The sequence below is a fragment of the Microbacterium sp. RG1 genome (genome assembly GCF_005347485.1).
Taxonomy (GTDB): domain Bacteria; phylum Actinomycetota; class Actinomycetes; order Actinomycetales; family Microbacteriaceae; genus Microbacterium; species Microbacterium binotii_A.
Map to the genome: position 1 here is coordinate 2,927,298 of NZ_CP034121.1, position 56,929 is coordinate 2,984,226.

Below are 56,929 nucleotides of genomic sequence, written 5' to 3' on the forward strand. Positions count from 1 at the left end.
GACTACCTGACCACCGACCGCAACTCGGCGAAGCTGTTCCAGCGCTGACGACAGTGCGAGCCCGCGAGATGCGGGTCGAAGCGGTCTCGGGGAGCGAACGCGCGCGTTCGCTCCCCGAGACCGCTTCCGGGGGGAGAAGACTTGCGAACTCGAACGCTTCGCGGGTACGTCATGACCGCGCTGCTTGTGGTCGCCGCGATGAGCACCACGGCTCCCGCGTCCGCTGCGGATGACGGGCAGTGGTGGTACGAGGGTTACCACGTTCAGGATGCGCGTGATGCTGGCTGGACCGGTAAGGGCGTGAAGATCGCGGTGGTGGACAGCCAGATCAATCCGGAGTTGCCGGATTTCGCGGGCGCTGACCTGACCGTCGCTCCTGGTGCGGCGTGTGAGGGCGTGGAGCCGTCGACGACTGAGGCGAATGCTGAGTCGGAGCATGGGTCGACGGTGACGGCGATGCTGATCGGTAACGGCACTGGTGTGGCGGGAACGAAAGGTATTGCGCCTGAGTCTTCTGTGACGTTCTACGGGGTGGGTGCTCTGGCGGATTGCACGCCGACGCCCGAGGTTGAGGCTTCTGGGCACTCGCCGTTGATGTGGATGATCCAGCGCGCCCTCGACGACGGCGCCGGCGTCATCATGACGGCGGTCGTTGTCGGCGAGACCACGAGTGCAGATAACGAGACCGTGGCAGAGGCGGTGGCTCGCAAGGTTCCGCTCGTGGCGGGTAACCCTAACGACGGATTCAATCAGGGCATTCTTCCGGCAGCGTTCAACGGCGTGATCGCGGTGAGCGCTATTGATCGCAACTCCACCCTCCCTGCGGGGGGCCTGGGGGTGGAGAACCGAATTCCTGGAACGACGGTTGTCGCACCGGGTGTAGACATATCCACGATCGGTGACAACGCAGGTTCATGGGACGTGGCGGGGCGCGGGACGGGGACCTCGCTGGCGACGCCGTTGGTCGCGGGCATCCTGGCCGTCGGGATGCAGAAGTACCCTGACGCGACGGGCAACCAGCTGATCCAGTCGCTCGTGCACAACACCGGGTCCGAAGATCACCCGCTCGAGTTCGACGCAAGCGATGGTTTCGGCTACGGGACTGCTTCTCTCACCCGCCTCCTCGCGGCGGACCCGCTGCAGTACCCGGACGAGAACCCGCTCTTGGATAAGCGTCTGCAACAGCCGTCGGCCGAGGACATCGCCGACGTCGAGCAAGCGCTCGCGTCATCGCCCTCGAAGGAATCGACCGGGTCGCCGTTGCTCCCTGTGATCATCGGGGTCGGGGTGGGCGTGCTTGCATTGATCGTGGTGGGTGTGGTTGTGACGGTGGTTCTGGTGCGGCGGAGTCGTCGGCGGGTGGGGGCGTGATGGTGGTGTCGCGGAGGCGTTGGGTGCGTGCTGGTGCGGTGGCCGCGGTGGGGCTTGCGGGTGTGCTGGCACTTGGTGCGTCGCCCGCATCCGCTGCGGATGACGGGCAGTGGTGGTACGACGTGTACAAGGTCGCGGACGTTCATGCGGAGGGGTGGACGGGCGAGGGCGTCAAGATTGCCGTCGTCGATAGCCAGATCAATCCGGAGTTGCCGGATTTCGCGGGAGCAGACCTGACCGTCGCTGCGGGCGCTGCGTGCGAAGGTGCCGAGCCGTCAACGACGGAAGCGAACGCAGAGTCGGAGCATGGGTCGACGGTGACGGCGATGCTGATCGGTAACGGCACGGGTGTTGCCGGAACGAAGGGCATCGTGCCAGACGCATCCGTGACGTTCTACGGCGTGGGAGCGCTGGAGGACTGCACCCCGACGGCGGAGGTTGAGCAGTCGCGGCACACGCCCCTCGGGTGGATGCTGCAGCGCGCACTAGACGACGGCGCCGACATCGTTATGACGACCGTCGTCATCGGTCAAGCGCAACCGGCCGATCGGACCACGATCGCGCAGGCGATCGCGCGCAAGGTCCCCTTGATCGCCGGTAACCCGAATGACGGTTTCAAACAGGGCCTCCTGCCCGCCCGCTTCGTTGGCGTGGTCGCTGTCAGCGCCGTCGATCAAAACCTCGAGCTGCCGATCGCGGCGCTCGGAGTTCCCAACGTGATCTCGGAGACGACGGTGGTTGCACCCGGCGTTGCGATCTCGACGCTCGGCGACAACAACTCCTGGGATACCCCAGGACTCGGAACAGGGACCTCCTTCGCAACCCCGCAGGTTGCCGGCATCCTGGCAGTCGCGATGCAGAAGTACCCGAACGCCACCGGGAATCAGCTGCTCCAATCGCGCGTACACAACACGGGTAGCGAGGATCATCCTCTGGTGTACGACCCGAGCGACGGTTTCGGTTACGGTGCTGCATCCCTCACTCGTGTTCTGGCGGCCGACCCCACGCAGTACCCGGACACTAACCCCCTTCTCGGTAAGGGCCTCGCACAACCCTCTGCGGAGGAGATCGCGGCCGCCGAGCAAACCCTTGCATCTGCGGAATCCGATGGCCAGTCCGGCGGCACCGACGCCGATGGGTTAGCGGCGTTCCTGCCCGTGATCATCGGGATCGCGGTCGGCGTGCTCGCACTGATTGTGGTGGGTGTGGTCGTCACAGTGGTGCTCGTGCGGCGGAGTCGTCGGCGGGTGGGGGCGTGATGGTGGTGTCGCGGATGCGTTGGGTGCGTGCTGGTGCGGTGGTCGCGGTGGGGCTTGCCGGTCTGCTGACACTTGGCGCGGCCGCACCTGCCGCCGCTGCGGATGGCGGGCAGTGGTGGTACGACATCTACGGTGTCGCGGACGTTCATGCGGAGGGGTGGACGGGCGCGGGCGTGAAGATTGCGGTGATTGATAGTCAGATCAATCCGGATCTGCCGGACTTTCAGGGTGCGGATCTGACGGTGGCTGAGGGTTCGGCGTGTGTGGGGAAGGATCCTGCGACGGCGGAGGCGACGGCGACGTCGGAGCATGGGTCGACGGTGACGGCGATGCTGATCGGTAACGGCACGGGGGTGGCCGGGACGAAGGGGATCGTTCCGGATGCGTCGGTGACGTTCTACGGTTTGGGTGCGACGGGGGATTGTGAGCCGACGGCCGAGGTGAAGGATTCCGGTCATGAGCCGATGGGGTGGATGATCCAACGGGCCATCGACGATGGAGCTGACATCCTCACCACGTCAACGGTCGTCGGAGTCAGCACTGTTGCGGACGTGGAGACGATCGCCGAACTCGTCGCGAAGAAGATCCCCTTCGTGGCGGGAAATCCGAACGACGCCTTCAAGGAGGGCGCGCTTCCGGCGGGCTTTGCGGGCGTCGTCGCCGTCAGCGCCGTCGATCAAGAAGGAAAACTCCCGCTCGGAGCGCTCGGGGTCGAGAACCAGATCGGCGAGACGACCGTCGTCGCACCGGGCGTCGACATCTCGACGATAGGTGATGGCTCGGGATCCTGGGACGTAGCGGGCCGAGCGACTGGTACCTCGCTGGCGGCACCGCAGGTCGCCGGCATTCTGGCGGCGGCGAAGCAGAAGTACCCAGCAGCCACGGGGAACCAGCTCCTGCAGTCGCTCACTCGCAACACAGGCAACGAAGACCACGAACTCCAGTACAACGACAGCGATGGTTTCGGGTACGGAACGGCATCGTTGCGTCACGTGCTCAGCAAGGACCCGCTCGGGTATGAGGATGTGAATCCCCTCCTGAACAAGACGAACCCGCGGCCTTCCCCCGAGCAGGTGGCGGCCGCCGAGCAAACCCTTGCATCTGCGGAATCCGATGGCCAGTCCGGCGGCACCGACGCCGATGGCATCGCGGCGTTCCTGCCCGTGACCATCGGGATCGCGGTCGGCGTGCTCGCACTGATTGTGGTGGGTGTGGTCGTGACGGTGGTGCTCGTGCGGCGGAGCAACCGGTCGCGGCAGACAAACCCTTAGGGGCCACGCGGGCCGCATCCGGGTCAGGACTGGGCGAGGCCCCGTGCGGCGTCCAGCTCCTGCCGGAAGGCGGCGAGGCCTGCGGCGGGGAGTTCGAAGCCGACGCTCGAACCCGCGTTCACGACGAGTCCCTCGCCTGCCGGCATGCGACGGATGAGGTCGGCACCCGTGAACGTCACCATCCACGGTGCGAGGGCGTCGAGCTCGCTCGCGAGGTCGGGGTCGGTGAACACGGCCAGCACGCGCTCGGAGGCGCCCGGGTAGTACACCGGCTGGAAGCCGCGGAAGTCCTCGCCGGGGTCGCCGCCGCTGGGCACGTAGACGGTGGATGCGGCGAACGTCCACAGCACGGTCTGCATCGTGAGGCGCTGTTCGCGCGCCTGCAGGATCGCCAGATCGACGACGGTCGGTTCAGTCATTGCCCACCTCGTTCGGGAAGCGCTCGCGCGCCTCCTCGTCTGTCATCGGACGCAGTCCTCGACTGTTGTCGAACCACCATGTGTGGCACACCTCGCAACGATAGAGCAGGTCGACCGGCGAGGTCGACGTCACGAAGCGCGGCTGCCCACCGCTGTACGCACCCTCGCGGCACACGGGGCATCCGAGCTCCGTCGCGGCGCTCAATACCGTCTCACGAGCACCCACGCTCCATTCTCCAGCTTCGTCAGCACCGCATTGCTGCGCATCGCGTCGCCGCCGGCGATGAGCGTCTCACGCGTGGAATTCACCAGGTACGCCCCGGTACCCGTGTTGACGGCGGTGTGGCCGTACGTGGTGCTCGTGTTCGTGGGGTCGGGATAGAAGTGCTCCCACCCGCCCGAATCCGCAACCGTCGGACGGCGCAGCTCACTGGGGTCGACCGGGAAGTGCACGGCGTAGATGTCGCCGCCGTTGAGGTACGCGTCCTGCGCCATCGGCGCCATGCCGGTCTCGCGCGCCGCCTGCGCGGGCGTGTGGATCTTGGCCGCATCCTCCGTCGGCATCGCCCACACATCCGAGCCCGACCGGCCGAGCGTCGCCGCGGAGTGGTCGTAATGCTGCACGACCTTGTCGCTGAAGATCGACGTGTGATACCCCTCGTCGATCATGCTCTTGAGGTCGGCGGGCGAGAGCGGTTCGCCGACGCGGGCATGGATGGTGGGGCCGTCCGGTACGCGCACCGACGGCCCCGAAGCGCCGCCCTTCAGCACGCTGCTGAACAGATCGCCCGCCCGCTGCAACAGGCCCTTGAGGTCGTCGAGCAGCTTGCCGAGGTTCTTGCACGAGCGCAGCACCTTCGTGACCGTCTCGCCGACGGTGGTGGCCAGTTGACTGACCCGCGTCGTCACCTGGCCGATCACGACGGGGGTGGCAAGGCCCACTGTGACCACCAGCTCGGCGACCCACGAGATGATCGCCCCGGCGAGCTGCGACAGCACATCGCGCACCAGATCGTGCACGACCTGCACGATCGTCGACGCCATCTGCAGACCCGTCGACATCGCCCCGGCCCAGGATGCGGCGCCAGACAGATGCTGCGCGACATCCTGCTGGAATCGGCGGTAGGCCTCCATCGCCTCACCTGCCATCTCGTCGACCTGGCCCACGACATGGGCGAGCTCCTGTGCCGAGGTCTCCAGCTGGGTCTGGATGTTCGACCAGGTCTGCGCGAAGGCGGCGACTTCGCCCGCATTGCCGGCGAAGTCGTTGAGCCAGCCTTTCAACGGTTCGAGGTGGTCGATGATCCAGCCGAGACCCGCCCCGATCAACGACCCCAGCGGGTCGATCGCCGTGGCTGCCACATCGATCGCGACGCCGACGCCCGCGAGGCCGCCCTCGACCCAGGATCCGGAGTCCACTGCGGCGACGAGCTGACTGCCCGAGTCGAGCAGCCCCGCACCGCTGAACGGTGTCGCCGTGTCGATGGGCGCCGCCACCAGCACGTTCGCGGTGCTCATCCGAGTCCCTGACCGAGCGTGTTGATGCCCTGCACCACGTCATCCTCGAACGAGGCCATGTCGCTGCCGACGCCGCGCAGCTCCGTCGCCGACCGGCGCAGCATCTGCTCGGCGGAGCCGATCGCCTGCTGCGCCATCGCTGCCGCCAGCTGGGCAGGCGGAACGAGGAACGCGCACAGCACCCCGAACGCACCGCCGCCCATGTTCGTGGAGCCGGCCGCATCGCGCGCGACCGAGACGTCGGACGCCACGAGCTCGACCCGCGACGCCTGCGCGGCGATCAGATCCCCGTCGAGCGCGATGTGGTCCGCCATCACGACCACCGCACATTCGTCCCGCCGCCCTGCGGCAGGGCGTCTGCGATCTCGGCGCGCAGCCGCTCGGTGGCGCCGGCCTGCTCGCCGAACAACTCCGCGGCGATGCGCACCGCCTGCTCACCCGCCTGGCGCTGTGCGGCGCGCGCGGTGTCGACGAGCAAGCGGGACAGCGTCTGCGGGGACAGTTCCATCGCCGCATCCGAGAGGTCCGCATCGAGCAAGCGGCCCGACGCATCGACCGTCACGCGAAGCTCGCGCCGGGGTGAGCTGGCCGTGGCGCGCACCTCTGCGACGTCGCGCTGGAACTGCTGACCGCGCTTCGCCTGCTCCTGGGCAGCCGCGATCTGCTGCTCGACGCGGGCGATCGACGCGTCCGCATCCCGCATGAAATCGTCGCTCACCTTTGGCACGTTACGCCTCTCGGCGAAGGCCTCCCTGCGAAACCGGGTCGCCTGTGGAGAACCGAACGGAGTGGGGTCCGAGACCTAACGCGGATGCCGCCGCGAGCTGCGCCGCCGTGTCGACGTCGCGACGCAGCGTCGACTGCTCCGGCACGTCGAGGCGCACGCAGCCGAGCGCCAGATGGCGGGCCAGAGAGTCCACCCCGAAGGCGCTCTGCCAGGTCACCCCGGCACGCGCGGTGACGAGGGTCGAGCCTGTTCCCTCGGCATCCGCGACGACGGCGCGGTCGACGGATGCGGCCGCATCCAGTGCTCCACGCAGGTCATCGGGGCGGAGCGCCGGCAGGTCGCCGAGCAGCGCCGCGCGAGGCGCGTGCGATGCAGGCATCCCGAGCGCGATCGCCGCGTTCAGGCCGCGCGGCTCTTCCTCGGCGACCACCGTCACGCCGCCGATCGCCGCCACCGCCGCCGCCGTCTCGCGATCCGCGGTCACGACGACGACGCGCGCGACCGCGGCGGCGGCAGCGACGGTGTCGAGGCCGATCGCGCGAACCAGTGCGGCACTCGCGCCCAGTCGCGACTTGCCGGATGCCGCCGCCTTCAGCGGGACGACGATCGTCCAGTCGAGGTTCACGCGAAGCGGGCGCGCAGACGCGGAAGGATCTCCTCGCCGTAGGTGCGCAGAAACTGCTCCTGGTCCTCACCCGGGTCGTGGAACACCAGGTGCCGGAAGCCGAGGTCGACGTAGCGGGCGATCTGCTCGACGTGCTCGTCGGGATCGGTCGAGACGATGAAACGGGATGCGGCGCGCTCGATCGGCAGCTCGGCCGCCCGACGCTGCATCTCGATCGGGTCGTGGATGCCCATCTTCTCCTCGGCGCTGAGCGCGAGCGGTGCCCAGAAGCGCGTCTTCTCCAGTGCCGTCTCACGGTCGGCGGCGTAGGAGACCTTGACCTCGATCAGGGTGTCGACGTCGTCGCTCGAGCGTCCCGCTTTCTCGATCCCCTCGGCGAGGGCGGGGAGCAGTGTGTCGGTGTAGAGCTTCGGATCCTTGCCGCTCGTCGTGATGAAGCCGTCGGCGATGCGCCCCGCCAGACGTGTGGCCGCGGGGCCCGCGGCGCCGATGTAGATCGGCACGGGCGTCGTCGGGCGGTCGTAGACCGTCGCGTCGCTCACACTCCAGAAGTTGCCCTCATAGGTGACGCGCTCGCCCGTCCACAGTTTCTCGATGAGGGTGATGGCCTCCTTGAGGCGCTGGAACCGCTCGGGCGGGTCGGGCCAGTCGAGTCCGAGGGTCACCTCGTTGAGCGCCTCACCGGTGCCGACGCCGAGGATCACCCGGCCGGGGAACATCACCCCGAGCGTTGCGAACGCCTGCGCCACGACGGCGGGGTGATAGCGGAAGGTCGGCGTCAGCACACTCGTGCCCAGCAGTACCCGCGAGGTGCGCGATCCCACGGCCCCGAGCCAGGGCAGCGCCGCCGGGGCGTGTCCGCCCTCGTGCATCCAGGGCTGGAAGTGGTCGGAGATGAAGACCGAGTCGAAACCGACCTCCTCCGCCAGCACGGCGAAGTCGGCGAGTCGATCGGGGGAGAACTGCTCGGCCGAGGCCTTGTAGCCCAGACGCAGGGGAACGGTCATGACTCTCCTCTCGCCCGCGACGCGTCGCGGTGCAGTGGGGCCGGCAGGAACTCCGACCCATCGGTGGAACCCAGCATGGCGCGGAAGGCGTCGACGGTGTCGGGCCACAGCAGGGTGAGCCTTCCCGACCGGGCGTCGACGTACCAGTTGTCGCAGCCCCCGGTGAGCCAGGGGCGGGATGCGGCCGCCGCATCGATGCGGGCGGTGTACGCCGACTCCGCATCCGGACGCAGACGCAGGACGCCGTCGCCGGCCCGGTCCAGGCAGTGGGCCACGTACTCCGCCTGAGCTTCCAGCATCAGCAGGGACGAGTTGTGCCCGAGCGACGCGTTGGGGCCGTTGAGCACGAACAGGTTGGGGAAGCCCGCGACCACGGTCGAGGCGTAGGAGGTCATCCCCTCGCTCCAGTGCTCCGCGAGTGTCTCGCCCTGCTCGCCCGTCACGAGCTCCGCGTACGGCTGCTCGGATGCGGCGAACCCGGTCGCGAGCACGAGCATGTCGGCCCGGTAGCGGGCGCCGGATGCGGCAACGAGCTCGCCGCCGTCCACGCGCGCGAGCGCCGTCGCCTCGAACGCGACCGCATCCGAGGCGACGGCCGGGTAGAACTCGTCCGAGAGCAGCACGCGCTTGCAGCCGAACGCGTAGTCGGGGGTCAGCGCGCGGCGGAGCGCCGGGTCCGCCACCTGTGCTTCCAGGTGGGCGAGGGCGACAGTGCGCGCGGCGCGCGCCGCATCCTCATCACCGGAGCGCGAGGCGAAGCGTTCCTCACCCTCGCGGTACAGCTCGTCGCGCAACCGCGCCAGCTCGTCCGGATGCTGGGCGAACCGGCGCCGGTCGGCGGCGGTGTAGTCCACGTCGCCGCGCGGCACGATCCAGGCCGGCGTGCGCTGGAACAGCACGACCTCGGCGCCCTGTGCGACGAGCGCCGGAACGAGCTGCACGGCGGACGCGCCCGTGCCGACCACGGCGATGCGTCGGCCGGCGAGAGGCGCGGTGTGGTCCCAGCGCGCGGAATGGAACAGGGGGCCCTCGAAGGTCTCGAGTCCCGGGATGTCGGGGATCGACGGTTCCGTCAGCCGCCCGCAGGCGAGCACGAGACGACGGGCGCGCACATCCTCGCCGCGTCCGGTCTCGACGAGCCAGCGCTCGCCGTCCCACGCCGCCGACTGCAGCGGCGTGTCCAGCAGCAGGCGCTCGCCGAGCTGCTCGGCTTCCGCGATGTGCTGCAGGTAGCGGTGGATCTCTTCGCCGCGGGCGAAGAGCCCCGACCAGTCCGGCCACGGGTGGTTCGCGAGCCCGTAGAGGTGAGAGGGCACGTCGCACGCGACGCCCGGGTACGTGTTGTCGCGCCAGGTGCCGCCGACCGAGCTGCCCCGATCGAGCACGGCGAACGATTCCCGTCCCGCCCGACGCAGGGCCGACGCCATCGCGAGGCCGCCGAACCCCGCGCCGACGATCGCGACATCGACCTCGCGCGTCATCGCATCGCCGCCTTGCGCTCGTCCGACGGTTCGCCGTAGACCGTGGTGCGCTGGCGCAGCGGGCGGAAGAGCCGACGGGCGATCCGCGCCGCATCCGGGAGGGCAAGCTCGTTGCCCGACTCGATGCCGGCCTCGGGGCGCACGCGACCGTCGAGCAGCGTGCCGCCGAGGTCGTCGCCGCCCGCCTGCAGGAGCACGGCGCTCGTCTCGAGTCCGTGCCGGGTCCACGGGATCTGGATGTGGGGGATGCTGCCCGAGAAGAACAGGCGCGACACCGCCGCCATCGCGCGGTGCTCGTCGAGCGACGAGCGTCCCTCGACCAGGCCGATGCCACCCGCGGAGCCGGGGAGGGGGATCGGGACGAACTCCGTGAACCCCCGCGTCTCGGACTGGATGCGCCGGAGCGTGCCGAGGTGCGCGATGCGCTCCGCCGCGGTCTCGACATGGCCGTAGAACAGCACGCTCGTCGAGCGGAACCCGGCGCGGTGGGCGGCCGTGATGGTCTCGATCCAGCGGTCGATCTCGAGATCGCCGGGAGCGATGAGGCCGCGGATGCGCTCCGAGAGCACCTTCACTCCGGTGCCCGGAACGGTGTCGACGCCCGCATCCCGCATCGCGGCGAACGCCTCGTCGAGCGTGAGGCCGCTCCGGGTGGCGAGGTCGTGCACGTCCTGCGGACGGTAGGCGTGCAGGTGGATGTCGGACGCGGCGGCGCGCGCGGCCCGGACGATGTCGAGGTACGCCTCCGGCGCCTCTTGCCGCGCGATCAAGCCCTGGATGCACAGCTCCGTCGCACCGAGGTCCCACGCGTCCGCGGCGATCGCCGCCGCATCCGCGAGATCGAACTGGTCGGGTGTCTGCGCGCCCGCCGCGCGGAAACCGGTCGAGGTGAGATTGCGGTTGACGGCGATCGTGATCGCCTCGCCCACCGTGTAGCGGCGTACGTCGTCGGCGATGTGCGCGAGGTCGTCCAGGGCGGTGCCCGTCGCCTCGAGTAGGCGCAGCCACTCGGCGTCGTCGAGCGCGAGCGGATCGGCCGCCGCCCGCTCCGCCAGCCCCCGCACGGTGCTCGCGCGCGCATCCCCGCCCGCATTCCTCTGAACATGAGGCGCGGTGCGGGCGAGGTGGGTAACGGGGTCGGAGAGGGCAGCGACCGGGGCGTGCATCGCGGGGTCGAGCCACGTGCCGGGGTCGGCGAGGTACTCGGGGTGAGCGGTGAGGCGCTCACGCAACTCGTAGCCGAGGGATGCGGTCGCCGCCGCAAGATCGTCGACGTGCGGCCACGGGCGCTCGGGGTTCACATGGTCCGCGGTCAGCGGCGAAACCCCGCCCCAGTCGTCGATCCCTGCTCCGACGAGCAGAGCGAACTCGGTCGGATCCGACAGGTTCGGCGGAACCTGGATCCGCATCCGCGCGCCCATCACGATCCGCGCCGCGGCGACGACCGTCGCATACTCGAGCAGATCGGCATCCGGGGCGTCCTGCATCGCGGTGCGCGGCTTGGCGCGGAAGTTCTGCACGATCACTTCCTGGATGTGGCCGTGCCGCTCCTCGGCGTCGCGCAGCGCGTTGAGCGACTCCGCCCGGTCGAGCGGCGTCTCGCCGATGCCCACCAGGATGCCGGTGGTGAAGGGGATGCGCGCAGCCCCCGCATCCTCGATCACCCGCAACCGGAGCGCGGGATCCTTGTCGGGGGACCCGAAGTGCGGCTGGCCCGGCGTCTCGAACAGGGCGCGAGAGGTCGTCTCGAGCATCATCCCCATCGACGGGGCGACCGGGCGGAGCTGTTCGAGCTCGTGCGCGTGCATGACCCCGGGGTTCAGGTGTGCGAGCAGGCCGGTCTCGGCCGTCACGAGGCGGGCGATCGCCGCGACGTAGTCGAGCGTCGACGCGTACCCGTGCTGGTCGAGCCAGGCGCGCGCCTCGGGCCAGCGATCCTCCGGACGGTCGCCGAGGGTCAGCAGCACCTCCTTGCATCCGAGCGCCGCGCCCTGGCGCACCACCTGCAGCACCTGCTCGGGTGACATGTAGGCGGGTTTGTTCTTCTTCAGCAGCTGGCCCGGGGTGTCGACGAAGATGCAGTAGTGGCACCTGTCGCGGCAGAGCGTCGTCAGGGGCACGAAGACCTTGCGCGAGTACGTGATGACGCCGGGGCGCCCGGCGAGAGCGAGACCCTCGTCGCGCAGCGCGGATGCGGCGGCGAACAGGAGATCGCGGTCGGCTCCGTCGGCGGTGACGAGGGCGAGAACCTCGTTCACGCTCAGCCGTGCGCCCGCTCGGGCGCGGTCGATCACGTGGGCGACGAGCACGGGAGCCGTCTCGGGCCCCACATCTGACCGGAGGTCGGTACGAGGCGTGGGCACCGGTCCAGTCTTCCACCGCCGTGCGCGGTCGGGGTCGCACGAAGCTGGCGGATCGTTGTCCGTCTGTGAGCAAATTCGCTGCCGCGGCTGAAGCGTCGCTGGCAGACTTGGACCATGGTGACGCTCATGCTCGACTCGGGACACCTCGAGATCGTGCTGTCGGGCGCCGAGAAGGCGCTGGCATTCCGTAAGCGGAATGTGACGCTCGATCGTGCCGCGATCTCGCGGGTGCAGCTGACCGACGACCCCTGGACATGGCTGCGGGGCGTCCGCTCACCCGGCACATTCATCCCCGCGACGCTCGCCATCGGAACGTGGCGTTACGCCGGCGGCAAGGACTTCGCCGTCATCCGCAAGAACCGCCCCGGCGTGGTCATCGACCTCGAGGGCGACGCAGAGTTCCAGCGCCTCGTGCTCGGCACCCGGCACGGCGAGGCCCTCGTGCGGGCGCTGCGCGTCGACGCGGGCGACGACCCGACCGACGTCGTCGAGCTCGCCTCGAGCTGAGCAGGGTCCCGCGGAGCCGGGAGTCAGCCGACATCGCGGCGCCCGGCCCACCGCATCCGCCGAGCGAGCATCTGTTCGCCGAGCGAGCATTCAATGAGGTACTCGCTCGATGATCGGATGCTCGCTCGGAGGAAGCGCGGGCCGCCCCGCCGGAGGTGGGTCAGCCGACGTCGCGGCGCCAGCTGGCGAAGTATCCGAGCACCGTGAGCAGCAGGCCGTACGCGAGCAGCACGAGGCCGCCGACCCACCACTCGAGCGGCGCGCCCGCATCCCCTCCCGCGCTGGCCGAGAACAGACTTGCGCCGACGAGGGTGTCGCTCGCGGCTCCCGGCAGGAACCGGGCCGCGTCGCTCAGACCGGAGACGAAGGCACCGCCGAAGCGCAGCAGGGGCTCGATGAACTGCGTGAAGGCGAGCACGATGACGACCGCCGCGACCTGGTTGCGCACCACGAGACCCACGCCGATGCCGACCACGACCCACAGCACGAAGGCGATCACGATGCGTCCCAGCATCGCCCACGTGTCCGAGGAGTCGAGGCCCGTGCGTTGCCCGAATCCGGCGAGGACGCCGGCGGCGGGGCCGACCGTGACGATCAGCGCCAGCGCGGCGTAGACCAGGCCCATGACGGCCCCGGCCAGGACCTTCGCCGTGAGCACCCGCCCGCGCTTCGGAGTCGTGAGGAACGTCGGGGTGAGCGTGTTGTGGCGGAACTCACCGGTGACCAGCAGCGTGCCGATCAGCAGCGGGAACACGTAGCCGACGGATGCGGCGAGGCTGTAGATCAGGGCGCTGACGTCGCCCGGTACGCCCGTCGCCGTGAGGCCGCCGCCGCTCGAGGGAAGGGCGCCGCTCGCGGCCAGCGCGAACACCACGGACAGGCCGGCCGCGGTGAACCCGACGTATCCGGCGAGGACGATGCCGAGGATCCACCAGATCGAGGTGGTGAACTGCTTGGTCAGCTCGGAGCGGGTGACGTTCACGAGGCTCATGCCCGGCCCCCTTCCTCGCGGTCGTCGGCTTCGGGATGCGGCTCGGCCTCATCCGTCGGCTCGGTGATCTGAATGGCCTCGGTCGGTGCGGGATCTGCGTCGGAGGTCTCGCCTTCCGCCGGCTCGGAGTCGGATGCGGGAGCCTCTCCGCTCTCAGCGGCGGGCGCGAGATCGTCGGCGGCAGCACCCTGCTGCTCGTCCGGCGCCGCGGTCTCCTCGACCGGTGCGGTGTGATCGGCGGGGGCAACCTCGGAGGCGCCCGCAGCATCCTCCCGAGCGGCCTCGGCGGCGCCCTCGGGAACGGGCGTGTCCAGCGGCACCTCCACATCGGGCGCCTCGGTGATCTCCGACGTCTCCGGGGCGGGGTCGTTCTCGGGTGCGAGCGGGGCGTCCTCGTCGACCGCGGGGATGGCCGCGGTCTCGCCCACCGGCGGGTGCACGCGCGTGCCGTCGACCAGCGCGAGGAAGATCTCCTCGAGCTCGGGGCCGCGGCGCTGCAGGCCCGACAGAGCGATGCCGGATGCGGCGGCGAGCGCACCCACCTCGACGGGCTCCGCTCCGCGAACCGTGAGTCCCGAACGCAGCACCTCGAACGAGTGTCCCGCCGCGGTGAGCGCGGCCTCGAGGGCAGCGCGATCGGGGGCATCGACGACCGTCGCGTACTCGTCGGGGTCGGCGAGGTCTTCGATGCCGCCGTCGAACACGAGTCGTCCGCGGGCGAGGATGAGCAGGCGATCCGCGGTCTGCTGGATCTCCATGAGCAGGTGCGAGGAGACGAGCACCGTGCGGCCTTCGTCGGCGAAGGCGCGCAGCAGCATCCGCATCCACTTGATGCCCTCGGGGTCGAGGCCGTTGGAGGGCTCGTCGAGCACGAGGACGCCCGGGTCGCCGAGGAGCGCGGTGGCCAGGCCCAGTCGCTGCCGCATCCCGAGGGAGTAGCCGCCGACCTTGCGTCCGGCGGCGTCCGAGAGACCGACGAGGGCGAGCGTCTCATCGATACGGCCGGTCGGCAGCCCCGCCGCCTGCGCGTAGACCTTCAGGTGGTTGGCGCCGCTGCGACCTGGGTGGAAGCTCGACGCCTCGAGGGCGGCGCCGACGGTGCGCAGCGGATCGCGCAGTTCGCTGTAGTGCGATCCGCCGATCGTCGTCGTGCCCGAGGTGGGCCGGACGAGCCCCAGCAGCATGCGCAGTGAGGTCGTCTTACCGGCGCCGTTCGGGCCGAGGAAGCCGGTCACGAGGCCGGGCTCGATACGCGCGCTCAATCGGGAGACGGCATCGATCGTGCCGAATCTCTTGGTGACCTCGGAGAACTCCAGGATCTGGCCGTCGGGCATGGGAACCTCCGTCAAGGTCAGAACGTTTCTCCATTCTGGCGGAAATCCGCGGAAAATCGGGGATCGACTCTCACCGATCCCGTGCGGGTGCTCCGGCGGCGCTAACGTGGCGGGCATGAGCGGTGCGGATGCGACGGTGCTGGTGCGGTCGGATCAGGGGGTGGGGCGGCTGACGCTCAACCGTCCGCGCGCGCTCAACGCCGTCGACATCGATATGGTGCGCCGGCTCGCCGGGGCCCTGGATGCGTGGGAGCACGACGCCGATGTCGAGGTCGTGCTGCTCGACGGTGCGGGCGATCGCGGCTTCTGCGCGGGCGGCGACGTACGTCTCCTGCGTGAGCAGGCGATGAGCTCCGACGCGGAGCGCACCGCCGACTTCTTCCTCGCGGAGTACGCGCTGAACGCCCGCCTCGCCGAGTATCCGAAGCCGGTCGTGACGATCGCCGACGGGATCACCATGGGCGGCGGCGTGGGGCTCGCCTCGCACGCCGGGCACCGCGTGGTCACCGAGCGCTCGCAGCTGGCGATGCCCGAGACCCGCATCGGCTTCACGCCGGATGTCGGGGGCACGTGGCTGCTCGCGCATGCGCCCGGGCGCATCGGCGAGTACCTCGCGCTGACCGGCGGCACGATGGATGCGGCCGACGCGATCTACGCCGGCTTCGCCGACCACCTCGTTCCCTCGGACCGCATCGACGCCTTCCGTGACGCACTCGAGACCCGCGCGGATCCGCAGGGGCCTGCGGAGCTCGTGCTCCTGTTCGACGAGACGCCCGACACCTCGCGCCTCGAGACGGCGAGAGCGTGGATCGACGACGCGTTCGCCGCCGATTCGGTCAGCGAGATCCTCGCGCGGCTGCGCGCGCATCCCGAGCCGGATGCGGTCGCCGCCGCCGAACTGATCGCCGCGCTCTCGCCCACCGCGCTGACCGTGACGCTCGAGGCCGTGCGTCGCGCGCGGCGCAGGCGGTCGCTGCGCGAGGTGCTGGAGCAGGAGTACGGGCTCGTGATGTGGTTCGCCCTCACCCAGCCCGACCTCGTCGAGGGCATCCGCGCGCAGCTCGTGGACAAGGACCGGTCCCCGCGCTGGCATCCCGCCGCGCTCGACGAGCTCGACCCCGCGATCGTCGATCAGGCCTTCGCCTTCCGGCCCCCACGAACGCTCTGGGGCTGATCGTGGCCGCGGGGGAGAAGAGGAAGCGCCGGACCTACTCGATCGGCGTCGCGCTCGACGGCTTCTTCTTCGTCTTCGCCGGCCTCGCCTCGATCTGGCTCGCCTACCTGAGCTTCACCGAGACCTTCCGCGTCGGATGGTGGGGCATCCCGCTCGCCATCGCGTTCTGGGTCCTGCTGGCGTACCTCGTGCTGCCCCGGCTGCACCGCATCCTGACGATGATCTACGTGCCCGACTACTTCATCGGTCGCACACGCACGAGCGACGGACTCCTCGGCGACCCCGTCAACCTCGCGTTCATGGGCAGCGCCGAGCAGATCGAGGATGTGCTGCGCCGCGCGGGCTGGACGAAGGCCGACCCCGTGACCCTCGCCTCCTCGTGGCGCATCATCACGTCGACCCTCACCAGACACAGCTACGACGAGGCCCCCGTCAGCCCGCTGTTCCTGTTCTCCAGGCAGCAGGACTTCGCCTACCAGCAGGAGGTGGACGGCAACCCCGCGCAGCGTCACCACGTGCGCTTCTGGCGCTGCCCCGACGACTGGCTGCTGCCGGGCGGGCGCCGGGTGGAATGGCTGGCCGCCGGCACCTTCGACACCGCCGTCGGGCTGTCGCTGTTCACCCTCCAGGTGACCCACCGGATCGACGCCGACACCGACATCGAGCGCGACCACATCGTGCAGACCGTGACCGCGGCGGAGCCGCGGGTGCGCGTCGATGTGATCGCAGACTTCTCCACCGGCTATCACGCCCGCAACGGCGGCGGCGACAGCATCCGCACCGACGGAGATCTGCCGATCGTGGACGTGCGGGGGGTGACGGTGTGAGCGAGAAGGTCCCCCGCAAGCGCACGGCGTTCGAGTCGCCGGCGCGCCTCGCGCGTCCGCTCACCCACGACCCGAACATGCCGCGGCCCGCGGCGACCGTCGCCGGCGGACTCCTCGTCCTCCTGCGCGTGCTGGCGGGAGTGATCTGGCTGCTGTCGATCACGTTCGAGTGGCGTCACATCGTGCACGACGCATCGGTCGTGATCGACGGGGTTCCCCTCAGCGAGGAGGAGCGGGCCCTCGGGCTGGGGTTCGTCTGGCTCGTGGGCGGCGCCGTCCTGCTGTTCGACGCCGTCATGGCGATCTTCGTCCTGCGCGGCGGCAACCGTTCGCGGGTCACCGTGCTCTTCTTCTCTGTGCTGTCGATCAGCTTCGCCTTCTCGGCCTGGTGGGTGCAGGGCCAGGACATCCGCATCAGCAGCACCCTGTTGAACCTCGGCCTCGACATCCTGGTGCTCCTCGCCCTGTCCAGTCGCAAGGCCGCCGCCTACGCGCGACGAAACGAACGACGCTGAGCTCACGGCGCCCGAACAGGCGCGGGCCGGTAGCCTGGACGCTGCCGTGCGGCAGGTGAAAGCGAGGCGGCGTGTTCGACAGTCCCCTCTCCGCATCCGCGTACGACATCCTCCAGGTCGCAGCCGATGCCGACGACGAGACCCTGCGGCGTGCGTTCCGGGTGCGCCTGCGCGAGACGCATCCCGACACCGGCGGCGACGCGGTGCGCTTCGTCGAGGTGCAGCGCGCGTGGGAACTCGTGGGCACGCCCGAGGCGCGAGCGGCCTACGACCGCGGCCGGGGCGCGGTGAGCGCTGCGCCCGAGGCGGAAGGTGCATGGACGCCGCCGCGAGCACGGCAGGACACGCGTCCGCGCGCACGATCCGCCGGCCAGCCTGGTGGATGGCGGCGCGAACGGTATCTCACGCTCATCCGCGAGTGGGTGGGGCGCGGTGCCGAGGTGCCCGATCCCTACGACGCGCAGCTGGTGCGCTCGGCGCCGCGCGAGATCCGGCGCCTCCTGGCCGACGCGCTCGCCGAGGAGGCGACCGCCCGCATCGTCGCCGACCTCGGCATGGGCTACAGCGTCTGGCACGACGTCGCCGCATCCGGTCGTAGCGGAGACCTCGACGAGAAGCTCGACCACATCGTGCTCGGTCCGAGCGGTCTGTACGGGGTGCTCTCGGAGGACTTCGGCGGCCCGGTCGGTTTCCGTCGCGGCGAGATCATCGGCCCCGCCGTCGTCGGCGCCCCCGTCAGCGATCTGCTGTCGCGGATGCGGGTCGTCGCCCGAGCGGCACGGGTGCGCTTCAGCGGCGCGATCGTCGTGCTGCCCGACAACGACCTCGCCCAGCAGATCACCGAGCTCGGCACCGTGCGCGGTACGCCCGTCGTGGTCGCCGGGCGCTCGGCGCTGGCCACCGTGCTGCGGCGTGGTGTGACGGGCGCGCGCGACATCGGGGGCAACGAGGTGTTCGACGTGCGTACGCGCCTGGACGCCACGGTGCGCTTCGTCTGATCGCACGGTCGCGGGCCGGATGCGGCGAGCCACCCGCCGCTAGCGTGGAGGCATGGATCCGATCGCCGCGACGTTCCTCATCCTGGGGTTGGCAGTGCTCGCGTTCCTCTCGGGCCGCATACCCCTCGAGGTCGTGGCGATCGGCGTCGCCCTCGCCCTGTGGGCGACCGGCGTGCTCACCCTTCCCGAAGCGCTCGCCGGGTTCGGCGATCCCACGGTGCTGTTCATCGCCAGCCTGTTCGTCGTGGCCAGCGCGCTCGAGCGCAGCGGCATCACCCGCTGGCTCGGAGGCCTGATCGTCGCTCGCGCCGGCCAGCGTCGAGGCCCGGTCATCGGCGCACTCGGCGCACTCGTGGCCGTGCTGACCGCCTTCCTCAGCATCAACGGCGCGGTCGCCGCCCTCGTCCCCGTCGCCGCAGTGATCGCCCGACGTGCCCGCATTCCCGCGTCGAAAGTGATGATCCCGCTGGCCTTCCTCGCATCGGCTGCGTCGCTGCTCACCCTCACCGGGACGCCGGTGAACGTCGTCGTCTCAGAGCTCGCCGAGGCCGAGGCCGGCCGAGGGTTCGGCTTCGCGGAGTTCGCGCTCGTCGGGCTGCCGCTGCTGGCAGCCGCCCTCACCATCATCATCCTGTTCGGAGACCGTCTGCTGCCCTCCCTGCCCGATGCTGCCGCGCATGCCGCGCCCGGGCCGCGCGAGGCGGAGACGTTGTCGCTGGTACCGGAGGCCGTCCGCACCGGCGCCGTTCGGACGGTGCCGACCGGGATGCGGCGGGGAGCCCGACGTACCCTCGTGATCACCGCCATCATGGTCGTGCTCCTGGCGACGGGACTCACGCCGCCCGCGGTTGCGGGCCTCGTGGCGGCCGGTGCCCTCGTGCTCACCCGCGTCGTGACGCTTCCCGCCCTGTATCAGGACATCTCGTGGACGACGCTGGTGCTCATCGCAGGCATGATCCCGCTCTCGGCCGCGTTCTTGCAGACCGGCGCCGCGGAGGTCGTGGCCGACGGGGTTCTCCGCGTCGTCGGCTCGGCGGATCCGCACCTCGCGCTGCTCGCGGTCTGCGTCGTCACCGTCGTGCTCGGTCAGTTCATCTCGAACGTCGCGACGGTGCTGATCGTCGCGCCCGTCGCCACCACGATCGCGGTGGACCTCGGGGTCAGTCCCCTCGCCTTCCTCATGGCGTTGACCGTCGCCGGAGCGGCGTCCTTCCTGACACCCGTCGCGACGCCGGCCAACCTGATGGTGCTGTCCCCTGGCGGGTACCGGTTCGGCGACTACTGGCGTCTCGGGCTCCCGCTCGCCCTGCTGTTCCTCGCGGCGGCCGTGCTGTACGTGCCGCTCATCTGGCGGTTCTGAGCCGGCGCCTATCCGGCTCTGGCAGGCTGAGGCGGTGATCACCGATGCCGCGCGCGCGTTCCTGGCCGAGTACCACCTGGCAACCCTGTCGACGCTGGACCGGCAGGGCCGCATCCACTCGGTGCCGGTCGGCATCACGTACGAGGACGGCATCGTGCGGGTGATCGGTTCCCGCGGCACGCAGAAGTTCCTCAACGTCGAGCGCACCGGACGCGCCAGCGTCAACACCGTCGACGGCCGCCGCTGGCTCAGCTTCGAGGGTCCGGCGCGCGTCGTCGAGGATGCGGATGCGGTCGCCCACGCCGTCGAGCTCTACACACGCCGCTACCGCGAGCCCCGTCCGAACCCCGATCGCGTCGCGCTCGAGATCACCGTCGAGCGCGTGCTCGGATCCCCCGACTTCCGCGCCTGAGAGCGGGCTCCCGCGGGGCTCAGACCAGACCGAACAGCTCGAGCGGGTGCGTCAGCCGCCACCAGGGACTCGGGCCGTCCAGTTCGCCGTCGAGCACGACGTCCACCGTCGACGCGTTCTTGGGGCCGGTCGCGACGAGCGAGCCGACCACGTCGCCCCGCTCGCGCGCGTCGCCGAGATCGAACGAGGTCGCCAGCGACGCGGCAGAGCCGTTCCACAGCACCACGTCGGCGTCGGCCGCGGTCACGATCGGAACCGTCGCGCCCCACCTCGTCTCCACCCGTCCGACGGTCGTGCCGGCCGCGACCGAGGGCGTGAGCTGCAGTTCCTGCTCGACCTGGGCGAAGAGGGCGCGCGTCGCCGCATCCCGCGTCTCGACGTCGGGCTGGCCGAGCGTCGCGGCGTAGATGCGGACCGTGGTGTCGCCGATCGTGACGTCTTTGGCGGCGAGGAGATTGTAGGAGTCGAGCGTGCCGGTCTTGAGGCCGACGACGCCGGGATCCGCGAGCAGATTGTTCGTGTTCTCGACGAGACCCGCCCCGGGAAGCTCGACGGAGGGGGTGCGCACGATCTCGGCGATGACGGGGTCGGCGAGCGCGCGCTTGGCGACCTCCAGCAGAGCTGCAGGGGTGGCGGCGTTCTCGGCCTCGATGCCGGCGGGGCCGGCGATCGTGATGCCGGTCAGTCCGTGCGCTGCGAGCCAGTCGTTGGCCGCCCGCGCGTAGACCGCGTTGTTGGGCCAGATGGTGTCGGCGAGGCGGTCCGCATAGTTGTTCGCGGATCCCATGAGCATGCCCTGCAGCATCTGGTACTCCGTCAGCGTGCCGCCCACCGGAACGTCGAGCGCCGATTCGCCGTTGCGGCGGTACGACCAGTACTCGCGTTCGTCGGCAGCGCTGAACGCGAACTCCCGGCCCTGTTCGCCTGCTGCGAGAGGCATCTGGTCGAGCACCACCATCGCGGTCACGACCTTTGTGATGCTGGCGATCGAGCGGGCATCGGGGCTGGAGGCGATCGGGGAACCCACGCCGTCGACGACGACGGCCGCGCTGCCGGCACCCGGCCACGCTCCGACGGCCGCGGCCGACGGGGTGGCCTCGAGGGCCGACGCCTGCACGGTCGGGGCGACGGCGTACAGCGGCCACAGCAGTGTGGTGCCGCAATACGCCGCGACGACCGCGACGATCAGTGCGATCGGAACCAGGACCCCGGGACGCCACGGCGTCCGGCGGGGGGCGCGGGCGAGAAGGTCCGCGGCGACGGGGGTGAACGATGCTGCGCCCGCGGCTTCGAGTTGTGGAGTCGTCCCCGACGCCCGTGCGACCGCGGTCTCGTCGACCCAGTTCAGCGCCGTGGTCACGGGAGGCACGACGACCGGCACGGATGCCGCCGCATCCTGGGCCGGGGAGAAGGAGTGCTCCGTGGCGGCGTCCTCCGGCGTGCCGTTGAAGCTCGCGGCGGCGATCATCGCGGGAGTGGATGCGGCGTCGACCGGCGCGCGCGGCACCTCGATCTCGAGGTCGTGGGGCGGCAGAGGAGCCTCGTCGACGGACGGCTCGGCGTCTCCGCCGCGGCGCAGCGAACGCCGAGTGGGCGGGGTCGGGCCAGTCACGGTCACCCGCCTACGGTAGCGCGAGCAGCGGGTCTATACTCGGCACGTCAACCACGGGAGTCCGGTGAGCCGGGCTGAGAGGAAGCGGATCCACGCTTCGACCGTCGAACCTGATCCGGATCATGCCGGCGCAGGAAGGAGCATCAATGCATACGTCCACGTCCACATCCGCTCGTCCTTCCCTCACCTCCCGGTGGCGGTGGCGGGTCGTCGACATCGTCGTCGCCAGCGTGATCGGCGTCGCGGCCGGCGTCATCTTCTGGGTCTGGGGTCAGGCCTGGACGCCGCTGAGCACGGCGCTCGCGTTCTTGCCGGGGCTCGAGGGTCTGCTCGCCGGAGGATGGCTGTTCGCGGGTGTCCTCACCGGGCTCATCATCCGCAAGCCGGGCGCCGCGCTGTACGGCGAGATCGTCGCGGCGGTCGTCTCGATGGCACTCGGCACGCAGTGGGGCTTCACCACCTTCATCTGGGGAGTGGTGCAGGGGGTGGGAGCCGAACTCGGCTTCGCGCTGTTCGCCTACGCGAACTACCGTCTCTGGGTCGCTCTCGTTTCGGGTGCGCTCACGGGACTGGCCGTGGCGCTGCTCGACACCAACTTCTCCTCCATCGCCGCGTACGACGCGGGCCCCCGCGCGATCTACTTCGTCTCGGCGATCGTCTCGGGCATCCTCATCGCGGGGCTCGTCTCGTGGCTCATCGCCCGCGCGCTCGCTGCCACGGGAGCGCTCGACCGGTTCGCCTCCGGACGGCAGGCGCGCATCGTCGAAGCCGCCGACGCGGCGTGACTCCCGGCGCGCGGGTCATCGCCCGCGGGTGGGGGTGGCGGCACGCGGGCCGCAGACGCTGGGCCGTCGCCGACATCGATCTCACGATCGAGCCCGGCGAGCGGGTGCTGCTGCTGGGCGCGAGCGGCGCGGGCAAGTCGACGCTGCTGCGCGCCTTCGCCGGTGTGCTGGGCGGCGACGAGGACGGCGAGGCGACCGGGGAGCTGAGCGTCGACGGTGCGCACCCCGCATTCGTCCGCGGGGTCGCGGGCATGGTGCTGCAGGATCCCGACGCCCAGGTGATCCTCGCTCGCGTCGGCGACGATGTCGCGTTCGGATGCGAGAACCTCGGCGTGCCGGCCGACGAGATCTGGCCACGAGTCGGTGAAGCGCTGGATGCCGTGGGGCTGCCGGTGCCGCTCGACCACCCCACGTCCGCGCTGTCGGGCGGGCAGAAGCAGCGGCTCGCGCTGGCCGGTGCGCTGGCCATGCGCCCGAAGCTCCTGTTGCTCGACGAGCCGACGGCCAACCTCGATCCCGACGGCGCTCGTCAGGTGCGGGATGCGGTCGCCGCCGTCGCGACTCGCACCGGGGCGACGCTCGTCGTGGTCGAGCACCGCGTCGACCTGTGGGCCGATCTCGTCGAGCGCGTCGTCGTGCTCGCGCCCGACGGCGGGGTGCTGGCGGACGGCTCGCCCGCCGACGTCTTCGCCACGGCGGCCGATGCCCTGACGCAGGCGGGCGTGTGGGTGCCGGGAGTCCCCGTGCGGATCACGCCGCGCCCGCGCGCCGGAGAATCCCCCCCGCTCGTGGTCGGCGCCGGTCTCGCGGTCGGGCGCCGTCGGATCGGCCGCCGCGAGGCGCTCGCCGCCGCATCCGGGATCGACGTGCAGCTGAACGCGGGGCGGGCGCTTGCGATCACGGGAGCCAACGGCGCCGGCAAGTCCACGCTCGCGCTCACCCTCGCCGGGCTGCTGCCGCCGATCGCAGGCGAGGTGCGGGCGGCGGATGCGTTGGCCGCCGGCGTCGGATCCGATCCGTCTCGGTGGCGCGCAGCCCAGCTGCTCACGCGCATCGGCACCGTCTTCCAGGAGCCGGAGCACCAGCTGCTCACCGCTCGCGTGCGCGACGAGCTCGCCGTCGGTCCTCGTGCGCTGGGGCTCTCGGAGGCGGAGGTGGCCGCGCGCGTCGATCCGCTGCTCGAGCGCCTGCGTCTGGGGCGTCTCGCCGAGGTGAACCCCTTCACTCTCTCGGGCGGAGAGAAGCGCCGGTTGACCGTCGCCGCGGTCCTTGCGACTGCGCCGCGGGTCATCCTGCTCGACGAGCCGACCTACGGGCAGGACGCGCGCACCTGGCGAGAGCTCGCGGATCTGATCGACGAGCTTCGCGCCGACGGCACCGCGATCGGCGTCGTCTCGCACGATCCCGCCCTCGTCGCGGCGCTCGCCGACGACGAGCTGCGGCTGGGTCGGGCCTCATGAGCCTGTTCGCGATCGACGCCTCGGCGAGCCCTCTGGGGCGGATCAACCCGGTCACCAAGCTCATCGCGACTCTCGTGGTCTCGGTCACGCTCCTGCTCTCGATCGACCCGGTCTCGGCGGCCGTGACGCTCGCGGCCACTCTCGTGCTGCTGGCGTTCTCGCGGCTGCGGGCGCGCGAGCTGTGGCTGCGCGTGTGGCCGATCGGAGTCGCAGCCCTCATCGGCGGCGCGGCGACGGTGCTGTACGGCCGGCCCTCCGGCGCGGTGTTCTTCGAGTGGGGGCTCGTGCGCGTCAGCGAGGGATCGCTCTCGCTCGCCGCCGCCATCGTGCTGCGTGTGCTGGCGATCGCACTGCCGTCGGTCGTCCTGTTCATCACGACCGACCCGACAGACCTCGCCGACGGTCTCGCCCAGCTGCTGCGCCTGCCCGCCCGCTTCGTGCTCGGTGCGCTCGCGGGCCTGCGTCTGGTGGGACTGCTGGTCGACGACTGGCGTGAGCTCGCCCTGGCGCGCCGCGCACGCGGGGTGGCCGACCGCGGCCGCATCCGTCGATTCCTCGGTCAGGCGTTCGCCCTGTTCGTGCTGTCCATCCGTCGCGGCACGAAGCTCGCGACGGCGATGGAGGCCCGCGGCTTCGGATCCGACGCCCCGCGCACCTGGGCCCGGCCCTCGCGGCTCGGCTGGCGCGATGCCGTGCTGCTCGCCCTCGCGGCGGTGATCGCCGCCGCATCCGTGACCGCCGCGGTGCTCGCCGGCACCTGGACCCTCGTCTTCGCCCTCTGACGCGTCCAGGGCACCGCCCGCTGTTCGCCTCGCACCGCCCGCTGTTCCCCTGTCTGAAATCGAGCCGTAGGCGTCGATTTCAGACAGGGGAACAAGAAGCCCGCGTGCTCGCCTGTCACAGATCGAGCGCAGCGCGTCGATCTGTGACAGGCGAGCGGGGTGGGTCGCGACCAACGGGGGGCAGGCGAGCGGGGGCAGGGGGACGCGGGGTGGGTCGCGAGGGGGAGCGTGACGGTGGGACCCGGTGCCGCGTAGGGTGGAACCCGATACCGACGTACGAAGGAGAACGTATGGATGTCGCGGGTGCATCCGCGCTGGTCACGGGCGGCGCGAGCGGACTCGGCTGGGCCACGGCGCAGCGACTCGCCGCCGACGGGGCGCACGTCGTCCTCGTCGACCTGGCGTCCTCGGCGGGCGCGGAACGCGCGGCCGAGCTGGGCGGCACGTTCGCCGCGGCCGACGTCACCAGCCCCGAGCAGATCGCGGATGCGGTCGCCGCCGCATCCGCCGCCGCGCCGTTGCGCGTGGTCGTCAACTGCGCCGGCATCGCCCCGCCGGCCAAGGTGCTGGATCGTGAGGGCGCCCCGACGCCTCTCGCCGACTTCGAGAAGCTCGTGCGCGTGAACCTCGTCGGCACCTATAACGTCATCGCCCAGTCGTCTGCCGCCATCGCCCGCACCGAACCGACGGCGGGCGGCGACCGGGGCGTCATCGTGAACACGGCGTCGGTCGCCGCGTTCGACGGCCAGATCGGGCAGCCCGCATACTCCGCGTCCAAGGGCGGGGTGCATGCGATGACCCTCCCGATCGCGCGTGAGCTCGCGCGCCACGCGATCCGCGTCGTCACGATCGCGCCGGGCATCATGGAGACGCCGATGCTCGCGGGTCTGCCGCAGCCGGCGCAGGACTCGCTCGGCCAACAGGTGCCGTACCCGGCCCGCCTCGGGCACCCGGACGAATACGCCGGCCTCGTGGCCGAGATCGTGCGCAACGGGTACCTCAACGGCGAGACGATCCGTCTCGACGGCGCGATTCGGATGGCTCCGCGATGAGCGCCGACTCGATCCTGGTCGAGGTCGCCGACGGCCTCGCCCGCGTGACGCTGAATCGTCCCGATCGACTGAACGCGATGGACTTCGCGATGGGCGAGCGCTGGCGGGATGCGGCCCGGCAGGTCACCTCGGACTCCGCGGTCGGCGCCGTGCTGCTGGATGCGGCGGGTCCGGCCTTCTGCGCCGGAGGCGACGTGATCTCCATGACCTCCGGCGCCGACGGCAGCGATGTCACGGCCGCCGCGCACGTGATCCACGAGGGCATCCGCGCATTCACCGAGTCCCACGTGCCCATCGTCGCCGCCGTGCAGGGAGCGGTCGCCGGGGGCGGGTTGGGCCTCATGCTCACGGCGGACTACATCGTCGCCGCCGAGGGGGCGAAGTTCGTCAGCCGCTACGCCAACATCGGCCTCACACCGGACCTCGGCGTCTCGACCCTCCTGGCCGCCGCCATCGGCCCGCGCCGGGCGCTCCAGCTGCTGCTGCAGGACCGCACGCTGGCGGCGCCCGAGGCGCTCGAATGGGGACTCGTCGCCGAGGTGGTCGCCGATCCCGCATCCCGCGCTCTCGAGATCGCGCGGTTCTGGCTCGAGGGCGCGACGGGTGCGTTCGGTCAGGCGAAGCGACTCGTCCGCTCGGGCGCCGACCGCTCGTTCGCCGAGAACCTCGACGACGAGGCGCGCACGATCGGCGCCGCCTTCGACACCCCCGACGCGAAGGCCCGCATCCAGGCCTTCGCCGCCGCATCCGCCCGCCGCGGGTGAACCCGACGCTCCCGACGCACCAAGGAGATCCCATGACCGAGCAGAAGCCGCTCGCCGGCAAGACCATCCTCATGTCCGGCGGCAGTCGCGGCATCGGCCTCGCGATCGCGCTGCGCGCGGCGCGCGACGGCGCGAACATCGCCCTGCTGGCCAAGACCGACACCCCGCATCCGAAGCTCGAGGGCACGGTGCACACCGCCGCGGCGGCGATCGAGGAGGCCGGCGGGCACGCGTTGCCGCTGGTGGGCGACGTTCGCAACGAGGACGACATCACACAGGCCGTGCTGACCGCCCACGGCGAGTTCGGCGGCATCGACGTCGTCGTCAACAACGCCTCGGTCATCGACCTGTCGGGCTCTCTCGAGCTCGCGACGAAGAAGTACGACCTCATGCAGGACGTCAACGTGCGGGGCACCTTCCTGCTCTCCCGCGCCGCGGTGCCGATGCTGAAGGATGCGGCGAACCCGCACATCCTGTCGCTGTCGCCGCCGCTGAACCTGTCGCCGAGGTGGCTGGGTGCCCACACGGGGTACACGCTCGCGAAGTACGGGATGACGATGGCGACCCTCGGCATGGCGGCCGAGTTCGCGGACTCGGGGATCGCCGCCAACACGCTCTGGCCCCGGACGACGATCGCGACCGCCGCCGTGCAGTTCTCCCTGGGCGGCGAGCGGATGATGGCCGTCAGCCGAACCCCGGAGATCTACGCGGATGCGGCGTACGAGGTGATCACGCGGCCCGCGCGCGAGTACACCGGCCAGACGCTCATCGTCGAAGACGTGCTCGCCGAGGCCGGCGTCACCGACCTCTCCGGATACGCCGCCGTGCCCGGCACACCCGACTCGGCGATGTTCCCCGACATCTTCCTCGACTGAGCGCACGGGGGCGTCCGAGGGCGTTCGCACCTGGCACACAGGCAGGGCCTCCTACCCTTGCGCAGTGTCATTCTCCGCGCATCGACCCGGCCGCTTCGGCTCCGACGGCCGCATCGACCTCGAGTCGCAGCCTGAGGAAGAGGCGCTGTACCTGAGCGACGTCCGCCCCTCCGACGGCGTCGCGACCGGTCCGACCGAGGTGATCGACCCGATCGACGAGCCCGAGCAGGAGCCGCAGCCCGAGGCATCCGTGCCTGACCCGGCGCCTCCCGTGGTCCGCGAACGCCGAAACCCGCGCCGTCGCCCGCGCCAGCCCCTCTCGCGCACGCTCGCCGTGCTCGGCGGTGCCGAGGGCGAGGTGCTCGACGACGTTCCGAGCGAGACGCCGCGCTTCGTCCAGATGTTCTTCGTGCTGGTCGGCACCGCGCTCGTCTCCGCCCTCTCGATGGGCTTCGCGCTCGTCACCGGGGTGCAGATCGCCGTCTGGGCCGCCGTGCCACTCGCGATCATCTGGGCGCTCATCATCTTCAACCTCGACCGCTTCCTCACTTCGACGATGCGCTCCACCCGCAACGTGTGGCGGCTGCTCGGTCTCGCCTTCCCCCGCGTCATCATGGCGGCGCTCATCGGCATCGTCGTCGCCGAGCCGCTCGTGCTGCAGGTCTTCCACAACGACATCGCGCGAGAGGTCAACTCGACCAACGTGGTGCAGGCGCAGTCCGATCAGGATGCCGTCACGAACGGGCCCGAGAAGCAGGCCCTTGATGCCGCATCGGCCTCGCTCGCCGCCCTGCAGAACCAGGCGGCGACCGGTATCGTCGCGGGAACCTCCTCCACCTCGGCAGAGTCGGTCGCCGCGCAGGCGAACGTGGACCAGCTCACCCAGCAGCTCGCCGCGCAGCAGGGCGTGATCGATCAGGCCCGCGCGCTGTACCAGTGCGAGCTGACCGGCGAGGGAGCGGGCACCGTCCCCGGCTGCACCGGCGTGCAGGGATCGGGTACGAGCTCGGACGCCGCCCAGGCGCAGCTCACCCAGGCGCAGTCCGCGTACGACGCCCTCGCGACGCAGCTCAGCCAAGCGCAGGCCGCCCTCACCTCCGCCAACGCGGCCGGGACGGATGCGGCCGCCGCATCCGCCGACCAGAACAAGAAGCAGGCCGAGGACCAGCTGCCGGCGGCGCAGGCGCAGTACGACGCCGCGCTCGCCGCTTACAACGATCGCGCCGCATCCATCGCCGGAGGCAACGCGCAGGCGGTCGGGCTGCTCAGCCAGATCAGCGCGCTCGAACGGCTGTCCGAGCGCGAGCCGACCCTCGCCTGGGCGCATTGGCTGATCGCGGCGCTGTTCTTCATGATCGAGCTGCTGCCGGTGCTCGTGAAGGTACTGACGAGCTTCGGCGATCCGTCCATCTACGAGAAGGCCGACGCCCTGCGCCGACAGGTCTCCCTCGACCGGGTGACCGCGAAGACCTGGCACGAGCGCGCGGCGATCGTCACTGCGCCGGCACCGCCCGCATCCGGTCCGCCTCCCGCCGCCGCGCGCTAGCCCGGCCGGCGGCTCACTTCCCCTCTCCACCCGCGAGACTGCATCTCGAGCACGAGATCAGGGGTATCACCTGTGATCTCGCGCAGAAGATGCAGTTTCGCGCGCCGAGGCATGCGGATGCCGGCTACGCAGGGTCCCAACGGAGGACGGCGTCGAGCAGGTCCGCGGTGGGGTGGAGGCCGTCCAACCGGAGTGTGGGTTTGCCGAGCGCGGCGAGCCACGCTTCGTGGGTCGCTCGGCTCCGCCCGTCGAACGTCGGATCGTCGTAGCTCCGGGCCCAGTCCCGGAAGGCGTCCCAGGCCGGGTCATCGAGGGGGCGGCCCTCCCGCCGGCGCCGCTCGCGGGCCTCGAGCCGCCGCATCCGTTCCGCCGGATCCAGTGTGACGAAGACGACCGCGTCGCATTCGGCGGCGATGCTCTCACCCCAGCCCATCATCGACCCGGAGAGCACCCATGCCGGGCGCGACGCGAAGATCGCCCGCATGAGCGCCACCCGATCGGGCTCCGCGCGCTTCTCGGTGAAGGGCGGATCGGTGGGCAGCCAGAAGTAGTCGTCGGCGTCCGCGTGCGGCACGCTCCAGGTCGAGGCGAGAGCCGCGCCCAAGGTGGTCGTCCCGCTGCCGCTCGCTCCCAGGATGTGGATCCGTGCGCGTCGCATGAACCCATCCTCGCAACGCGCGCCGCACCCGTCACCCCGGCCCGTGAGTTCGGCCGGGGCAGGATGCGGGCCGGGACAGGATGCAGTGGCGTGCCTCATCCGTCCGGGGGGGGGGGCGTCCGCCGCGCGCGTGCCGCCACACTTCTGCGCAGATGCGCCAGTCAACGACAGCTGCATCTGCGCAGAAGTGGCGCATCTGCGCAACTGCGACGCAACTCGGGCAAGGGGGAGAGGGAGCCCCCGGGGTCAGATGAAACCGTGGCGAGCGAAGGCGTTGTGGATGCCGTCGTCGAGCACCGCGGTCGTGACCTCGTCGGCGAGGTCCTTCAGCTCCTGCGCGGCGTTGCCCATCGCGATGCCCGTGCCGCACACCTGGAACATCTCGACGTCGTTCCAGCTGTCGCCGATGCCGATCGCGTCGGCGGCGTCGATGCCGAGGTGGTCGAGCACCGCGGTGATCGCCGAGCCCTTCGTGACGCCCTGCATGCCGATCTCGCCGTTGGTTCCCCCCGGAAGCGGGATGCTGCCCGGGACGACGTGGAAGCGGTCACCCAGTTCGGACTGCGCGCGGGAGACCGCATCCGTCGAGTCGCTGAGGAAGACCGCCTTGGCGACGCGGGCGCGGTCGATCGTGGCCAGATCCCGGAAGCGCGGTGCGACCTGCGGTGCCGTCTGCGGCCCGTCGCCGGCGGGCCGGGAGCGCAACGAGGAGAGCATCGCGGCGACGGCGGCCTGAACCTCGGCGGATGCGTACACGGCCTCCTCGGTCTGGAGGAAGTAGTGGATGTCGTGGGAGCGGAAGAACCGCTCGAGGCGGTCGACCGCATCCGCCGGCATCGGATCGGCGACGATCTCCTCGCCGCCTGCGATCGCGTACGCGCCGCCGTTGGTGATCGCGCCGTCGAAGCCGATCTCACGCACGGCAGGGTGGATGTCGCCGGCCGAGCGTCCGGTGCTGAGGTAGACGAGGGCACCGCGCTCGCGGGCGGTTCGGATCGCGGCCACCGTGGAAGGCGCGATCGTGGTGCCGTGATCGAGGATCGTGCCGTCGACGTCGAGGAATGCGATGCGGGGAGGGGTCACGATGATCCATTCTCCCCGGTGCCGCCTGAGAGGTGCGTCGGGGTGGGGTCGGGGCAGGGCGGCACACGCGTGTGCCCACGACACGTCCGCGAGGGACGATCGTGGGCACACGCGGCGGGCGGCGTCAGCGGGTGAGGCTGGCGCCGTTCGTGCGGATGACCTCGGCGTACCAGCCGAACGACTTCTTCTCGAAGCGCTCGAGCGTGCCGCTGCCGTCGTCGTTGCGGTCGACGTAGATGAAGCCGTACCGCTTGCTGAGCTGCGCGGTGGAGGCGCTGACGATGTCGATGCACCCCCATGAGGTGTAGCCGAGCACCTCCACGCCATCCGTGATGGCTTCGCCGACCTGCACGAGGTGGTCGTTGAGGTAGGCGATGCGGTAGTCGTCGATGACGGTCTTGACGCCGTCGATCTCGACCAGCTGGTCCTTCGCGCCCAGCCCGTTCTCGACGATGAACAGCGGCTTCTGCCAGCGGTCCCAGAACTGGTTGAGCACGAGACGCAGGCCCGCGGGGTCGATCTGCCAGCCCCACTCGCTCGCCTCGAGCGTGGGGTTCGGCACGCCACCCATGATGTTGCCCTCGCCGGTGACCTTCTTGGCGGGGTCGGCGGTCTGAGCGACCGACATGTAGTAGCTGAACGAGACGAAGTCGACCGTGTTGGTCAGGTCCTCGCGGTCCTGGTCGGTGATCTCCAGCTCGATGCCCTTCTCGCGGAGTGTCCGCAGGAAGTACCCGGGGTACGCGCCGCGGGTGTGCACGTCGCCGTAGACGAGGTTGGAGTGATCGAAGTCCATGACGGCGAGCGCGTCGGCCGGCGACGGCGTCAGCGGGTACACGGGCATCGACAGCACCATGCAGCCGATCTGCGCGTTCGGTGCGACCTCGCGGGCGATGCGCGTCGCGCGGGCGGACGCGACCAGCTCGTGGTGCATGGCCTGGTACAGCTGAGCGTCGCTCAGCTGCTCCTTCGGAGTGTTGATGCCGCCGGACATGAACGGCGCGTGCAGAAGCGAGTTGATCTCGTTGAAGGTCAGCCAGTACTTCACGCGCGAGCCGTAGCGCTCGAAGAGCGTGCGGGCGTAGTTCTCGTAGAAGCCGATGAGGCGACGGTCGGTCCAGCCGTCGTAGGTCTCGGCCAGATGCAGGGGCGTCTCGTAGTGCGAGATCGTCACGAGCGGCTCGATGCCGTGCTTCTCCAGCTCGTCGAGCACGCGGTCGTAGAACGCGAGGCCCTCCTCGTTGGGCTCGGCCTCGTCGCCCTTCGGGAAGATGCGGCTCCACGCGATCGAGAAGCGGTAGACGCCGAATCCCATCTTCGCGAACAGGGCGATGTCCTCCGCGTAGCGGTGGTAGAAGTCGATGGCCTCGAGCTTGAGGTTGTCGGCCGTGGGCTCAGCCGTGCGCGGGGCGACGATGCCGCGGGGCATGACGTCCTGGACCGACAGACCCTTGCCGCCCTGGTCGTAGGCGCCCTCGACCTGGTTGGCGGCGGTCGCGCCGCCCCAGAGGAAGCCCTGGGGGAACGGGGTGGTGGTGCTCATGGTTCTCTTCCGTTTCGTATCTGGGATGCGGCGTGCGGGCGGGAGCGTGCGCCCCCGCCCGCACGGGGTGTCACTTGGCGGCGACCGCCTGCTCGACGGCGACGGCGAAGAACAGCGGCTCGCCGTGAGCGATCGGACCGGATGCGGGCGAGCCGACGTTCGGGTACAGGTCGGCGTTGGTCACGATGACGGGGGTCGTCAGGTCGTAACCGGCCGCGGCGATCGCTGCGAGGTCGAACTCGACGAGCAGGTCGCCCTTGCTCACCTGCTGTCCGCTGGTGACCTTGAGCGAGAAGTGCTCACCGGCGAGCTTGACGGTGTCGATGCCGATGTGGATCAGCACCTCCGCGCCGTCCGCGTGGCGCAGGCCGATGGCGTGGCCGGTCGGGAACGCGGCGACCACCGTCGCGTCGAACGGGGCGTAGAGCGCGCCGCTGCGCGGGATGATGGCGACGCCCTGGCCGAGCGAACCGTCGGCGAAGGCCGCATCCGGGGTCTCCGACAGCGGCACCACGGTGCCGTCGACCGGGCTGAACACCTCGAGGTCCGTGCTCTCGGCGGGGGTGACGGCATCCTCGGCCGGCTCCTTGAAGCCCACGATCACCGTGAGCAGGAAGGGCACGATGATGGCGGCGCCGAGGCCGAGGGCCAGGAAGACCATGTTGCCGTTGCCGAGCAGGGCGGGGATCGCCAAGCCCGACGGCACCACGAACGCGGTCGAGAACACGCCGCCGAGCGAGATGATCGCGCCACCGATCGCGCCGCCGACGATGCCGAAGGCGAACGGGCGCTTGAGGGGCAGGTTCACGCCGTAGATCGCGGGCTCGGTGATGCCGGCGAGGAAGCCCGAGAGCGTCGCCGGGGCGGCGAGCGACTTCAGGTTCTTGTTGCGGGCGCGCAGCCACACACCGGCCACGGCCGCTGCCTGCGCGAGGACTGCTGCGAAGACGGGGGCCACGAGGAACAGCTGACCGTTGTTCTGCAGCTCCAGCTGGAACAGCGGAACCAGACCCCAGTGCAGACCGAAGATCACGAACACCTGCCACAGGCCGCCCATGACGGCACCGCCCAGCCACGGCACGGTCTCGAAGACCCAGCCGATTCCCGAGCCGACCCAGCCGCTGATGATCGCGGAGATCGGGCCGATGACGACGAAGACGAGCGGCACCGCGATGAGCACCACGATCATGGGCGTGACGAACCGGCGCACCGCGGCCGGGAGCTTCGCGTAGAGGAAGCGCTCGGCGTGGCTCTGCAGCCAGACGACGATGATGATCGGGATCACGCTCGAGACGTAGTTGACCATCGTGAACGGGATGCCGAAGAAGGTGAGATCCGGGGCTCCGACGAGCGCCGTGATGCTCGGATACAGGAGCGCGCCGGCGATGGCGAGGGAGGTGAACTCGGACGCCTTGAAGTAGCGCGCGGCCGTGATCGCGAGAGCGAGCGGCAGGAAGTTGATGAACGCGTCGGACAGTGCGTTCAGCACGATGTAGGTCGAGGTGGTCGTGTCGATCCAGCCGAACGTGACGGCCGCCGCGAGGAAGGCCTTCAGCAGTCCGGTGCCGGCGAGGGCCCAGAGCGCGGGGGTGAAGATCGCGGAGATCATCGAGATGAACCGGTTGAACAGGTTGCCCTTCGGGGCATCCTGTGCCGGCGATGACGCTGCGCCCGAGCCGCCGAACTTCGAGATCTTGCCGATCTCCGCGTACACCTCGGGCACCTCGTTGCCGATGACGACCTGGTACTGGCCGCCGGCCTGGGCCACGGTGACGACGCCGGGAACGGCCTTGATCGAGGCCGCATCCGCCTTGCCCTCGTCCTTGAGGACGAAGCGCAGTCGGGTGGCGCAATGGACCAGCGAGGTGATGTTCTCCTCGCCGCCGACGCCCTTCAGGACGCCTGCTGCTGTCTTCGAGTAGTCCATCTCGGACTCCCTCTTTCCGCCGCATCAGCGCGGCACTCGCGTGGGTGACGCGCCGGGTCGGGCTGTTTCCGGGCAACAAAAAAACCTGAACTCGTTCACCGTCGGTCAAGACGATGTGAGTTCAGGTTTTGCCTGCTGCCGCAGTAACAATCCGTCGCGTCGCAGGGCTTCTCCGCCCTGCGCGAGTTACCGTAGCACCTCTTCGATGCCGCCGCCACCATCGTCCGGCGCGGCCTTGGCGCCGACCTGCGAGGCCAGTCGCTCGACGTGCACGATGAGGTACAGCAGCTCCTCGTCGGTCAGGTCCGATCCCGTCGCCGCGCGCACATAGGCCTTCACCTGTTCGGCGATCGCGTACGAGCGCGGATAGCTGTGCTTGGCGAACTCGAAGAACGAGGTGTCGCTCGATCGCAGCATGGTCTTGGAGACCAGGCGCTGCAGCAGGAACTGCACGTGGAGGATGAAGCGCGCGTAGTCAGGACTCTCGACGTCCAGGGTCACCCCGAGCCCCGTCTCGACCGTGGTCGCCACGTGCTGTACCCGCCGGAACAGCAGCGCTGCCGTCCCGTTCGGCTCGTCACGGGTGGCGTTGAGCAGGTGCATCGTGAGGAAGACGGCCTCCTCGGGCGGAAGCTCGCGCTCGAGTGCGGTGCCGATGTGGGCCGCCATGTGCTCGGCGGCGCGGAACTCGTGCGGGTGCAGCACCCGCAGCTCGGGCATATGGGTCGCGGGGATGCGCACGCCCTGGTCGAGGCGCTCGAGCACGTACTGGATGTGGTCGATCACCGGGATGACGAGCCGGCGACCGAGGTGGTGTCCGAGCTCGCGTTCGGCGAGGTCGACCGCGCCGGTGACCGCTTCGATCACCGGGTAGGGCACGTCCGTGAGCAACTGCCGCTCCCGTTCACCCTCGGCGCCGGAGTCGAGGACGAACGTCTTCTCGACCTTCGCCGGGTCCAGCCGGTCCTCGGGCTTCAGCTGGAAGCCCAGGCCGCGCCCCATGAGCACGCGCTCGCGGCCGTGCTCGTCGATGGAGATGACGACGTTGTTGTTGAGGACCTTGTGCGCGACGACGTGGTTCTCGCGCGCGCCGTCGCGCCCTTCGGGTGAGGGCATGCGTGCATCCTAACGGGGCGGGTGATGCTCGGCGCCTCGCCCAGGGCCGTTCGCCGAACGAGCACCCGTTCGTCGAACGAGCACCCGATCGGATACTCACTCGCTCAATGGGTGCTCCTTCGGCGCGGTCTGTCGGGGCTGTCCCGCCCAGGGCCCTGGCAGTCGTGCACCGGTAGCCTGGAACGTATGACCGACCAGCCCGCCATCCGCCAGGCCGCGGCCCGCGACGCCGCATCCGCCGTGCGCCAGGTGCGCCCCCGCACCGAAGGCTGGTCGCAGCAGAAGGACGAGAGCGGCCGGCCGCTCCTGCAGTTCGCCAGCCCCAAGCGCGGCAAGCCGCCCGTGCACCTGGCCGATCTCACGCACGAGCAGCGCGCCGAGAAGCTCGTCGAACTCGGCTTCCCGAAGTTCCGCGCGGCGCAGCTCGAGAAGCACTACTTCACGCACTACACGAGCGACCCCGCGCTCATGACGGATCTGCCCGCATCCGGTCGCGAGGAGCTCGTGGCGGGCCTCCTGCCGCCGCTTCTGACCGAGGTGCGCCGGCTCGAGACCGACCGCGGCGACACGATCAAGTTCCTCTGGAAGCTGCACGACGGCGCCCTCGTCGAGTCCGTGCTGATGCGGTATCCCGGTCGCATCACGCTCTGCGTCTCGTCGCAGGCCGGATGCGGCATGAACTGCCCCTTCTGCGCGACGGGCCAAGCGGGCCTGACCCGCAACATGAGCGCCGCGGAGATCGTCGAGCAGATCGTCCGCGCCAACCGGCTGATCCGCGAGGGCGGCCTCGGACCCGCCGAGCACCCGGACGAGCGCGTCACCAACATCGTGTTCATGGGCATGGGGGAGCCGTTGGCGAACTACGCCCGCGTCATGCACGCGGTGCGTGTGATGACCGACAAGAAGCACGGCCTGGGCATGAGTGCACGCGGCATCACGGTCTCCACGGTGGGGCTCGCTCCCGCCATCCGCAAGCTCGCGGACGAGGACATCCCGGTGACCTTCGCCCTGTCGCTGCACGCGCCCGACGACCAGCTGCGCGACGAGCTCATCCCGGTGAACTCGCGCTGGAAGGTCGACGAGGTGCTCGACGCCGCGCGCGGCTACTTCGAGAAGACGGGTCGGCGCGTGTCGATCGAGTACGCGCTGATCAAGGACATGAACGACCACGCCTGGCGCGCGGATCTGTTGGCCGAGAAGCTCAACGCGCGCGGTCGCGGCTGGGTCCACGTGAACCCGATCCCGCTGAACCCGACGCCCGGCTCGGTGTGGACCTCGTCCGAGCGCCCCGTGCAGAACGAGTTCGTGCGGCGTCTGAACGATGCCGGCATCCCGACGACGCTCCGCGACACCCGCGGCAAGGAGATCGACGGGGCATGCGGGCAGCTCGTCGCGACCGAGGAGGACCAGGCGGTCGCCGCGGCGACCCCGGTCGACTGATCCGCCGCGGATTACCCCCGGTGCCGTCCCCGACGCGATAGCGTCGTCGCACAGGGGAGGGTGCGATGCCGCAGATCGTATGGGTGATTCTGTTCGTCCTCGTGTTCGCGGGCGTCGCGGCGTGGGTCGCGCGCCGGCTCCTGGGGATGCCGATCGGGTGGATCCGTCCGTTCGTGACCGGAGCGCTCGTCGTGGTGGCGGGATCGCCTCTCGCCCTGTGGGCGCTGCAGCAGGCTGGAGTCGTCGACGGCGACGTCCTCGCCGTCGACGACGCGATCGGCGCGCTGTTTCTGCTGCTCACGATCGGGTGGCTCTTCGCGGTCGACGTGATCGCGATCGTCGCCCTCGAGTTCCTGTGGCCGACCCGGCCGATGCGCAACCCGGTCGTCGTCGTGCGCGAGCTGTTCCGACGCCGTGATCGCGCCCGCCGCTACGCCGAGATCATCTCCATCGCCTCACGGCACGGGCTCGGCGTCTACCGCGGCCGGCACCGCCCCGATCGCGAAGAGCTGCCCGCCGCGATCGTCGCCGCGCTGAACGACGCCGGCGTCACCTTCATCAAGATCGGCCAGGTGCTCTCCGCGCGCGACGACGTGTTGCCGCCGGAGTTCACGACCGCCCTGTCGACGCTGCAGATGGAGACCGTGCCGATCCCCTGGAGCGAGGCGCGTCACGCGATAGAGACGCAGCTCGGCCGGCCTCTCGAGGAGGTCTTCGCGCGCGTGGACGAGACGCCGCTGGCGGCCGCATCCGTCGCGCAGGTGCACGCGGCCACGCTTCAGGACGGCGAGGAGGTCGTGATCAAGATCCAGCGACCGAGTGCACGCGCCCAGGTCGCGACCGACCTCGACATCGTCGAACGATTGGCCGCGGATGCGGAGCGCCACACCACGTGGGCGCGAGACTACGGCGTGACCGCGCTGGCCGCGGAGTTCGCCAGATCGCTGCGGGAAGAACTGGACTACCGCATCGAGGCGGCCAACACCGAGATGCTGCGAGGGGCGGCGGCTCGCTCGAAGCTCACACCGCTCGCCGTGCCGAAGGTCTTCGCGCAGTACACGACCGCGCAGATGCTCGTGCAGGAGCGCGCCCAGGGCATCCCGTTCGGTCACGTCGACGCGTCGACGCTCGACCCGGATGCGGCGACCAGGATCGCCGACGCCGTCGTCGACGCGGTGTTCGAGCAGATCGCCGTGCGGGGCGTCTTCCACGCCGACCTGCATCCGGGCAACCTCATGCTCGCGGCCGACGGCACCGTGACCCTCATCGACTTCGGCTCGGTAGGCGTGCTCGAGAAGAGCATGCGCCGACTGTTGCTGCCGCTTCTCGTGGCGATCGCCAACGAGGACGACGTCGCCGCGACCGACATCGTGCTCATGCTCGTGACCCCGCCCGACACCGACACCTTCGATCAGGTGGCTCTGCAGCACGACATCGGCGTCATCCTCACCCGTATGCACAACGCGGGCGTCGATCAGAACGTCTTCGCGGCCCTCGTGGACGTCATGCGCCATCATCGCCTCGCCCTTCCCCCTTCGCTCCTGCTGGTCTTTCGCACACTCGCCTCGCTCGAGGGCTCGCTGCGGCGCCTGCGCCACGACTACGACATGGTCGGCCGAGCGCTGTCGCAGGCGCCCGCCTTCACACGCGCGCTGACGTCGCCGAAGGGGTTCGCGCTCACGGCGCAGACGCAGGCGGCGATCGTGGGCGAGCAGCTGCGACGACTGCCGCGGACGCTCTCCACTCTCAGTCAGCAGCTCGAGGACGGCACGTTCTCCGTGCGCCTGCGCAGCTTCGACGACGCGACCGGTCGCGGGTTCGTGGAGCAGCTGTTCTCGCGGTTCACGACCACGCTCGTCGGCATCGCCCTCGTGATCTCGGCGGTCCTGCTGGGTGTCTCGGATGCGGGGCCGCATCTCACCGCGCAGGTGCCGCTGTTCCCGTTCCTCGGTGCGGTGGTCGGACTCGGTGGGCTGCTCCTGCTGCTGCGGAGTCTTCGCGCCGCCTTCGAGCGACGACGATAGGGCCCGGGCGACCCTCGCGGTCTCAGACCCGGCTAGCGTGGACGGGTGCGGCGAAGAAGCGACGGGATGCGGCGATGACCGCGTACAGCGCGGGGCTCCTCCTCTTCCGGCCCGACACCGCCGAGGTCCTGATCGCGCACATGGGTGGGCCCTTCTGGCAGCGCAAGCAGGCGGGGGCGTGGTCGATCCCGAAGGGGGAGTACGACCCCGCATCGGAAGACCCCCTCGCCGCCGCGGAGCGGGAGTTCCAGGAGGAACTGGGGCTGAGCCCGCCCGCCGGGGAACGTGTGGAGCTCGGCGAGTTCCGCTACTCGTCGGGCAAACGCCTTCGGGTGTTCGCGCTCGACGCCGACGGCTTCGCCCTGGTCGGGATGCGGTTCGGCGAGTTCTCGCTCGAGTGGCCGCCTCATTCGGGGCGCATGGAGTCGTTCCCCGAGGTGGATCGTGCCGAATGGGTGCGGGTCGATGACGCGCGCGACCTTCTCGTGACGGCGCAGCGCCCCGTGCTCGACGCGCTCGCGCCGCACCTGGACCGCTGAACGCTCCTGACGCATTGTGTATACCCAAAGCGTGGAAAGCATCACCGGGTGGCGTCGGGGCGCTGGTTATGCATACACTGTGCGGGTTCATCGGGTGACGGCAGAGGAGGCGGGATGCGGGCGAGCGACCGTGCGTACCGCACCCTTCTCGAGCAGATCCAGTCCGGTGAGCTGGCGCCGGGAACCGTGCTCGCCGAGGTGGAGCAGGCGCGCCGGCTCGGCGTGAGCCGCACGCCGCTGCGAGAGGCCATCGGACGCCTCGCCGCCGACGGCCTCGTCGCTCAGGCCTCGCCGAGGGTCACCGTCGTGACCGACATCGACGCCGACGACATCCGCGCCCTGTTCGCCGTGCGTCGGGCGCTCGAGGAGTCCGCCGCCCGTATCGCGGCGGAACGCGTGTCGGACGGGGCTCCGGGTGAGCCGTTCGCCGCGCTCGCCGAACGCTGGTCGGCCGAGGATCCGCAGGCGGACGCGGACGCCTATTACACGACGATCGCGCAGTTCGATCAGGCGCTGGATGCCGCCGTCGGCAACGACTATCTGATCGCCGCCCTGCGGACCGTGCGCACCCACCTGGTCCGTGTGCGCCGCCTCGCGCGCGACAACCCCGCACGCCTCGCCGCCTCCGCCGCCGAGCACCGCCTCATCGCGCGCGCGATCGCCGACGGCGACGCAGAACTCGCCGCCCACGCCACGCACGTGCACCTGCACCACGCCCTGACCGCCATCCTCGCGTCGCTCGCCGACGCATCCGACGTCCCCCGCGTCGCACGATCCACCCCGGGAGCAGCATGATCACGCATCACCTCCGTGTCCACACGAGCGAAGAGAAGCTCGCCCGCGAAGGCCAGCTGGCCTGGCACATCGCCGAGGTCGCCACCGACGCCGTGGCGGTCGACGCGGACGTCGTCGACATGATCGTCAACCGGCTCATCGACAACGCGGCGGTCGCCGCCGCATCCCTCACCCGCCGTCCCGTCGTCGCCGCGCGTCAGCAGGCGCTCGATCACGCGGTCTCGGTCGGCGGCGCCGGCGCGACGGTCTTCGGGTGCGCGCTCGAGCGCCGCACCTCGCCCGAGTGGGCGGCGTGGGCCAACGGCGTCGCCGTGCGTGAGCTCGACTACCACGACACCTTCCTCGCGGCGGACTACTCGCACCCGGGCGACAACATCCCGCCGATCCTCGCCGTGGCCCAGCACGTCGGCGCCGACGGGCAGGCACTCGTGCGGGGCATCGCGACCGGTTACGAGATCCAGATCGACCTCGTGCGGGCGATCAGCCTGCACAAGCACAAGATCGACCACGTCGCGCACCTCGGCCCCTCGGCCGCAGCCGGGATCGGCACCCTGCTGGGCTTGGACACCGAGACGATCTACCAGGCCGTCGGGCAGGCGTTGCACACGACCACCGCGACTCGTCAGTCCCGCAAGGGCGAGATCTCCACCTGGAAGGCCCACGCCCCCGCGTTCGCCGGCAAGATGGCGGTCGAGGCCGTCGACCGCGCGATGCGCGGTGAGACCTCGCCCTCGCCCATCTACGAGGGCGAGGACGGCGTCGTCGCCTGGCTGCTCGACGGCAAGGACGCCTCCTACGACGTGCCGCTTCCCGCCGCGGGCGAGTCCAAGCGGGCGATCCTGGACTCGTACACCAAGGAGCACTCCGCCGAGTATCAGGCCCAGGCATGGATCGACCTGGCCCGCAAGCTCGGCACCGAAGGGCCCGAGCTCCGTGATCCCGCGAACGTCGCCTCGATCGTGCTGCACACCAGCCACCACACGCACTACGTGATCGGCTCCGGGGCGAACGACCCGCAGAAGTACGACCCGACCGCATCCCGCGAGACGTTGGACCACTCGATCCCCTACATCTTCGCGGTCGCGCTCCAGGATGGCGCCTGGCACCACGTCGACTCCTACGCGCCCGAGCGTGCGGCGCGCGAGGACACCGTCGAGCTGTGGCACAAGGTCTCCACGGCGGAGGACGCCGAGTGGACCCGCCGCTACCACTCCGAGGACCCCGCCGAGAAGGCATTCGGGGGGCGCGTTGTGATCACCCTCACCGACGGGTCGGTCATCGAGGACGAGATCGCCGTCGCCGACGCGCATCCGCTCGGGGCCCGGCCCTTCGTCCGCGAGGACTACGTCCGCAAGTTCCGGCTGCTGGCGGAGCCCGTGCTGGAGGAGACGGAGATCGAGCGGTTCCTCGGACTCGTGCAGCGCCTGCCTGAGCTGACCGCCGACGACGTGCGTCAGCTCTCGATCGTCGCCAAACCGGGGCTGCTGCTCTCGCAGCCGGCACCGAAGGGGCTGTTCTGATGCTCGGGTCGACGGCGTCCGCATCCGACAAGCGCCGCGCGTTCCGCGCGGGACTCGCCTCGGGTGAGGTGATGCGGCTGCCCGGTGCCTTCAATCCGCTGTCCGCGCGCCTGATCGAACGCAAGGGATTCGAGGGCGTCTACATCTCGGGTGCGGTGCTCTCGGCCGATCTCGGGCTCCCCGACATCGGCCTGACGACCCTGACCGAGGTCGCCGGCCGCGGGGCCCAGATCGCCCGGACGACCGAACTCCCGGCGCTCATCGACGCCGACACCGGCTTCGGCGAACCCATGAACGTCGCACGCACCATCCAGATGCTCGAGGACGCCGGCGTCGCGGGTGCCCACATCGAGGATCAGATCAACCCGAAGCGCTGCGGGCACCTCGACGGCAAGGCCGTCGTGGACGAAGGAACGGCGCTGCGCCGCATCCGCGCCGCCGTCGACGCGCGCCGCGATCCCGACTTCCTCGTGATGGCGCGCACCGACATCCGCGCGATCGAGGGGTTGGACGCGGCGATCAACCGCGCCAAGGCGCTCGTGGATGCGGGAGCGGACGCGATCTTCCCTGAGGCGCTGGCGACCCTCGACGAGTTCGAGGCGATGCGCAAGGCCGTCGACGTGCCGATCCTCGCCAACATGACCGAGTTCGGCAAGAGCGAGCTCTTCTCGGTCGATCAGCTGCGCGACGTGGGCGTGAACATCGTCATCTGGCCGGTCTCGTTGCTGCGCATCGCGATGGGCGCCGCCGACCGCGCGCTCGACGAGCTCGTCGACAAGGGACATCTGCGCGACAAGGTCGGCGAGATGCAGCATCGCGCCGAGCTCTACGACCTGATCGACTACGAGCAGTACAACAGCTTCGACGACAGCATCTTCACCTACACGCGTCCGTGACGCGCGGCCCAGCACGAAGGAGTGACATGACCGAGCAGGACCAGATCCGGAAGGGACTGGCGGGGGTCGTCGCCGACGAGACCGCCATCTCCAAGGTCAACCCCGAGACCAACTCGCTGCTGTACCGCGGCTACCCCGTGCAGGAGCTCGCCGCCACGCAGCCGGTCGAGGCGGTGGCGTACCTGCTGTGGCACGGCGAGCTGCCGAGCGACGAACAGCTCGCCGAGCTCCGCCGCATCGAGCGGGAGCACCGGCCGCTGACGGCGGCCGTGCAGTCGGCGATCGAACTCGTGCCGCTCGACGCGCATCCCATGGACGAGGTGCGCACCGCGCTGAGCGTGCTCGGTGCCGCCGATCTCGCCGGTGTCGGGTCGGTTCTGGATGCCGTGGGGACTCCGGAGGAGAACCTTGCGCGGAGCCTCCGACTGTTCGCCGCGCTGCCGGCGATCGTCGCCTACGGCCAGCGCCGCCGCCGCGGACAGCTTCCTATCCCGCCGCGCGACGACCTGGACTACGCGGCGAACTTCCTCTGGATGACCTTCGGCGAAGAGGCGGATGCGGTCGTCGTCGACGCCTTCAACCGATCGATGATCCTGTACGCCGAGCACTCGTTCAACGCCTCCACCTTCACCGGACGGGTCATCGCCTCCACCCTCAGCGATCTGCACTCCGCCGTCGTCGGCGCGGTCGGTGCACTGAAGGGTCCGCTGCACGGCGGCGCGAACGAGGCGGTGCTGCACATCTTCGACGAGATCGGCGAGGCGGAGAACGTCACCGCCTGGCTCGACGAGGCACTCGCGAACAAGCGCAAGATCATGGGCTTCGGTCACCGCGTCTACAAGCGCGGCGACTCCCGCGTGCCCACCATGAAGGCGGCGCTCGACGATCTGGTCGCCCACTACGACCGCCCGGATGTGGCACGGCTCTACGACGCGCTCGAGAGCGAGTTCGTGGCGCGCAAGGGCATCTACCCCAACCTCGACTACCCGTCGGGGCCCGCCTACAACCTCATCGGCTTCGACACGGTGACCTTCACCCCGCTGTTCGTCGCCGCTCGTGTGGTCGGGTGGACGGCCCACATCATGGAGCAGTACAGCCGCAACGCCCTCATCCGGCCGCTCTCGATCTACAACGGCCACGAGGAACGGCACGTCGCGGGCTACGTCCCCGACAACGCGGCAGAGCATGTCAGCGAGCGGCCCGAAGAGAAGGGCTGAGCCCGTGCGCGAGGCGGTGCTGGTCGACGCGGTACGCACGCCCTCGGGCCGAGGCAAACCCGGGGGTGCGCTGAGCGGGGTGCATCCCGTGGACCTCGCCGCCGGCGTGCTGCGCGCCCTCGTCGGGCGCAACGGCCTCGCGGACACCCTCATCGACGATGTGCTGCTCGGCTGCGTCAGCCAGGTCGGCGAGCAGTCCACGAACATCGCGCGCCAGGCCGTGCTCGCGGCGGGCTTCGCCGAGACGGTGCCCGCAGCGACGTTCGACCGCCAGTGCGGCTCGGGTCAGCAGGCCGTCCACTCGGCGGCGCACGCGATCATGGCCGAGGCCGCCGACATCGTGATCGCCGGCGGTGTCGAGTCGATGAGCCGCGTGCCCCTCGGCTCGGCGGCCGCATCCGGGTCCCCCGTCTCTCCGCTGCTCCGCGAGCGCTACCCCGAGGGCCTCGTCTCGCAGGGCATCGCCGCCGAACGCATCGCTGCGAAGTGGGGCCTGTCGCGCCAGGCGCTGGACGCCTATGCGGCCGAGTCCCACCGCCGTGCTGCCGCGGCGGCTGCGGCGGGGTGCTTCGCCTCGCAGCTCGTGCCCGTCGAGGCGCCGACCGGTCTCGTCGAGACCGATGAGACGATCCGCGCGCAGACGACCGTGGACGCGCTGGCGGCTCTGCCGCCGGCGTTTCGCACCGACGCCGCGGCGGGGCGCTTCTCCGAGCTCGAGTGGCGCGTCACCGCCGGATCGTCGTCGCCGCTGACCGACGGCGCATCCGCCGTGCTGCTCATGAGCGCCGAGCGCGCCGCGGAGCTGGGGCTGCGCCCGCGCGCCGTTCTGCGTTCGTTCGCCGTCGTGGGCGACGACCCGCTCATGATGCTCACCGCGCCGATCCCGGCGACGCGCCGCATCCTGGATCGCGCGGGGCTCACGATCGACGACATCGACGCGTACGAGGTGAACGAAGCGTTCGCCTCGGTGCCGCTCGCCTGGCTGGACGAACTCGGCGCCGATCCCGCGCGTCTGAACCCCTGGGGCGGCGCGATCGCGCTCGGGCACGCGCTCGGCTCGTCCGGCACCCGGCTGCTCGGCACGCTCGTCGCGTACCTGGAGCACACCGGCGGGCGCCGGGGGCTCCAGGTGATGTGCGAGGGTGGCGGCATGGCGAACGCCCTCATCGTCGAACGGGTCTGAGGACAATTCTCCGGGGAGCGGTCCTGCCGCACGTGGGGACGCTCATGCCACGATGGGCAGATGAGCACCTACGAGACGATCCTCGTCGAGCAGCACGGCCGCGTCGGGTGGATCACCCTGAACCGCCCCGACGCCCTCAACGCCCTCAACTCGACCCTGGTGGGTGAGCTCGCCACAGCCGTCGCCGCTTTCGACGCCGACGAGGGCGTCGGGGCGATCGTGCTCACCGGGAGCGAGCGCGCGTTCGCCGCGGGCGCCGACATCAAGCAGATGGCCGACAAGTCGACGCGCGACATGCTCGTGGACAACCCGTTCGCGGCCCTCGAGGACGTGATGCGGGTCCGGACCCCGCTGATCGCCGCGGTCGCCGGCTTCGCTCTCGGCGGCGGATGCGAGCTCGCCATGATCTGCGACATCATCCTGGCCGCCGACACCGCACAGTTCGGTCAGCCCGAGATCGCCCTGGGGGTCATCCCGGGCCTCGGCGGCACCCAGCGGCTCACCCGTGCCGTGGGCGCGTACAAGGCTGCCGAGCTCGTGCTGACCGGGCGCCGCATGGGAGCCGAGGAGGCCGAGCGTGCGGGTCTCGTCTCGCGCGTCGTCCCCGCGGCCGAGCTGCGGGATGCGGCGATGGAGGTCGCCGAAGCCATCGCCTCGAAGTCGCTGCCGGTGGTCTACGCCGCGAAGGAGGCGCTGCGCGCCGCGCAGGAGACGACGCTGGCGGAGGGGCTGCGGTTCGAGAAGCAGAGCTTCGCGACGCTCTTCGCCCTCGAAGACCAGAAGGAGGGGATGGCCGCGTTCCGGGAGAAGCGTGCGCCTGAGTTCCGCCATCGCTGACACCGAGTGTCGTCTAGACTCGTCCTGTCGAAGGAGCACCGCCCCATGAGAATCGTCGTGCTGGTCAAAGAAGTCCCCGACACCTACGGAGACCGCGTCCTGGATCTCGAGACCGGACTGGCCGGCCGTGCCGCCAGCGATCGCGTCATCGACGAGATCGGGGAGCGCGCCCTCGAGACCGCTCTCTCCTACGCCGACGCACACCCGGGCACCGAGGTCGTGGCGATGATGATGGCCGCAGACGAGGCGACGCCCACCCTGCGCAAGGCGCTCGCTCTCGGTGCGGGCTCCGCCGCGCAGATCGTCGACGACGCGCTCCGCGGCGCCGACCTCGGGCTCACCGCCCAGGTGCTCGCCGCTGCCATCGCGCGCACCGGATTCGACCTCGTCATCGCGGGCAACCAGTCCACCGACGGTGTCGGCGGCGTGATCCCCGCAATGATCGCCGAGCGGCTGGGCGTGGCCTCGGCGACGGGGCTAGCCCGCGTCGAGCTCGCCGAAGACGCCGTCGAGGGCGACCGTCCCGGTGACGGCGCCGTGCGCCGCATCCGTGCCGAGCTGCCCGCCGTCATCTCGATCACCGAAGCGATGCCCGAGGCGCGGATGGCCGGTTTCAAGGGCGTCATGGCTGCGAAGAAGAAGCCCATCGAGACGCTGTCGCTCGCCGATCTCGGCATCGACGCGGACGACCCCGATGTCGCGCGGTCGATCATGATCGCGATCGCCCCCCGGCCCGCGCGCGCGGCCGGCCAGGTGATCGTCGACGAGGGTGACGGCGGCAATCGCCTCGCCGAGTTCCTGATCCAGAACCGCCTGGTCTGAGAGGTGACGACGATGACCGACTTCGCCGACGACGCGATCCTGGTGCTGCTGGAGACCTCCGCGGCGGGGGGACTCGCCGCATCCGGCGCCGCACTCCTCGGGGCCGCATCCCGCGTGGGAACGCCCGTCGCCCTCGTCGTGGGCGACGCGGCGCTCGCCGCAACGGCCGGGGAGTGGGGTGCGCCTCGCGTGCTCGTCGCCCCCGGGGGTGAGGGTCTGGGTGTGGCCCAGGTCGACGCGCTCGCCGCGGCGGTGGGGCAAGTGGCGCCGGAGGCGGTGCTCGTCTCGCACTCGATCGACGGACGCGACGTCGCGGGGCGGCTGTCCGCGCGTCTCGGCGCGGCCCTCGCGGTCGACATCGTCGGGCTCGATCGCGACGACGAGGGCGTGATCGCTCACCACTCCGTCTACGGTGGCGCGTACGCCGTCGACGCAGCGGCGACCTTCGGACCGCTCGTCGCGACCGTGCGCCAGGGTGCGGTCGAGGACCGAGCCGCGTCCGTCGAGCCGGTCGTGACGGAGCTGTCGGTGACCCCGTCGGGTGTGCCGGCCGCGTCCGTCCTGTCCACCGAGGTGGTGGAGAAGGCGTCCTCGCGTCCCGAGCTGCGGGGAGCCGCACGGGTGGTGTCGGGCGGACGCGGACTCGGCTCGGCCGAGAAGTTCGCCCTCGTCGAGCAGCTCGCCGACGCGCTCGGCGCTGCCGTCGGCGCATCGCGCGCAGCGGTGGATGCGGGCTACATCCCCTACGAGCACCAGGTCGGACAGACCGGTGTCTCGGTGTCGCCGCAGCTCTACGTCGCGCTCGGGATCTCGGGCGCCATTCAGCACAAGGCCGGCATGCAGACCGCGAAGACCATCGTGGCCGTCAACAAGGACGCCGATGCGCCGATCTTCCAGATCGCGGACTTCGGCGTCGTCGGCGACGTGTTCCAGGTGGTGCCGCAGCTCATCGACGCCCTCGCGGCGAAGCGGGGCTGAGCGTGGCTGATCGCCCGCGTCGCGTGCGCCGGGGCCTCCCGCGCGTTGCCGGCGGGGAGCCGTGGCCTCCCGCATCCCTCGTCGTGGCCGTGGAGCCCGCCGTGGCTTCCGTGGCTGCCCCTGGTGCAGATGCCTCCCGCGAGGCGGAGGTCGCCCCTGTGGTGGCGGACGCGGAGTCGCTATCCCTTGGTTCGCCTGTCGCAGATCGCGGGGGTACCCCGCGATCTGCGACAGGCGAACATGGCCGGCGCTCGGTGCGAAGGGGTCTGCCGCGGGTGGCGGGGGGAGAGCCTTGGCCTCCGGCGAAGACTGCGTCTCCCGTCGTTCGGGTCCCTGGACCCGACGGCGCGGGCTCCGCCGTGGATGCTGGACGCGTGGCCGCGGTGCCGAGTGTCGCCACTGGTTCGGCTCCCACCCTCCATGGCCACTCCCACCCCAGCTCGCCTGTCACAGATCGCGCGGACACCGCGCCATCTGTGACAGGCGAGCAAGGGTCGAAGCCCGTACGGCGGGGACTGCCGCGCGTTGCGGGCGGGGAGCCGTGGCCCCCGGCGGGACGGATGCGGCCGCCCGCCGCCGTGGCGACCGCTCCGGACATCGGCGCTGCGACGCATTCCGCACCCGACGTCGGCTCTCCCACCGACGCCGGGTCTGCCGCGACCGGGGCCGGCTCCGCCGCGACCGAGCGCGCCGCCGCATCCGCGACGCACGTCGGATCGGAACCGAGGCCGGTCGCATCCGTCCCGGATGTTCAAGAGACGCGATCCGCGCCGAACCCCGGCGAGGAGCCGCATCCGGAGTCCCTCGCGCAGGCGACCACGGACGTCGAACGGATGCGGGAGCCGCTGCCGTTCACACCGACCGTCTTCCCCGGCCGCACCGCGTTCGAGCGCCCCGCGCCGCGGCCCGAGCCGCGCCGCTACGGCCCGTTCACCACGCTGCAGTGGGTGGGTGCGGGCATCGTGGCCGGCGCAGGGGCGTTGTTCGCGCTCGCGATGATCGTGTTCGCGACGCGGTGGCTCGTCTCGCTCGAGCCGCTGCGCGACTTCCTCACGACCTACCCGGGCGAGTACCACCTGCCCGAGAGCGCCCCCGTGGGCCTTCCCGCGTGGTTGGGCTGGCAGCACTTCCTCAACGCGTTCTTCATGCTGCTGATCATCCGGTCGGGTCTGCAGGTGCGGCGCGAGAAGCGGCCGTCGGCGTTCTGGACACCGCGGTGGAACAGCAAGCGCAAGACCAGCCTGACGATCTGGTTCCACCAGTCGCTCGATCTGTTGTGGCTCGTGAACGGGCTCGTGTTCCTCGTGCTCCTGTTCGTGACGGGGCAGTGGATGCGGATCGTGCCGACCAGCTGGGAAGTGCTGCCCAACGCGCTGTCCGCGATGCTGCAGTACGCGTCGCTGGACTGGCCGACCGAGAACGGCTGGGTGAACTACAACAGCCTCCAGCAGCTCGCCTACTTCACCACGGTGTTCGTCGCCGCGCCGCTCGCGATCCTCACGGGGGTGCGGATGAGTGGACTGTGGCCGCGCAAGGCGGAGACCCTCAACCGCGCTTACCCGATCGAGTGGGCGCGCAAGGTGCACTTCCCCGTGATGCTCTACTTCGTCGCGTTCATCATCGTGCACGTCGCCCTCGTCTTCGCGACCGGTGCGCTGCGCAACCTCAACCACATGTACGCCGCGCAGGGGTCGACGGATCCCACCGCATACGCGGACAACTGGGCCGGGTTCTGGATCTTCGCCGCATCCGTGCTCGTGATGGCCGGCGGGTGGATCGCCGCGCGTCCCCTCGTGCTCGCGCCCATCGCGCGGCTCTTCGGCACGGTCAGCGCCCGCTGACTCGCGTCCCCGGCGCAAACGCCCGCGAGACTGCATTTCCCGCACGAGATCACGGGAAATACCCGTGATCTCGTGACGAGGATGCAGTCTCGCGAAAAAGCGGGGTACCGGATGTGAGGCCCGGGTCAGCGGGTGAAGCGCACCTCGGTCAGCGTCTCGCCGAGGAACGGCTCGGTGTGCATCGCGCCGTCGAGGGTGAAGCCGTTGCGCGTGTAGAAGCGGTGGGCTCGCGGGTTGTCGTCGGCGACCCAGAGGTACAGCTCCTCGCCGGGCTCGACGGCGGCGTCGAAGAGCTTCTGGCCGATCCCGGTGCCGTGCCACGCATCCAGCAGGTAGATGAAGTACAGCTCGCGCTCGCGCGGAGCGTCCTCATCGCGCGCGGGGCCGGAGCCGACGAAGCCCACGATCTCGCCCTCCACGAGTGCCGCGGACATGCGGTAGTCGGGGCCCTGCTCGGCCCAGTGGGTCCAGAGCTCGGCGAGCCTGCGGGGCGAGACGCGCTCCAGTGCGGCCTTGCTGATCAGGTGGTCGTAGGTCTCGTGCCAGCACGTGGCGTGCACGCGACCGAGGGCTTCGGCGTCCACGTCGCGTACCGGGCGGACGATCACATCGGTGGTGAGGTCGGCTTCCATGGCCAGACTCTACGCGGGCGGCACGAACGGCGGAAATCGACTCCGCCGGGTCATTGCGGGCCACCAGGGACGACCCGGATGCGGCCGCCGCCGCTGTCGGATTCGTACAATCGACTGCCGCATTCTCCTGCGCTCTCCTACGATCTGTCGTCGTGAACGTGATCTGGCGCACCCTGCTTCTGCTCGCCTCCTCCCGCCGCCGTTACCGTCGCGAAGGCGCGATGGACTCGCTCGGCGTCGGGCGCATCCGACTGACGACGCTTCCCACCGACCTCGACGTCGTGGGGCACATGAACAACGGACGGTACCTGTCGCTGTTCGACCTCGGGCGCTTCGACCTGCTGATGCGCACCGGGCTCTGGGACCTCATGCGTGAGCGCGGCTGGTATCCGGTCGTCGCCAACGCGACCATCAGCTACCGCAAGTCGCTGCATCTGTGGCAGCGCTTCGACGTGGAGTCGCGCGTCATCGCCGCCGACGATCGCGCGGTCTACCTCGAACACCGCGCCGTCGTCGACGGTGAGATCTACGCGCAGCTCATCGCCCGCGGTCGTTTCGTGCGTCGCTCCGGCGGCACGGTGGGCCTCGCAGAGCTGTTCGAGGCGCTGGGCCAGGATCCCGCCACCGTGCCGGCTCCCGAGGAGTGGATGCTGCGCTGGGCCGAGGATGTGGCGCTGCCGTCGACGCGTCGCCCCGCCCCCAGCATCTGGCGCTGATCCGGCGCCGTCCACGGGCTCGTGTCACGCCGGTGGCGCCGCCGGGCCCCGACGTAGGCTGAGCGCATGTCCTCCAGCACCGAGGCGGGGGCGCCACGAGCGCCGCGTCCCGCATCCCTCGCCGACGACGCGGTCACCCTCGCGCGCCGTTGGGTCACCGAAGCCGCCGACGCCCACGCGGACCCCGCGGCGGAGCGCCTCGCGGGAGTGCTGCGCGACCCCAACGGGCTGCCGTTCACGATCGGGTTCGTCGACGGTGTCATGCGCCCCGAGAGCCTGTCGGCGGCGGCGGCGAACCTCAGCCGCATCGCCCCGCTCGTGCCCGACTTCCTGCCCTGGTACCTGCGCTCGGCCGTGCGGGTCGGAGGGGCCGTCGCCCCCGCGGTGCCAACGCCTGTCGTACCGATCGCCCGCCGTGCGCTGCGCGACATGGTCGGCCACCTCATCGTCGACGCCCGCCCCGAGAAGCTGGGGGCGGCGATCGCCAAGCTGCGCGAGGGCGGCGCGAAGCTGAATCTCAACCTGCTGGGCGAGGCCGTGCTGGGTGAGAACGAGGCGCGGCGCCGACTCGACGGCATCCACGAGCTCATCTGCCGCCCCGACGTCGACTACGTCTCGGTCAAGGTCTCGGCCATCGCGGGGCACATCTCGCTCTGGGCGTTCGACGAGGTCGTCGAGCGTGTCGTCGAGCGCCTGCTGCCGCTGTATCTGAGCGCTGCCGCCGACGGCACCTTCATCAACCTCGACATGGAGGAATACCGCGACCTCGACCTCACGATCGCGGTGTTCACCCGCATCCTCGAGGACGAGCGGCTCTCGCAGCTCGAGGCGGGCATCGTGCTCCAGGCCTACCTGCCCGATGCGCTCCCGGCTCTGCAGGAGCTGACCGCGTGGGCCCGGCAGCGCGTCGCGGGCGGCGGCGCCGGCATCAAGGTGCGCCTGGTGAAGGGCGCGAACCTCGCGATGGAGCGCGTCGACGCGATCATGCACGGTTGGCCGCAGGCCCCGTACGATACGAAGCTCGACACCGACGCGAACTATCTGCGCTGCCTCGACTGGGCACTGGATGCCGACCACGCCGCCGCCATGCGCGTGGGTGTCGCCGGTCACAACCTCTTCGACGTCGCCTACGCGTGGTTGCTCGCCGGCGAGCGCGGAGTGCGCGAGCGCATCGAGTTCGAGATGCTCCTGGGTATGGCCGCGGGTCAGGTCGCCGCGGTCTCTCGCGAGGTGGGCGCCGTTCTGCTGTACGTGCCGGTCGTGCGTCCCGACGAGTTCGACGTGGCGATCAGCTACCTCGTGCGCCGGCTCGAGGAGAACGCGTCCGACGAGAACTTCCTCTCCGCCGCGTTCGACCTCGACACCGATCCCGAGCTGTTCGAACGCGAGCGCGACCGCTTCCTCGCATCGATCCAGCGGTCGACGGAGGCCGGGCTGCGCATCGGACCCCGGCGCGGGCAGAACCGTCTGCAGAGCGCAGCGGATGCGGCCGAGCCCGCCATCCTGAGAGACCCCGCCCCCACGCAGGAGATCGCAGGTCTCACCCAGGCCGTGCTCGGGATCGCCGCCGACCGCACCGAGCCCGACGCGCACTCCGTCCTGTTCGGCGGCGCGGAGTTCGTCGAGACGGCCGTCTTCTCGCCGCGCGAATCGAACGCCGGCGTGCACGGGGCGCCCGGCTTCCGCCCCGCCGCCGACACCGACCCGGCTCTCCCCGCCAACCGCGAGTGGGCGCAGCGCATCATCGAGAGGATCGAGACCTCGACCGCCGGCGACGCGACCATCGGCGGAGCCCGCGTCGGCGACACCGACACTCTCGAGCGCACGATCGCGCGCGTGCGCGACGCGGCCGCCGGCTGGGGCTCGCTGCCAGCGGCCGACCGGGCCGTGGTGCTGCAGGCGGCCGCGCGATCCCTCGAGGCGCGGCGCGACCTGCTCATCGAGGTCGCCGCATCCGAGACCGGCAAGGTGCTCGCCGAGGCGGACGTCGAGGTGAGCGAGGCGGTGGACTTCGCCAACTACTACGCCGCCACCGCGCGCGAGCTGGATCGGGTCGCCGGTGCCGTCTTCGTCCCGGCGCGGCTGACGGTCGTCGCTCCGCCGTGGAACTTCCCGCTCGCGATCCCCGCGGGCGGCGTGCTCGCGGCCCTCGCGGCCGGCTCCGGCGTGGTGTTCAAGCCCGCCCCGCAGGCGCGCCGCGCGGCGGCCGTCGTCGCTGAGACGCTGTGGGATGCGGGCGTGCCCCGCGACCTGCTCGCTCTCGTCGACATCGACGAGGGGGAGCTGGGGGAGCGGCTCATCTCCCATCCCGCGGTGGATCGGGTGATCCTCACCGGGTCGTGGGAGACCGCGCAGCTCTTCCGCTCCTGGCGACCGGATCTTCCGCTCCTGGCGGAGACGAGCGGCAAGAACGCCATCATCGTCATGCCGTCGGCCGATCTCGATCTGGCCGCATCCGACCTCGTCCGGAGCGCGTTCGGCCACGCCGGACAGAAGTGCTCCGCCGCATCCCTCGCGATCCTCGTCGGCTCTGTGGGGCGCTCGGCCCGCTTCGCGCGCCAGCTCGTCGATGCCACGCGCTCGCTCGTGGTGGCATCGCCCGCCGACGCCGCCGCGGAGGCGGGGCCGGTGATCGAGCCGCCGCAGGGCAAACTGGCGTGGGCGCTGACGACGCTCGACGACGGCGAGAAGTGGCTCGTGGAGCCCGAGCAGATCGACGGTGCACCCGAACTGGCGGGACGGCTGTGGCGTCCCGGCATCCGCACCGGCGTCGCGCCGGGGTCGCGCTTCCACCTCGAGGAGTTCTTCGGTCCGGTGCTGGGCGTCATGCACGCATCGTCGCTGGCCGAGGCGATCGAGCTGCAGAACGCGGTCGCCTACGGGCTGACCGCGGGTCTTCACACCCAGCATCCCGACGACCTCGCGCTGTGGCTCGACCGCGTGGAGGCGGGAAACCTCTACGTGAACCGCGGCATCACGGGTGCGATCGTGCAGCGCCAGCCCTTCGGCGGATGGAAGCGCTCATCGGTCGGGGCGGGCACGAAGGCCGGCGGCCCGAACTACCTGATCGGCCTCGGGAGTTGGCGACCCACCGCGGTCAGTGGCTCGACCACGCTGCATCTGCGCGGGCTCGACTCGCGCATCACCGCGATCGTCGAAGCCGCCCAGCCGTCACTGGACTACGAACGCTTCGAATGGCTGCGCCGGGCAGCGCTGTCGGACGCGGTGGAGTGGGACCGCGAGTTCGGCCGCATCAAGGATGTGACGGGGCTCCGCGTCGAGCGGAACCTGTTCCGGTACCGGTCGGTCGACGTCGCCGTGCGGGCGACCGCGGGCGCGGAGGTGCAGGAGGTGCTGCGCGTCGCGCTCGCCGCCCTGCGCGCAGGTTCGGCCGCATCCTTGAGTACGGCGACGGGGCTTCCGCCCGCCGTGCGCCGCGCCTTGGGCGAGGCGGGTCTCACGGTGCATGTCGAGACCGACGCGCAGTGGATCGAGCGGCTCACCCGCGCCGAGGCGGATGCGGCCGGTGTCAGCGTGAAGCCGCGCGTCGCGCGAGCGCGGCTCGTGGGGCCCGCATCCGAGACCGACGTCCTGCACCGAACGCTGGCCGAGGCGATCGCCGGAGACCCGGATCTCGCCGTCTACGCGAACCCGGTCACCACGGCCGGCCGCCTCGAGCTGCTGCCGTTCCTGCACGAACAGGCCATCGCGATCACCGCGCACCGCTTCGGCAACCCCGACGCGTGGAGCGAAGAGGTCATCTGAGCGTGGCCCGGGCCGGTCGCCCTGTCATCGCGCCGGCCGGCTTCCGAATCCATGTCCCACTTGCTGCAGAAATCAGACCCGATTCCTGCGGGAAGTGGGACATGCCGTGCGGGGAAGCGGTCGTCGGTCCCGCCGGGGAGGGCGGGACCGACGGAGCTCAGTCGCGGAGGTCTCTCCTCGTGAGCGGTCGGTCCGCGGTGGACACGGGGCCGGTGTCGGGCGCGACCAGCGCACCCGCATCCGCGGCCGCGGCCTGCGCGAGCACGGCCGGATCGTCGGCTTCGGATGCGGCGGCCGCCTCATCCGCCGCCTCCTGCAGTGCGGACTTGGCCCGCAGCGGAGGCGTGCGGAAGAACAGCGTCAGCACGAACGCGAGCAGCACGACACCCAGCGCCACCCGGTAGACGACCGTCGCGGAATCGTTGAAGCCGACGAGGATCGGAGCGGTCAGGCGGGGGTCTGCGCCGTTGAGGAACGACGTGTCGTTCATGACCGAGCCGTCGAAGCTCTGGTCGTCGCTCTTCGAGGCGAGGGCCTCCTGCACCTGCGGCACGGCCTGAGCGACGAACGCCTCGCGGGCGGCATCGTTCGACAGGTCGACGGATGCGGCGCTCGCCGCCTGCTGCAGGTTCGCCACGATCGGGTCGTAGATCGTCTTCATGATCGCCGCGTTCTCGGGAGCCTGGGTGACCGCGGGATCGAGCGCCGCCTCGAGCGCATTCGTGACGGTCGTCTCATCGGCGAAGGAGTTCTGGATGTTCGCGGGCACCAGTGTGAACAGGAGCGAGAGGAGCACGGCGGTGCCGAGGGTTCCACCGATCTGACGGAAGAAGGTCGACGCGCTCGTGGCCACACCCATGTCGCGCAGACCGACGGAGTTCTGGCTGGCGATCGTCAGCGTCTGCATGAGCTGGCCGAGACCGAGACCGAGCAGCAGCATGGCGCCGGCGAGGAACCAGTACGAGCTGTCGACGCGGAGGAAGGTCAGCAGCACGTATCCGCCCGAGAGGAACAGTGTGCCGAGGATCGGGAACATGCGGTATCGGCCGGTGCGCGCGATGATCTGACCGCTCGCGATCGAGGCGATCATGAGACCGAGGATCATCGGCAGCATCTGGAAGCCGCTCTCGGTGGGCGTGGCGCCCAGCACGAGCTGCAGATACAGCGGCAGCGTCAGCATCGCACCGAACATGCCGAAGCCCACGAGCACGCCGATGACGGTCGCCATCGAGAACGTCGACGAGTGGAAGAGCGTCAGCGGGATCAGCGCATCCGCCTTCATCGCGCGTTCGACGAACACGAACGCGACAGCGCCCAGCGCACCCACGACGTAGCAGGCGATGGCGATGGGGGAGTCCCAGCCCCACTCGCGGCCCTGTTCGGCCACCAGCAGGAGCGGGACGAGGGCGACCACGACGAGCGCCGCGCCCCACCAGTCGATGCGCACCGACTCGCGCGGGTGGTGCGGGATGTGCAGGAAGCGGACGACGATGAACAGGGCGATGATGCCGATCGGCACATTGATGAGGAACACCCAGCGCCATCCCGCGATCCACAGGATCTGGTCCGCGCCGGAGAAGAGTCCGCCGACCAGGGGGCCGATGACGCTCGAGATGCCGAAGACGGCGAGGAAGTAGCCCTGGTACTTGGCGCGCTCGCGCGGCGCGAGGATGTCGCCCATGATCGCCAGCGGCATCGACATGAGACCGCCGGCGCCGAGGCCCTGCACCGCGCGGAACGCGGCGAGCTGCACCATGTCGGTCGAGAAGCTCGCGAGCACGGAGCCGAGGATGAACACGATGATGGCGAAGAGGAAGAGGGGTCGGCGGCCGAAGATGTCGGAGAGCTTGCCGTAGATGGGCGTGGCGATCGTCGAGACGATCAGGTACGCCGTGGTGACCCAGGCCTGCAGGCTCAGCCCGTGCAGGTCGTCGCCGATCGTGCGGATCGCCGTGCCCACGATGGTCTGGTCGAGGGCGGAGAGGAACATGCCGGCCATGAGGCCGAAGATCACCAGCAGGATGGCGCGGTGCGTCATCACGGGCTGGTCGGTGCGCGCAGTCTCGGACATGGAGCCTCCGGTGGGATGAGGCGGAAAAGGTTGACTATCCGCAACTATCGGACGTCTGATCATAGACCCGCTCTGTGACCACCGGACGCCACGGGGCTATCGACGAGGAAGGGATGCGGCCGGAACGATCGCCCGCCGCATCCCTTCGTCCTCTCGCGCGTCAGGCGTCGATGCCCACCGAGTAGGACAGCCGCTCGATCTCGTCCGCGGACAGCTCCAGATCGGCCGCCTTCGCGCTGTCGGTGATGGATGCGGCACGCCGTGCGCCCGGGATCGGGATCACGGTGTCGG

Annotated in this window: 52 protein-coding genes and 1 riboswitch (2 of these 53 only partly in view); of the genes, 32 read left to right on the top strand and 20 right to left on the bottom strand. The window is 70.5% G+C overall.

From position 1 onward, the window contains the following. The 4 genes from EHF32_RS14310 to EHF32_RS14325 form a co-directional block, all read left to right on the top strand. On the top strand, window positions 1–48 hold the 3' portion of the coding sequence (locus tag EHF32_RS14310; protein ID WP_137418810.1) for a WXG100 family type VII secretion target. 243 nt of this gene lie to the left of the window's left edge; the window shows 48 of its 291 coding nt (coding positions 244–291); the start codon falls outside the window, past its left edge; it ends in the stop codon at window positions 46–48. A 123-nt stretch (window positions 49–171) separates the two neighbouring features. Then, complete coding sequence (locus tag EHF32_RS14315; RefSeq protein ID WP_137418811.1) at window positions 172–1,371, top strand: S8 family peptidase; 1,200 nt, start codon at window positions 172–174, stop codon at window positions 1,369–1,371. Further along, window positions 1,371–2,630, top strand: coding sequence for a S8 family peptidase (locus EHF32_RS14320; protein WP_238343857.1), 1,260 nt, complete (start codon window positions 1,371–1,373; stop codon window positions 2,628–2,630). Before EHF32_RS14315 ends, EHF32_RS14320 begins: the two co-directional genes overlap by 1 nt. Next, the gene (locus EHF32_RS14325) at window positions 2,630–3,901 is read left to right on the top strand and encodes a S8 family peptidase (protein ID WP_238343858.1); all 1,272 of its coding nucleotides are present in this window, start codon (window positions 2,630–2,632) and stop codon (window positions 3,899–3,901) included. The genes EHF32_RS14320 and EHF32_RS14325 overlap by 1 nt, the downstream gene beginning before the upstream one ends. A 23-nt stretch (window positions 3,902–3,924) precedes the next feature. Here the strand turns inward: EHF32_RS14325 and EHF32_RS14330 are convergent, their stop codons facing one another. Genes EHF32_RS14330 through cofG form a run of 9 tightly spaced genes read right to left on the bottom strand, consistent with a single transcriptional unit; the run spans window position 3,925 to window position 12,041 of the window. Next, window positions 3,925–4,320 carry an SseB family protein gene (locus tag EHF32_RS14330; RefSeq protein ID WP_137418814.1) on the bottom strand — a complete coding sequence of 132 codons (396 nt, stop codon included), beginning with the start codon at window positions 4,318–4,320 and terminating at the stop codon, window positions 3,925–3,927. Continuing rightward, window positions 4,313–4,546 (bottom strand): hypothetical protein, encoded by a 234-nt coding sequence (locus tag EHF32_RS14335; RefSeq protein ID WP_137418815.1) that lies wholly within the window; start codon window positions 4,544–4,546, stop codon window positions 4,313–4,315. The genes EHF32_RS14330 and EHF32_RS14335 overlap by 8 nt, the downstream gene beginning before the upstream one ends. Continuing rightward, window positions 4,522–5,838, bottom strand: coding sequence for a hypothetical protein (locus EHF32_RS14340; protein ID WP_137418816.1), 1,317 nt, complete (start codon window positions 5,836–5,838; stop codon window positions 4,522–4,524). Before EHF32_RS14340 ends, EHF32_RS14335 begins: the two co-directional genes overlap by 25 nt. Next, window positions 5,835–6,152 carry a hypothetical protein gene (locus EHF32_RS14345; RefSeq protein WP_137418817.1) on the bottom strand — a complete coding sequence of 106 codons (318 nt, stop codon included), beginning with the start codon at window positions 6,150–6,152 and terminating at the stop codon, window positions 5,835–5,837. Before EHF32_RS14345 ends, EHF32_RS14340 begins: the two co-directional genes overlap by 4 nt. Next, on the bottom strand, window positions 6,152–6,556 hold the full coding sequence (locus tag EHF32_RS14350; protein WP_137418818.1) for a YbaB/EbfC family nucleoid-associated protein: 405 nt from the start codon (window positions 6,554–6,556) through the stop codon (window positions 6,152–6,154). Before EHF32_RS14350 ends, EHF32_RS14345 begins: the two co-directional genes overlap by 1 nt. Before the next feature lie 10 nt (window positions 6,557–6,566). After that, the gene (gene cofC, locus EHF32_RS14355) at window positions 6,567–7,190 is read right to left on the bottom strand and encodes a 2-phospho-L-lactate guanylyltransferase (protein WP_137418819.1); all 624 of its coding nucleotides are present in this window, start codon (window positions 7,188–7,190) and stop codon (window positions 6,567–6,569) included. Continuing rightward, window positions 7,187–8,197 carry a glucose-6-phosphate dehydrogenase (coenzyme-F420) gene (gene fgd, locus EHF32_RS14360; protein ID WP_137418820.1) on the bottom strand — a complete coding sequence of 337 codons (1,011 nt, stop codon included), beginning with the start codon at window positions 8,195–8,197 and terminating at the stop codon, window positions 7,187–7,189. The genes cofC and fgd overlap by 4 nt, the downstream gene beginning before the upstream one ends. Next, the gene (locus tag EHF32_RS14365; RefSeq protein ID WP_137418821.1) at window positions 8,194–9,678 is read right to left on the bottom strand and encodes a flavin-containing monooxygenase; all 1,485 of its coding nucleotides are present in this window, start codon (window positions 9,676–9,678) and stop codon (window positions 8,194–8,196) included. The genes fgd and EHF32_RS14365 overlap by 4 nt, the downstream gene beginning before the upstream one ends. Beyond that, window positions 9,675–12,041, bottom strand: coding sequence for a 7,8-didemethyl-8-hydroxy-5-deazariboflavin synthase CofG (gene cofG, locus EHF32_RS14370; RefSeq protein WP_238343721.1), 2,367 nt, complete (start codon window positions 12,039–12,041; stop codon window positions 9,675–9,677). Before cofG ends, EHF32_RS14365 begins: the two co-directional genes overlap by 4 nt. 114 nt (window positions 12,042–12,155) lie before the next feature. Between cofG and EHF32_RS14375 the strand changes: the two genes are divergently transcribed. Then, complete coding sequence (locus EHF32_RS14375; protein ID WP_137418822.1) at window positions 12,156–12,548, top strand: hypothetical protein; 393 nt, start codon at window positions 12,156–12,158, stop codon at window positions 12,546–12,548. A 160-nt stretch (window positions 12,549–12,708) separates the two neighbouring features. On the opposite strand, the gene EHF32_RS14380 is transcribed toward EHF32_RS14375, so the two are convergent. Next, window positions 12,709–13,539: an ABC transporter permease gene (locus EHF32_RS14380; protein WP_137418823.1), complete on the bottom strand. Its 831-nt coding sequence runs from the start codon at window positions 13,537–13,539 to the stop codon at window positions 12,709–12,711. Beyond that, window positions 13,536–14,873: an ATP-binding cassette domain-containing protein gene (locus EHF32_RS14385; protein ID WP_137418824.1), complete on the bottom strand. Its 1,338-nt coding sequence runs from the start codon at window positions 14,871–14,873 to the stop codon at window positions 13,536–13,538. The genes EHF32_RS14380 and EHF32_RS14385 overlap by 4 nt, the downstream gene beginning before the upstream one ends. A 115-nt stretch (window positions 14,874–14,988) precedes the next feature. On the opposite strand from EHF32_RS14385, the gene EHF32_RS14390 reads away from it, so the two are divergent. From EHF32_RS14390 to EHF32_RS14415, 6 genes are all read left to right on the top strand, one after another. Then, the gene (locus EHF32_RS14390; protein WP_137418825.1) at window positions 14,989–16,047 is read left to right on the top strand and encodes an enoyl-CoA hydratase/isomerase family protein; all 1,059 of its coding nucleotides are present in this window, start codon (window positions 14,989–14,991) and stop codon (window positions 16,045–16,047) included. A 2-nt stretch (window positions 16,048–16,049) separates the two neighbouring features. Next, a complete protein-coding gene (locus EHF32_RS14395) occupies window positions 16,050–16,874 on the top strand; it encodes an LssY C-terminal domain-containing protein (RefSeq protein WP_137418826.1) in 825 nt (274 codons plus the stop codon). After that, a complete protein-coding gene (locus EHF32_RS14400) occupies window positions 16,871–17,389 on the top strand; it encodes a hypothetical protein (RefSeq protein ID WP_137418827.1) in 519 nt (172 codons plus the stop codon). Before EHF32_RS14395 ends, EHF32_RS14400 begins: the two co-directional genes overlap by 4 nt. A 71-nt stretch (window positions 17,390–17,460) precedes the next feature. Then, window positions 17,461–18,387, top strand: a complete 927-nt coding sequence (locus tag EHF32_RS14405) for a J domain-containing protein (protein ID WP_137418828.1) — start codon at window positions 17,461–17,463, stop codon at window positions 18,385–18,387. Between the two features lie 52 nt (window positions 18,388–18,439). After that, on the top strand, window positions 18,440–19,747 hold the full coding sequence (locus tag EHF32_RS14410) for an SLC13 family permease (RefSeq protein WP_137418829.1): 1,308 nt from the start codon (window positions 18,440–18,442) through the stop codon (window positions 19,745–19,747). Window positions 19,748–19,781: 34 nt separating this feature from the next. Next, on the top strand, window positions 19,782–20,159 hold the full coding sequence (locus tag EHF32_RS14415; protein ID WP_137418830.1) for a TIGR03618 family F420-dependent PPOX class oxidoreductase: 378 nt from the start codon (window positions 19,782–19,784) through the stop codon (window positions 20,157–20,159). Between the two features lie 19 nt (window positions 20,160–20,178). On the opposite strand, the gene EHF32_RS14420 is transcribed toward EHF32_RS14415, so the two are convergent. Continuing rightward, window positions 20,179–21,777, bottom strand: coding sequence for a D-alanyl-D-alanine carboxypeptidase family protein (locus EHF32_RS14420; RefSeq protein ID WP_238343722.1), 1,599 nt, complete (start codon window positions 21,775–21,777; stop codon window positions 20,179–20,181). 37 nt (window positions 21,778–21,814) lie between these two features. Beyond that, a riboswitch (TPP riboswitch) is annotated at window positions 21,815–21,925 on the top strand. On the opposite strand from EHF32_RS14420, the gene EHF32_RS16115 reads away from it, so the two are divergent. From EHF32_RS16115 to EHF32_RS14450, 7 genes are all read left to right on the top strand, one after another. Further along, complete coding sequence (locus EHF32_RS16115; protein WP_238343723.1) at window positions 21,918–22,556, top strand: ECF transporter S component; 639 nt, start codon at window positions 21,918–21,920, stop codon at window positions 22,554–22,556. Its footprint overlaps the riboswitch before it by 8 nt. Continuing rightward, a complete protein-coding gene (locus EHF32_RS14425) occupies window positions 22,553–24,016 on the top strand; it encodes an ABC transporter ATP-binding protein (protein ID WP_238343724.1) in 1,464 nt (487 codons plus the stop codon). Before EHF32_RS16115 ends, EHF32_RS14425 begins: the two co-directional genes overlap by 4 nt. Beyond that, on the top strand, window positions 24,013–24,798 hold the full coding sequence (locus tag EHF32_RS14430; protein ID WP_137418832.1) for an energy-coupling factor transporter transmembrane component T family protein: 786 nt from the start codon (window positions 24,013–24,015) through the stop codon (window positions 24,796–24,798). The genes EHF32_RS14425 and EHF32_RS14430 overlap by 4 nt, the downstream gene beginning before the upstream one ends. Window positions 24,799–25,088: 290 nt before the next feature. Then, entirely contained in the window at window positions 25,089–25,850 is a 762-nt protein-coding gene (locus EHF32_RS14435; protein ID WP_137418833.1) for an SDR family NAD(P)-dependent oxidoreductase, read from the top strand. After that, a complete protein-coding gene (locus tag EHF32_RS14440) occupies window positions 25,847–26,614 on the top strand; it encodes an enoyl-CoA hydratase/isomerase family protein (RefSeq protein WP_137418834.1) in 768 nt (255 codons plus the stop codon). The genes EHF32_RS14435 and EHF32_RS14440 overlap by 4 nt, the downstream gene beginning before the upstream one ends. Window positions 26,615–26,646: 32 nt before the next feature. Next, complete coding sequence (locus EHF32_RS14445; protein WP_137418835.1) at window positions 26,647–27,489, top strand: SDR family oxidoreductase; 843 nt, start codon at window positions 26,647–26,649, stop codon at window positions 27,487–27,489. Between the two features lie 64 nt (window positions 27,490–27,553). Then, window positions 27,554–29,035: a DUF4407 domain-containing protein gene (locus EHF32_RS14450; RefSeq protein WP_137418836.1), complete on the top strand. Its 1,482-nt coding sequence runs from the start codon at window positions 27,554–27,556 to the stop codon at window positions 29,033–29,035. Between the two features lie 124 nt (window positions 29,036–29,159). Here the strand turns inward: EHF32_RS14450 and EHF32_RS14455 are convergent, their stop codons facing one another. The 5 genes from EHF32_RS14455 to EHF32_RS14475 all read right to left on the bottom strand — a co-directional run bounded on the left by EHF32_RS14455 (window position 29,160) and on the right by EHF32_RS14475 (window position 35,362). After that, entirely contained in the window at window positions 29,160–29,693 is a 534-nt protein-coding gene (locus EHF32_RS14455; protein ID WP_137418837.1) for an AAA family ATPase, read from the bottom strand. Window positions 29,694–29,939: 246 nt separating this feature from the next. Continuing rightward, the gene (locus EHF32_RS14460) at window positions 29,940–30,782 is read right to left on the bottom strand and encodes a Cof-type HAD-IIB family hydrolase (RefSeq protein WP_137419269.1); all 843 of its coding nucleotides are present in this window, start codon (window positions 30,780–30,782) and stop codon (window positions 29,940–29,942) included. A 118-nt stretch (window positions 30,783–30,900) separates the two neighbouring features. After that, window positions 30,901–32,319, bottom strand: a complete 1,419-nt coding sequence (locus EHF32_RS14465) for a glycoside hydrolase family 1 protein (protein ID WP_137418838.1) — start codon at window positions 32,317–32,319, stop codon at window positions 30,901–30,903. A 70-nt stretch (window positions 32,320–32,389) separates the two neighbouring features. Next, window positions 32,390–34,246 carry a beta-glucoside-specific PTS transporter subunit IIABC gene (locus EHF32_RS14470; RefSeq protein ID WP_137418840.1) on the bottom strand — a complete coding sequence of 619 codons (1,857 nt, stop codon included), beginning with the start codon at window positions 34,244–34,246 and terminating at the stop codon, window positions 32,390–32,392. A gap of 186 nt (window positions 34,247–34,432) precedes the next feature. Beyond that, window positions 34,433–35,362, bottom strand: coding sequence for a PRD domain-containing protein (locus EHF32_RS14475; protein ID WP_137418841.1), 930 nt, complete (start codon window positions 35,360–35,362; stop codon window positions 34,433–34,435). 186 nt (window positions 35,363–35,548) lie between these two features. On the opposite strand from EHF32_RS14475, the gene rlmN reads away from it, so the two are divergent. The 12 genes from rlmN to EHF32_RS14535 all read left to right on the top strand — a co-directional run bounded on the left by rlmN (window position 35,549) and on the right by EHF32_RS14535 (window position 49,454). Further along, window positions 35,549–36,802 carry a 23S rRNA (adenine(2503)-C(2))-methyltransferase RlmN gene (gene rlmN / locus EHF32_RS14480; protein ID WP_137418843.1) on the top strand — a complete coding sequence of 418 codons (1,254 nt, stop codon included), beginning with the start codon at window positions 35,549–35,551 and terminating at the stop codon, window positions 36,800–36,802. 65 nt (window positions 36,803–36,867) lie between these two features. Next, complete coding sequence (locus EHF32_RS14485; protein WP_137418844.1) at window positions 36,868–38,826, top strand: ABC1 kinase family protein; 1,959 nt, start codon at window positions 36,868–36,870, stop codon at window positions 38,824–38,826. A gap of 74 nt (window positions 38,827–38,900) precedes the next feature. After that, complete coding sequence (locus EHF32_RS14490) at window positions 38,901–39,365, top strand: NUDIX domain-containing protein (protein WP_137418845.1); 465 nt, start codon at window positions 38,901–38,903, stop codon at window positions 39,363–39,365. Window positions 39,366–39,479: 114 nt separating this feature from the next. Further along, window positions 39,480–40,160, top strand: coding sequence for a GntR family transcriptional regulator (locus EHF32_RS14495; protein WP_137418847.1), 681 nt, complete (start codon window positions 39,480–39,482; stop codon window positions 40,158–40,160). Then, a complete protein-coding gene (locus EHF32_RS14500; RefSeq protein ID WP_137418848.1) occupies window positions 40,157–41,680 on the top strand; it encodes an MmgE/PrpD family protein in 1,524 nt (507 codons plus the stop codon). The genes EHF32_RS14495 and EHF32_RS14500 overlap by 4 nt, the downstream gene beginning before the upstream one ends. Beyond that, window positions 41,680–42,576 carry a methylisocitrate lyase gene (gene prpB, locus EHF32_RS14505; protein WP_137418849.1) on the top strand — a complete coding sequence of 299 codons (897 nt, stop codon included), beginning with the start codon at window positions 41,680–41,682 and terminating at the stop codon, window positions 42,574–42,576. The genes EHF32_RS14500 and prpB overlap by 1 nt, the downstream gene beginning before the upstream one ends. A gap of 26 nt (window positions 42,577–42,602) precedes the next feature. Beyond that, window positions 42,603–43,793, top strand: coding sequence for a bifunctional 2-methylcitrate synthase/citrate synthase (locus EHF32_RS14510; RefSeq protein WP_137418850.1), 1,191 nt, complete (start codon window positions 42,603–42,605; stop codon window positions 43,791–43,793). Between the two features lie 4 nt (window positions 43,794–43,797). Then, a complete protein-coding gene (locus EHF32_RS14515; RefSeq protein ID WP_137418851.1) occupies window positions 43,798–44,976 on the top strand; it encodes a thiolase family protein in 1,179 nt (392 codons plus the stop codon). Window positions 44,977–45,036: 60 nt separating this feature from the next. Beyond that, on the top strand, window positions 45,037–45,813 hold the full coding sequence (locus tag EHF32_RS14520; protein ID WP_137418852.1) for an enoyl-CoA hydratase-related protein: 777 nt from the start codon (window positions 45,037–45,039) through the stop codon (window positions 45,811–45,813). A gap of 45 nt (window positions 45,814–45,858) precedes the next feature. Continuing rightward, entirely contained in the window at window positions 45,859–46,635 is a 777-nt protein-coding gene (locus EHF32_RS14525; protein WP_137418853.1) for an electron transfer flavoprotein subunit beta/FixA family protein, read from the top strand. Window positions 46,636–46,647: 12 nt separating this feature from the next. Further along, complete coding sequence (locus tag EHF32_RS14530; RefSeq protein ID WP_137418854.1) at window positions 46,648–47,613, top strand: electron transfer flavoprotein subunit alpha/FixB family protein; 966 nt, start codon at window positions 46,648–46,650, stop codon at window positions 47,611–47,613. Between the two features lie 560 nt (window positions 47,614–48,173). After that, window positions 48,174–49,454 (top strand): cytochrome b/b6 domain-containing protein, encoded by a 1,281-nt coding sequence (locus EHF32_RS14535; RefSeq protein ID WP_238343726.1) that lies wholly within the window; start codon window positions 48,174–48,176, stop codon window positions 49,452–49,454. 125 nt (window positions 49,455–49,579) lie between these two features. On the opposite strand, the gene EHF32_RS14540 is transcribed toward EHF32_RS14535, so the two are convergent. After that, window positions 49,580–50,086, bottom strand: a complete 507-nt coding sequence (locus tag EHF32_RS14540) for a GNAT family N-acetyltransferase (protein WP_137418856.1) — start codon at window positions 50,084–50,086, stop codon at window positions 49,580–49,582. 152 nt (window positions 50,087–50,238) lie between these two features. Between EHF32_RS14540 and EHF32_RS14545 the strand changes: the two genes are divergently transcribed. Together EHF32_RS14545 and EHF32_RS14550 are read left to right on the top strand one after the other, a co-directional pair. After that, entirely contained in the window at window positions 50,239–50,802 is a 564-nt protein-coding gene (locus tag EHF32_RS14545; RefSeq protein ID WP_137418857.1) for an acyl-CoA thioesterase, read from the top strand. Window positions 50,803–50,868: 66 nt separating this feature from the next. Next, window positions 50,869–54,567 carry a proline dehydrogenase family protein gene (locus EHF32_RS14550; RefSeq protein ID WP_137418858.1) on the top strand — a complete coding sequence of 1,233 codons (3,699 nt, stop codon included), beginning with the start codon at window positions 50,869–50,871 and terminating at the stop codon, window positions 54,565–54,567. A gap of 157 nt (window positions 54,568–54,724) precedes the next feature. Here EHF32_RS14550 and EHF32_RS14555 read toward each other — a convergent pair whose 3' ends face one another. Further along, window positions 54,725–56,638: an MDR family MFS transporter gene (locus EHF32_RS14555; protein ID WP_238343727.1), complete on the bottom strand. Its 1,914-nt coding sequence runs from the start codon at window positions 56,636–56,638 to the stop codon at window positions 54,725–54,727. 160 nt (window positions 56,639–56,798) lie between these two features. Beyond that, window positions 56,799–56,929, bottom strand: partial view of an aldo/keto reductase gene (locus EHF32_RS14560; RefSeq protein ID WP_137418859.1) — the 3' end only. Its footprint extends 757 nt past the window's final position; the window shows 131 of its 888 coding nt (coding positions 758–888); its start codon lies beyond the right edge, outside the window; its stop codon occupies window positions 56,799–56,801.

Bases quoted from the DNA above. Each gene is read 5' to 3' on its own strand.
- EHF32_RS14495 (WP_137418847.1), top strand. From the start codon at position 39,480: ATGCGGGCGAGCGACCGTGCGTACCGCACCCTTCTCGAGCAGATCCAG.
- EHF32_RS14465 (WP_137418838.1), bottom strand. From the start codon at position 32,319: ATGAGCACCACCACCCCGTTCCCCCAGGGCTTCCTCTGGGGCGGCGCG.
- EHF32_RS14470 (WP_137418840.1), bottom strand. From the start codon at position 34,246: ATGGACTACTCGAAGACAGCAGCAGGCGTCCTGAAGGGCGTCGGCGGC.
- EHF32_RS14490 (WP_137418845.1), top strand. From the start codon at position 38,901: ATGACCGCGTACAGCGCGGGGCTCCTCCTCTTCCGGCCCGACACCGCC.
- EHF32_RS14445 (WP_137418835.1), top strand. From the start codon at position 26,647: ATGACCGAGCAGAAGCCGCTCGCCGGCAAGACCATCCTCATGTCCGGC.
- EHF32_RS14345 (WP_137418817.1), bottom strand. From the start codon at position 6,152: ATGGCGGACCACATCGCGCTCGACGGGGATCTGATCGCCGCGCAGGCG.
- EHF32_RS14410 (WP_137418829.1), top strand. From the start codon at position 18,440: ATGGATCCGATCGCCGCGACGTTCCTCATCCTGGGGTTGGCAGTGCTC.
- EHF32_RS14325 (WP_238343858.1), top strand. From the start codon at position 2,630: ATGGTGGTGTCGCGGATGCGTTGGGTGCGTGCTGGTGCGGTGGTCGCG.
- rlmN (WP_137418843.1), top strand. From the start codon at position 35,549: ATGACCGACCAGCCCGCCATCCGCCAGGCCGCGGCCCGCGACGCCGCA.
- EHF32_RS14525 (WP_137418853.1), top strand. From the start codon at position 45,859: ATGAGAATCGTCGTGCTGGTCAAAGAAGTCCCCGACACCTACGGAGAC.
- EHF32_RS14380 (WP_137418823.1), bottom strand. From the start codon at position 13,539: ATGAGCCTCGTGAACGTCACCCGCTCCGAGCTGACCAAGCAGTTCACC.
- EHF32_RS14510 (WP_137418850.1), top strand. From the start codon at position 42,603: ATGACCGAGCAGGACCAGATCCGGAAGGGACTGGCGGGGGTCGTCGCC.
- EHF32_RS14500 (WP_137418848.1), top strand. From the start codon at position 40,157: ATGATCACGCATCACCTCCGTGTCCACACGAGCGAAGAGAAGCTCGCC.
- fgd (WP_137418820.1), bottom strand. From the start codon at position 8,197: ATGACCGTTCCCCTGCGTCTGGGCTACAAGGCCTCGGCCGAGCAGTTC.
- EHF32_RS14430 (WP_137418832.1), top strand. From the start codon at position 24,013: ATGAGCCTGTTCGCGATCGACGCCTCGGCGAGCCCTCTGGGGCGGATC.
- EHF32_RS14520 (WP_137418852.1), top strand. From the start codon at position 45,037: ATGAGCACCTACGAGACGATCCTCGTCGAGCAGCACGGCCGCGTCGGG.
- EHF32_RS16115 (WP_238343723.1), top strand. From the start codon at position 21,918: ATGCATACGTCCACGTCCACATCCGCTCGTCCTTCCCTCACCTCCCGG.
- EHF32_RS14530 (WP_137418854.1), top strand. From the start codon at position 46,648: ATGACCGACTTCGCCGACGACGCGATCCTGGTGCTGCTGGAGACCTCC.
- EHF32_RS14540 (WP_137418856.1), bottom strand. From the start codon at position 50,086: ATGGAAGCCGACCTCACCACCGATGTGATCGTCCGCCCGGTACGCGAC.
- EHF32_RS14365 (WP_137418821.1), bottom strand. From the start codon at position 9,678: ATGACGCGCGAGGTCGATGTCGCGATCGTCGGCGCGGGGTTCGGCGGC.
- EHF32_RS14390 (WP_137418825.1), top strand. From the start codon at position 14,989: ATGAGCGGTGCGGATGCGACGGTGCTGGTGCGGTCGGATCAGGGGGTG.
- EHF32_RS14555 (WP_238343727.1), bottom strand. From the start codon at position 56,638: ATGTCCGAGACTGCGCGCACCGACCAGCCCGTGATGACGCACCGCGCC.
- EHF32_RS14315 (WP_137418811.1), top strand. From the start codon at position 172: ATGACCGCGCTGCTTGTGGTCGCCGCGATGAGCACCACGGCTCCCGCG.
- EHF32_RS14320 (WP_238343857.1), top strand. From the start codon at position 1,371: ATGGTGGTGTCGCGGAGGCGTTGGGTGCGTGCTGGTGCGGTGGCCGCG.
- EHF32_RS14550 (WP_137418858.1), top strand. From the start codon at position 50,869: ATGTCCTCCAGCACCGAGGCGGGGGCGCCACGAGCGCCGCGTCCCGCA.
- EHF32_RS14485 (WP_137418844.1), top strand. From the start codon at position 36,868: ATGCCGCAGATCGTATGGGTGATTCTGTTCGTCCTCGTGTTCGCGGGC.
- EHF32_RS14440 (WP_137418834.1), top strand. From the start codon at position 25,847: ATGAGCGCCGACTCGATCCTGGTCGAGGTCGCCGACGGCCTCGCCCGC.
- EHF32_RS14330 (WP_137418814.1), bottom strand. From the start codon at position 4,320: ATGACTGAACCGACCGTCGTCGATCTGGCGATCCTGCAGGCGCGCGAA.
- EHF32_RS14340 (WP_137418816.1), bottom strand. From the start codon at position 5,838: ATGAGCACCGCGAACGTGCTGGTGGCGGCGCCCATCGACACGGCGACA.
- EHF32_RS14385 (WP_137418824.1), bottom strand. From the start codon at position 14,873: ATGCCCGACGGCCAGATCCTGGAGTTCTCCGAGGTCACCAAGAGATTC.
- EHF32_RS14535 (WP_238343726.1), top strand. From the start codon at position 48,174: ATGCGGCCGCCCGCCGCCGTGGCGACCGCTCCGGACATCGGCGCTGCG.
- prpB (WP_137418849.1), top strand. From the start codon at position 41,680: ATGCTCGGGTCGACGGCGTCCGCATCCGACAAGCGCCGCGCGTTCCGC.
- EHF32_RS14455 (WP_137418837.1), bottom strand. From the start codon at position 29,693: ATGCGACGCGCACGGATCCACATCCTGGGAGCGAGCGGCAGCGGGACG.
- EHF32_RS14435 (WP_137418833.1), top strand. From the start codon at position 25,089: ATGGATGTCGCGGGTGCATCCGCGCTGGTCACGGGCGGCGCGAGCGGA.
- EHF32_RS14375 (WP_137418822.1), top strand. From the start codon at position 12,156: ATGGTGACGCTCATGCTCGACTCGGGACACCTCGAGATCGTGCTGTCG.
- EHF32_RS14475 (WP_137418841.1), bottom strand. From the start codon at position 35,362: ATGCCCTCACCCGAAGGGCGCGACGGCGCGCGCGAGAACCACGTCGTC.